The following is a 57,671-nucleotide window of genomic DNA, read 5'->3' on the forward strand; positions in this document are numbered from 1 at the left end:
ATCCCTTTAGGGATAATGGCAAGTAGTACGAATGCCTCTTTAAGAGGCTAGTGACGAGTCAAAAGCAGTGAGGCTTGAACAAAGTGAAAGCCAGCGTCTTTAGGCGCTGGCTGGTGATGTGGGCTTACAGCCCTTGTTCAAACCACCCGTTTGACGGGTGGTCATGATTACATTTTTTCTGGTGCTTTTACGCCGAGAAGACGTAGAGCTTCTTTGAGGACAAGTCCTGTCGCGTAGGCAAGAGCCAAACGGCTGTCACGCTCTGGGCTTTCATCCAAGATACGCGTGTGTGCGTAGTACTTGTTGAAGGCTTGAGCTAGGTTGATAGCATATTTAGCGATGAGAGATGGGTCAAATTTGTCACCGGCACGTTCTACAACGTTTGAGAAGTTTTGGATGTGCTTGATGATTTCCCAGCTTTCTGCGTCAGCTAGTTTGTAGTCATTTTCTGCGCTTGGTACAAAGTTGGCTTTGCGCAGGATAGACTGGATGCGGGCGTATGCGTATTGTACGTAAGGACCTGTTTCGCCCTCGAAGGAAACCATAGCTTCTAGGTCGAAGTCGTAGCCGTTGTCACGGTCGGTTTTGAGGTCGTAGAACTTAACAGCGCCTACACCAACTGCGTGTGCCACTTCTTCCTTGTTTTCAAGGTCAGGGTTTTTAGCTTCGATTTGAGTAAGGGCGCGTGAAATAGCTTCATCTAGAGTTGGCTCGAGTAGGATAATATTTCCTTTACGAGTAGAGAGTTTTTTCTTATCCTTGGTAACCAGACCGAAGGTGATGTGGGTCATATCGTCGCTCCAGTCGAAATCCATTTCTTTCAAGACAGCCTTGAGCTGTTTGAAGTGGTTGATTTGCTCCTGACCAACGACATAGATGCTTTTCACAAAGTCGTAAGTGCGTTTGCGGTACATAGCTGTTGCCATGTCACGTGTGATGTAAAGTGTTGCACCGTCTGTTTTCATGATGAGGGCTGGTGGAAGATTGTAGCTTTCAAGGTCAACGATTCTCGCACCTTTAGATTCTTGAAGAAGTCCTTTTTCTTCTAAGATTTGGATACCTTCGTCCATCTTATCGTTGTAGAAAGCTTCACCATTATAGCTGTCGAAGGTTACATCGAGTTTGTCGTAGATGCGGTTGAATTCAACCAAGCTTTCATCACGGAACCATTGCCATAGCTCGTGAGCTTCTGGATCGCCATCTTCCAATTTTTTGAACCATTGACGAGCTTCTTCGTCCAACTCAGGCTTTTCTTCCGCTTCAGCGTTGATACGCACATAGAGTTTGAGGAGTTCTGAAATTGGGTCTGCTTCGACCGCAGCCTTGTCCCCCCAAAGTTTGTAGGCAACAATCAACATACCGAACTGTTTACCCCAGTCACCCAAGTGGTTGATACGGATTGGGTTGTAGCCAAGCTTTTCGTGGATATTGGCAAGGGCATCGCCGATAACGGTTGAACGCAAATGTCCAACTGAGAATGGTTTAGCAATGTTTGGGCTAGACATGTCGATGGTTACATTGCGTCCTTGACCAATGTTGAGTTGACCGTATTGGTCTTTCTGCGTAATGACATCTGTCAAGACTTGGTGGGAAATAGCAGCCTTGTCCAAGAAGAAGTTGACGTAAGGACCAGTTGCAACAACGTTCTCAAAGCCAGTTGTATCGAGTTTTTCAACGATGTCCGCTGCGATAGCCTGTGGAGCCTTGCGTTCCACTTTAGCAAGTGAGAAGGCTGGGAAGGCAATATCGCCCATTTCTGATGATTTTGGTTTTTCTAGCAGATTGTAGATAGCTTCCACTTCCAAACTCGGAAGGATGGCAGCCAATCTTTCTGCAATCACTTGTTTTTGATTCATATAGGATTTCCTCCAAAGTTATTGATTCTATTTTAACACATTTCTAGGCTAATAGTGGGGAAAAGTGTTATAATATTTCTATAAATATACATTTTGAGGTAAAATGATGAATAAAGCAGGACGACATGATTTAATAAAGGCCATGATTCGTCAAGAAAAAATAGGGCGACAAACGGATATTCAGCAAGGTTTAGAGGCTCGAGGGGTAGTGGTAACCCAGACAACCTTGTCTCGTGATTTACGTGAGTTGGGAGTGATAAAAATTCATGAAAATGGGCGTTCATTTTATTCCTTAGCTATCGAAGAAGAGCGCGTGAATTTTATCCAATTATTGGCACAATATGCGTATAAAGTAGATCGGGCTAGTTTTATTCTGGTCCTTCATTCAGAACTGGGAGAAGCGGCCTTGATGGCCAATATCATTGATGCAGAAAAGCCAGAGACTATTTTGGGAACGCTGGCGGGAGCTAATACACTTTTAGTTATTTGTCGAGATGATGTAGCAGCTCAGCAAGTTGAAGCGGAGATTAACTACTATTTGAATTAGAACAGGGAGAGATGATGGCAACAGAAAAAATTTCTCCGGGAATGCAGCAGTATCTGGATATAAAAGCACAGTATCCAGATGCTTTTTTGCTTTTCCGTATGGGAGACTTTTATGAGTTATTTTATGAAGATGCGGTAGAAGCGGCACAGATTTTGGAACTGTCTCTGACCAGTCGTAATAAGAATGCGGAGAATCCGATTCCTATGGCGGGGGTACCGTATCACGCGGCACAACAGTATATCGACACACTTGTTGAATTGGGGCATAAGGTCGCTATTGCTGAGCAGATGGAAGATCCTAAGCAGGCAGTCGGCGTGGTCAAGCGGGAAGTAGTGCAGGTCATTACTCCTGGTACGGTAACAGACTCGTCCAAAATGGGAGCCGACAGTAACTATTTGGTTGCGATTGACCGTCAGGGAGTGCAGTTCGCACTTTCTTATATGGATGTGTCAACAGGTCAGTTTTTTGTGACTAGTCTAGACGATTTTACCAGTCTTTGCGGTGAAATCCGCAATTTACGGGCACGTGAATTGGTCATCGGCTATGCTCTGTCGGAGGAAGAGGAGCAGGTTTTCTCGAATCAGATGAACTTGTTGCTGTCTTTTGAGGATGAGGTGACGGAGGATGTTCAGCTGATTGACAACTCGCTGACAGACTTGGAAAAGGCTGCGGCGGGTAAACTCCTCAGCTATCTACACAGAACGCAGATGCGGGACTTGAGCCACTTGCAGAAGGTGGTCCATTATGAAATCAAGGACTATCTGCAAATGGACTATGCAACCAAGTCTAGCCTAGACCTGCTTGAAAACGGTCGGACAGGTAAGAAGCATGGTAGTTTGTACTGGTTGCTAGACGAAACCAAGACAGCCATGGGTATGCGACTATTACGGACATGGATTGATCGTCCCTTGATTGACCTTGAGCGGATTGAGAATCGTCAGGCTGTCGTTCAGGTTTTTCTGGATTACTTCTTTGAACGGAGTGACTTGGTCGAGGCTTTGAAGGGTGTCTATGACATCGAACGCTTGGCCAGTCGGGTGTCTTTTGGAAAAACCATGCCCAAGGACCTCTTGCAGCTCTCCCAGACTTTGGGAAATATCCCAGCAATTAAGAATATCTTGCAACAAATCAATGAGCCTGCTCTAGGCAATCTGGCAGCTGGATTGGACCCAATTCCAGAACTGCATGCTCTCATCAGCTCTGCTATTGACCCAGAAGCCCAAGGGACCATCACAGATGGAAATATCATCCGTACGGGCTTTGACGAAACGCTGGATCAGTACCGTCTGGTCATGCGTGAGGGAGCGGGTTGGATTGCGGAGATTGAGGCCAAGGAGCGTGAAGCGTCTGGTATCAACAATCTTAAGATTGATTACAATAAAAAAGACGGTTACTATTTCCATGTGACCAATTCTAATCTAGGCAATGTGCCTAGTCATTTCTTCCGTAAGGCGACCTTGAAAAACTCGGAGCGCTATGGAACGGAAGAGTTGGCTAAGATCGAAGGGCAGATGTTGGAGGCGCGTGATAAGTCGGCTAACCTAGAGTACGAGATTTTCATGCGGATTCGCCACGAGGTTGAGAAGTATATCGGTCGCTTGCAGAAGTTGGCTCGGACCATTGCAACCATCGATGTTTTGCAGGCCTTTGCAGTTGTGGCGGAGCAGCAACATTTGGTTTGTCCACGCTTTACAGATCAAAGAGAATTGACCATTGACCGTGGTCGTCATGCGGTGGTGGAGAAGGTCATGGGCAAGCAGACTTACATTCCCAACTCCATTCATTTGGATACGGATACGCATATGCAACTGATTACTGGTCCAAACATGAGTGGTAAGTCTACCTATATGCGGCAGTTGGCGGTTATCGTCATCATGGCGCAGATGGGTTCCTATGTGCCTGCGGATCAGGCTGCATTGCCGATTTTCGATGCTATTTTCACCCGAATTGGAGCGGCAGACGACTTGGTCAGCGGTCAATCAACCTTCATGGTCGAAATGATGGAGGCCAATAAGGCGGTCCGTCTGGCGACAGATCGTTCGCTCATCCTCTTTGACGAACTTGGACGTGGAACGGCCACCTATGACGGTATGGCTCTGGCCCAGTCTATCATCGAGTACATCCACGACAAGATTGGAGCCAAGACCCTCTTTGCCACCCACTACCATGAGTTGACAGACCTTAGTCAGACCTTGGAACACTTAGAGAATGTCCATGTATCGACCTTGGAGAAGGACGGACAAGTCACCTTCCTCCACAAGATTGCCCAAGGTCCAGCTGACAAGTCCTACGGGATTCATGTGGCTAAGATTGCGGGAATGCCAGAGGAGCTATTGGAGCGGGCGGATAGGATTTTGCAGACGCTTGAAAACCAAGCCCCTACTGCACCAGCTAACCCAGCTCCGTCAGTTGTGGAAGAACCGTCAGGTCAACTTGACCTCTTCGCAGACACGCCTTCTCACCCAGTCCTCGATGAACTGGAGAAACTAGACATCTACAATATGACCCCAATGGAAGTCATGATGAGGGTGGCAGAATTGAAGAAAAAATTATAAGACATTGAAAGTCAGGACAGCTGTTCTGGCTTTTTTGCCGTTTAGTCAGTTTAGGTGTTGTTCTCGGAACCATTATTTCTCTCATAACCTCTACTATTGTCGGTCAAGGAACTTATCTACCTCTTCTGGTTTATATTTGTCTTGGTCTATGCTTCTCTCTTTTTCCTAAACTATCGGAAAATGGAGCGGCAGATTAAGGACATCAACGGTCGTTTGTAGTATAATAGCACTATCATTTAATTGGAGTGTCTTATGAAAATTATTTTGACGATTGTCTATAGTTTGGGGGTAGTGTGGAATACTCTCTATATTGCCTATAATGTCGGTAAACTTCCTTTGTTAAATTTACTTTGGCCTGCTGTGATTTTAGTGGCCTGTGCTATTAACCTGTACTTTTTATGGACTAGAAAACAAGAGTCAGAATAGGCTCTTTTTTTGGTCCATAAATATTTTTTATGGCTGGCTATAAATAATTTAAAATATACAAAAAAGAGAGGGCATGATAAGATAGTGTCTATACATTACGAAAGGAGGGCAGGATGGGGAAACCGATTATTGGTATCACCAGTAATGAAAAGCCTGTCGCAGAGGGGATTCCGATTATGAATTTATCGGTGTCTCGTAACTTTGCAGATGGAATCAAGCGAGCGGGGGGCCTTCCTTTTTATATTCCCTTGTCTGGGGAAACGGATGTTGTTGACTATGTGTCGGCGATTGATAAGTTATTACTGACGGGTGGTCAACATGTATTACCTCAGTTTTACGGTCAAGAAAAACTCATCGAAAGCGATGACTATTTCAAGGAGCGTGACGAATTTGAACTGAAATTGGTCCACGAAGCCTTGAGACAGGAAAAACCGATTTTGGGGATTTGCAGGGGGATGCAGCTTTTCAATGTTGCACGTGGAGGAACTCTCAAACAAGCGGTAGAGGGGCATCGGTCCCTGCCTTTTGATCTGATTCACCAGGTGGAATGTAAAGAGGCAACGCCTCTGGCTAGTATTTTTGGTCAGAGAGTAGCTGTCAATTCGATTCACAGCCAGGCGATAGAGAATCTGGGTCAGGGGCTAGAAGCGATTGCGCATTCTGTGGATGATGGTATTATTGAGGCTGTCCGATCAATGGATGAGACACGTTTTCTGGGTGTCCAGTGGCATCCGGAACTTCTGATTGATCAAAGTGGCGGTAATCAGAAGTTATTTGATTATTTTGTGCAGACCTTGTAGGTCTGACTTGCTTATACAAAAGGAGAATTACTATGAAATTAAGAACTATTCTATCACTAGCTGGTATTACAGCTCTTGCGACAGTTGCTTTGGCAGCTTGCTCGTCTACCTCAAACTCATCAAACACTAGCTCTTCAGAAGCGGATAAAAAAGAAACCATCGTAATGGGAACTGTTGGGACTACCAAACCTTTTTCTTATCGAGATGAGAATGGAGAGTTGACAGGGTTTGATATTGAATTGGCTCGAGCTATCTTTGATGGTTCTGACCAGTATGAATTGACCTTTGAAACAACAGATGGTAGCGGTCAATTCCCTGGCTTGGATTCGGGACGCTTTGATTTGTTAGGGAATAATACTTCCTATACAAAAGAGCGTGGTGAAAAATACCTCTATTCTTATCCAACGGCCTCTACACCGTCTGTTTTAGCTGTGCCAAAAGATACGGATATTCAGTCTTATAATGATATTGGTGGTCATTCTACACAGGTAGTTACAGGAACAACAACAGCTGCTCAGCTAGAGGAATACAATACTCAGCATACGGATAAACCAGTCGACATCAACTATACTGGTGAAAATATCACACAGATTTTGACCAATATAAATGATGGCAAGTATGATTTTAAAATTTTTGATGCCCCTACGGTTAATGCTATTATTGCAGATCAAAATTTGACAAATCTTAAAACAATCGAGCTTGAAGCAGCAGAAAAACCGTTTATTTACTATGTATTTTCTTCGGACAATACGGCTCTACAAAGCTTTGTCAACGACCGTATCAAGGCTTTGAACGAAGATGGGACTATTGCAAAATTGACAGAGCAATTCTTCGGAAAAGACTATGCTCCAACGGCGGAGGAACTAGCTGTTCCTAATGAATAGGAGTCGATAGTATTGTGACAGGAGGGAGCAGTCCAGGTGGGCTGTTTCTTTTTCATTGTCTTTTTATAATCATTAAGATTACTTATCACAGCCATAAAATATATATAAGGTTGATGTGGGTGGTTACATGATAAAATAGAGTATACGGCAGAAAATCTGTCATTTTTAAATGTTTGGAGAAGAGTATGATTGGTGTATTAGGAATAACAGGACCGGCATGGTATCAAGGTTTTTTAGAGTGGTTACCGGATGGTAAGCTATTTAGTATTAGGGCTGTTTTTGATGCCCTACCATCCATTATTGAACGTTTACCGATTACGATTGGCTTGACGCTCGCTGGTGCTTTTTTTGGTTTGATATTGGGCTTGGTTTTTGCGATTGTAAAGATTAATCGTGTGCGATTCTTATATCCCGTTCAGGCAGTTTTTGTTAGTTTTTTGCGAGGCACTCCTATTTTGGTGCAGCTGATGTTGACCTACTATGGAATTCCATTGGTTCTCAGAGGGCTTAATCAGGAATATGGTCTTGATTGGAATATCAATGCTATTCCTGCAGCTGTCTTTGCGATTACAGCCTTTGCATTTAATGAGGCAGCCTATATGAGTGAGTCTATTCGTGCTGCGATTCAGGCTGTTGGTCCAGGGGAGATTGAGGCAGCTCGTTCCTTAGGTATGACTTCTGGCCAGGTTTATCGTCGGATCATCATTCCTAATGCGGCTGTGATTGCAACTCCGTCGTTGATTAACACCTTGATTGGTCTGACTAAAGGAACTTCCCTAGCCTTCAGTGCGGGCATCGTTGAGGTCTATGCACAGGCACAGATTCAAGGTGGGGCAGACTATCGCTACTTTGAGCGGTACATTTCTGTCTCTTTGGTCTACTGGGCGCTCTCTGTTCTGATTGAGTCTTTCGGCCGTTTCCTTGAAAATAAAATGGCTATTCAGGCCCCTGAATCAGTAGATATTTCTGGAGTTGGAGGTGATCGCTAATGATTAAAATTCGCAATTTAGTCAAGGAATTTTCAGGACAAAAAGTACTAGATGGAATAGATATGGACATTGAAAAAGGTCAGGTTATTGCCCTTGTTGGACCATCTGGAGCAGGAAAATCAACAATTTTGCGTAGTCTGAACTATCTGGAGCAGGCAGATGCGGGGAGTATCGAAATTGATGGTTTTATAGTTGATTTTACCAATATTTCAAAAGAGGAGATATTGACCTTACGCCGCAAACTGGCTATGGTCTTTCAGCAGTTTAATCTGTTTGAACGAAAGACAGCTCTTGATAACGTCAAGGAAGGGCTTAAAATTGTCAAGCGGATGGATGATGCCTCTGCAACTGCCCTTGCCAAAGAAGAATTGAGAAAGGTCGGTCTGTCAGAACGTGAGAACCATTATCCAAGACATCTGTCAGGTGGTCAAAAGCAACGTGTGGCTCTTGCACGCGCTCTTGCCATGCAACCAGACATTTTGCTACTAGATGAGCCGACCTCGGCGCTTGATCCAGAGTTGGTTGGAGAAGTAGAACGTTCCATTGCCGATGCGGCTAAGACAGGACAAACGATGATTTTAGTTAGTCATGACATGAATTTCATTTACCAAGTGGTGGATAAGGTATTATTTCTAGAAAACGGCCGTATCCTGGAGCAGGGGACACCTGAGGAGCTTTTCCATCATCCTAAAGAAAAACGAACTAGAGAATTTTTCGCCTCTTATTCAAATCCTCAATTTTAAAGAGGCATGTGGTGACCCGCCCTAGCCTATTTCAATACATAGAGCCAGCCCTGTTAGAGGGCTGTTTTTTAGGTTTTCTGATAGAGAAGTTAGACCTTTGCCCAATCTGTTTTCATATTTCAATCTAGTAATTCATCCTTGTCAAATGGTGAAATTGGGCACAGTTGTTTTTCAATTGATAGAATTTTTAAGACCTATATATAGTGCATGGATAGGTTGTTTAATATTTTTTTACACAAGATATTGATTTTTGTTTTGTGAAGTGCTACACTAATAGAAGTGAAGAATTTTGGAGGTTTGTCAGATGAATGTGCAAGAAAATGTCTTACCGAGTATAGAATTATTGGTTTTGAAACGTGATGGACGGACAGTATCCTTTGACCAGGATAAGATTTTTTCTGCTCTTCGGCGGGCAAACCAAGAATTAGAACATCCTGTTTCAGAGGCAGGTTTAAAAATTGTATTAGAAGCTGTTTTGGCTGAAATTGGTCGCCGATTTGAAAAAGATGTTCAAATTTACGAAATTCAAACGGTTGTTGAGCAAGAATTGTTAAAGGCTCATTTGTATGATTTGGCGGAGCTTTATATTCAATACCGAACACGCCGTGATTTTCGCCGTCATCAGGCTACCGATATTAATTTTGAAATTCATAAGCTGTTGAGCAAGGACCAGTCTGTGGTCAATGAAAATGCCAATAAGGACGCGGATGTGTTCAATACTCAACGGGACCTGACAGCAGGTATTGTCGGCAAGTCTATCGGTCTCAAATTATTGCCAGCTCATGTGGCCAATGCCCATCAAAAAGGCGATATTCATTACCATGATTTGGATTACAGCCCTTATACACCAATGACCAACTGTTGTTTGATTGATTTTAAAGGGATGTTGGCACAGGGCTTCAAGATAGGAAATGCGGATGTAGAAAGTCCGAAGTCTATCCAAACAGCTACGGCTCAGATTTCACAAATCATTGCTAATGTGGCCTCAAGTCAATATGGTGGTTGCTCAGCTGACCGTATCGATGAAGTTTTGGCGCCCTATGCGGAACTCAATTACCAAAAGCATTTGAAAGATGCCAAGGATTGGGTGTTAGCAGACAAGCAAGAAGAATATGCGCGTGCTAAAACGCAAAAAGACATCTATGACGCTATGCAGTCTTTGGAGTATGAAATCAATACCCTTTTTACTTCCAATGGACAAACACCCTTTACCTCACTCGGTTTTGGGTTAGGGACATCGTGGTTTGAGAGAGAAATTCAAAAAGCGATTTTGAACATTCGTATCAAGGGTCTAGGGCGAGAGGGTCGGACAGCTATCTTTCCTAAGTTGATTTTCACAGTTAAGCGTGGCTTGAACTTGGAGCCAGATTCTCCAAACTATGACATCAAGCAATTAGCGATTGAATGTGCTACCAAGCGTATGTATCCAGATATGCTTTCTTATGACAAGATTGTTGAGTTGACAGGTTCCTTCAAGGTGCCAATGGGCTGTCGTTCTTTCCTTCAAGGTTGGAAGGATGAAAATGGCCAAGATGTGACATCTGGTCGTATGAACCTCGGTGTCGTAACCGTCAATTTGCCACGGATTGCCATGGAGTCTGCTGGAGATAAGGATAAGTTCTGGGAAATCTTTGCAGAACGCATGGCCATTGCCAAGGATGCTCTGGTCTATCGTGTGGAACGAGTAAAGGAAGCAACCCCGGCCAATGCTCCAATTCTCTATCAATATGGGGCCTTCGGAAAACGCTTGGCTAAGACAGACGCTGTAGATGAAGTCTTTAAAAATCGTCGAGCAACCGTATCTTTGGGCTACATTGGTTTGTATGAAGTCGCAACAGTATTTTACGGTGGTCAATGGGAGACCAACCCAGAGGCAAAAGATTTCACGGTGGATATTATCAAGAAAATGAAAAACTTGGTTGAAGACTGGTCGGATGAATATGGTTATCATTTCTCAGTATATTCGACACCATCTGAAAGCCTGACAGACCGTTTCTGCCGTATGGATACAGAGAAATTTGGCATCGTAAAGGACATTACGGATAAAGAATATTACACTAACAGTTTCCATTATGATGTACGCAAAAATCCAACACCGTTTGAAAAATTGGACTTTGAGAAAATTTATCCTGCTGTAGGTGCTAGTGGTGGATTTATCCATTACTGTGAATACCCTGTGCTGCAACAAAATCCAAAGGCCTTGGAAGCAGTTTGGGACTATGCCTATGACCGTGTAGGTTACTTGGGGACCAATACTCCGATTGACCATTGTTACGCTTGCGATTTTGAGGGCGATTTTGAGCCTACGGAGCGTGGTTTCAAGTGTCCAAGTTGCGGAAATAGTGATCCTAAATTGGTAGATGTTGTTAAACGAACTTGTGGGTATCTAGGCAATCCACAGGCCCGTCCGATGGTAAAAGGCCGTCACAAGGAAATTTCGGCGCGTGTGAAACACATGAATGGGTCGAGCTTATAGCAGGAATATTCAAAAATTTTTCTCTTAGGTAGGTCGTTGTTAAATTTTTATTGAGTAAATTGATGATACTAATTATTTAGCTTTAGGAGGAAATATTGAAACATACAAAATTTAGGTATGGCTTAAGAAAGAGAAGGCATATAAAGAAATATGATGCATTAATGAATAAAACCGAAAGGTTTTATTATAAATATCGCTCCATAATAAAAACAATTGTTTGGCCGATATTGTTATCAGTTATCATTTTCTATACTTGTAAATCGGATGATAAAATTAGAAAAATTGTATACATTAACGAATTGTTGTTATACTTCGAAGGTCTTTTATTTTTCTTAATAGATATGTTAGATGAACTAAAGTGGGTATTGCTAACTTATTTTACCTTGTATATTTTTTCTAAGTTTTTGAGTACTAAAGGTGCGATGTTTCCTGTACTTGTACTAAGATTTGGTATATTTTGCTTTTGTGTGTTAATGTTTGTATTGGCTTTGCTTTCATATATAGCAACATTGAACGAAGTAACATTAACAATTGTTCCGATTTATTATTCTATTACCATAGTGGGATATAATTGGATGGAATATATATTCAAAGAATTATTGTTAGAGAAAAGGAGAAAAAACAATGGGAAAATACCAACTAGACGATAAGGGCAAGGCCTTGGTGGCACGCTATCATGAGAAGAATTCTAATGTGAAGCAGGATAAAAAAGCGCGTGTGCAGGAATTGCTCAAACAAGCAAAAAATAAGAAAAAATAGTATGGACTATACAGATATTAGTATTCTCCATACCAATGATATGCATTCCTACATGGAGAATTTTCCAAAGAAGGCACAACTGATTGCGGATATTCGGGATGGTAATGAGAAAAAGGGGATTCTGACCTACAGATAGGTCTCCACCCTCAGATGTGGGGCATAGTCCCAGACGGTGAGGGGGTTATGGTCAATGGCAGAGCAGTCGAGCCAGATAAGGTCTATCAGATTGTGACCAACTCTTTTGTTTGGAGCGGCAAGGACAATTATGATGATTTCCACAAGGAAGAAATTGTGCAGGACCTGGGACTGGATATTGACATTATCAGCGAATTTTTCAAGAGACAATATGGAGGTTAGAATGGAACTAAGAAGACCAACTGTGGCAGATAAGGAAACGATTTTGGATATGTTGGCAGAGTTTGAAGCGGCAGGTTCTGCTATGGATGGGGGCTTTATCTCCAAAGATGTGGACTTTGAAGACTGGATTTTGAGAAACCAAGATTATGAGGCAGGTCTCAATCTGCCAGACGGTTTTGTTCCTTCTATTCAATATGTGTCATTTGACCAAACAGGTCGATCTCTTGGTTTTCTCAGTCTACGCCTACGGCTCAACGATTTCCTGCTCAATAAAGGCGGTCATATTGGCTATTCCATTCGCCCGACCGAGCGAGGAAAGGGCCATGCCAAGGAACAACTTCGACTTGGTTTGCAGGAAGCCGCAACCAAAAATATTTCCAAGGTCCTTGTGACCTGCTCGGCAGACAATCAAGCCAGTCGCCGCACGATTGTGGCTTGTGGTGGCGTTTTGGAAGATGTTCGAGACGGGGTAGAAAGATACTGGATTGAGGATTAATGGGAGTGACAAACTACTGAATCAAAACAGGAAAGGAATTGAGATTGGTTCCGCACTAAGCTTGCTGGAATCAATCCGAGCTAAAGCATTGGAAGTACCATTTATGGATAAAAACAGTCTGTGTACTGGTAAAACGGAATTCATCCAAACGATCAGATTTCATTTGCTTATGCTCAGGTATTTGAAATGAATAATCCTAAACCACAAGAATGGAAGAGCGAGGAACTTAGCCAAGGGCGAATAATGGACTACAAAGCCTTTAACTTTGTGGATGGAGAAGGAGTCCGTTGCTCTCTATATGTTAGTGGCTGTCTGTTTCACTGCGAGGGCTGCTACAATGTTGCAACCTGGTCTTTTAAAGCAGGGATTCCCTATACCAAGGAGCTTGAAGACCGCATTTTAGCAGACTTGGGCCAGCCCTATGTGCAGGGCCTAACCCTCTTGGGTGGTGAGCCTTTTCTGAACACAGGCACGGTACTCCCACTCGTAAAGCGAATTCGGAAAGAACTGCCAGAAAAGGACATTTGGTCTTGGACAGGCTACACATGGGAAGAAATGATGTTAGAAACTCCGGATAAGTTAGAGTTGCTATCCTATTTAGATATTCTAGTTGACGGTCGCTATGACCGTACCAAGCGCAATCTTATGCTGCAATTTCGAGGCTCATCGAATCAACGCATCATCGATGTACAGAAATCATTGCAGGAAAAACGAGTTGTCCTGTGGGATAAGTTAAAAAAATAGCCCTTCACAATGTGAAAGGGTTCTTTTTGACCAACTTTTGACCAAATTCACTCAAAAAACGAGAAAAAGCCTTGATAAAACAAGACTTTCCTCATATCAACCAATCCTCCCTGTAGGGATCGAACCTACGACCCACGGATTAAGAGTCCGCTGCTCTGCCAGCTGAGCTAAGGAAGGTAAAAAATAAAAATGCTGTATTGGTACCGGTTATCCATGGATTGTATTGATCCCGCACGCTAAAAGCAGGTGGGTGACGCGTTTCTAACTTAGTTGCTTCTGGGTGTGCCAGCTTGCATACTGTCAGAGGATCTTTGTCTCCCTAGTAATACAAAAATAGTCGGTCAACACATAGGTATGAATTCGTATACCACAGCAGTTCTTATTTATGATTTAATAATACCACTTTTTTTTGAAAAATCAAGAGAAAAACAGCAAAAATGTAAGCGGTGTCAAAGGGTGTGTACCAAAAAACCAGTTCTATCAAGGATTTTGGCGTCTATTTTTTTTCAAATTTTTTATCTTTTCTTGGGTCATACCCAAGGCACGCTCGTATTTACCGGTGTCGTTGGCGGTAAAGTAGTCCGCATGAAGTAACTTATCGGGCAGGTATTGCTGGTCCACCCATTTTTCAGGATAGGCATGCGGATACTGGTAGCCAATAGCATTTCCCAGCTCCTTACTACCAGCATAATGGCCGTCCCGCAGGTGATTTGGAATAGGCAGATGACCGTTTTTCCGCAAATCAGCCAGAGCTGCATCCATAGCCAGATAGGCAGAATTGGACTTGGGAGAAAGGGCCAAATCAATGACCACATTGGCAATCAAAATCCGTGCCTCTGGAAAGCCGATTTTCTGGGCAGCTTCAAGGGCGGTCACCGTATGGATTTGTGCTTCTGGATTGGCCAAGCCGATGTCTTCGTAGGCAATGACCGTCAAGCGACGAGCCAGACTAGGCAGGTCTTCGGCCTCAATCAAACGAGCGGCGTAGTGGAGGCTGGCATTGACATCGCTACCCCGAATGGATTTTTGTAGGGCGGAGAGGATATCGTAGTGGGCATCGCCGTTCTTGTCCATACTGATGTAGGATTTTTGTAGGCTATTTTCCACGGCGTCCAGATCAATGTGGCGGCTACCGTCATCACTTTCCTTGGTCGAAAGTACAGCTAATTCTAGCGAATTGTAAGCAGCACGTAGGTCACCGTTGGTGGCGTTGGCTAGGAAATCCAGAGCCTCAGGCTCAATGGTAATGGGGAAGTCAAAACCACGTTCACTGTCTGTCAGAGCCAGTTCCAAGGCCTGTCGGATGTGGCTGGTTTGCAAAGGATGCAATTCAAAAATCTGCACCCGACTACGAATGGCGGGCAGAATTGAGAAGAAGGGATTTTCCGTCGTTGCCCCAATCATGATGATATTGCCATTTTCCAAAAGAGGAAGCAGGAAGTCTTGCTTGGTCTTGTTGAGACGGTGGATTTCATCGAGCATGAGGACCAGACCGCCAGAAAACTTGGCCTCTTCAGCGATTTCCTGCAGGCGTTTTTGGTTGTCCGTCGTGGCATTAAAGGTTCGAAAGGCGTACTTGGTCGTACCAGCAATGGCGGACGCAATCGAGGTTTTGCCAATCCCTGGCGGACCGTAGAGAATCATGGACGACAGCATATTGGCATCAATCATGCGACGGATAATCTTTCCAGGACCGACCAGGTGTTCCTGACCGATGACGTCATCAATGGATTTTGGCCGCATACGAAGGGCGAGATTGGCTGGCATAGGCTTCCTTTCGTTTCTTTTGTTAGCTGAATATGGTACACTTATTATAACATAAAATCGAAAGGGGTCTGATATGGCAAAACATGGCTTTTTAGATGTGCTGGAAGCGGCACTGGACAAACATTTTACTTACGATTACGAGCTTAACTGGGACAAGAAAAACCACGCAGTTGAGTTGGCTTTTATCTTGGAAGCACAGAACGCGGCTGGGGTTGAAACAGTGGACGACGAAGGCAATGCTTCTGCGGAGGATATTTTCCTAGAGGAGTATGTCCTTTTCTACAACCAGGACAAGTCCCGCTTTGATGCGGAAGACTACCTGGTCGCTCTGCCATTTGACGCCAAGAAGGGCTTTTCAGCAGAGTTTCTGACCTACTTCGCAGGTTTTCTCAAGGACACCGCCGACCAAGGTTTAGATGACCTCATGGACTTTTTGGCGGACCCAGAAGCCCAAGAGTTCGCGATTGCTTGGGACGGTGAGGCTTTTGAAAAAGGCAGAGCAGCCTTGGTGGAAGGGGAGTTCTACCCATATCCGAGGTATTGAGATGGTTCATGAAATGTTACTGGCTCCAAAACCGTTTGAAATGATGAAGTCTGGTCAGAAGACCATTGAGCTACGACTTTACGATGAGAAGCGCAAGCATATACAAATTGGAGATCGCATCCGTTTTTATTGTACAGAGAATCAGACGCAAACGATCGAGGTGCAAGTATTAGATCTTCACATATTTGATAATTTTGCTCAGTTATACAAAGAACTGGATTTATTATCTTGTGGGTATACGCAAAGCAGTATCAGAGAGGCGAAACCAGAAGATATGGAAGTTTACTATTCGCGAGAACAGTTAGAACAATATGGTGCAGTAGGTATAGAATTGAGGGTAATAGATTCTATTTGACATTCCGTTTCCTCTCTTGCTTGACTGCAGGCGAAACTTTTGCTATTATAAAAATAGAAAAGGCGTTGAGCTGGAACTCAACGCCCAGTAGGACCGCTAAACGGTGGTTCAGTTCGTTAGATTAAATAACCGTCAGAACTGTGTCAAAGTTTGCTGACGGTTATTTTTTATCTCGAATAGCTAAAATGATGACGATTATCAAGCTCAGCATTTCAACAAGTAGACTTGATAAATATAAATCCAGAGATCTCCGACGTGAGAGTTTTGAAACGATATTTTTCAAAACTCGAGCTAGTGCGTGCGTGCCCTAGACAAATCTTATAGGATTTGTCGTTGCCAGATGAGTAAGTTAACTTACCATCTGGCATGGGCTAGCCTTTCTAGCAGATTTGCTGTCCACTTCCATGGGCATCACCTCCGTTCAGAAACTTGGAACCACCGTCTCAAACTTTCCTACACATGTTTATTCGCAGTGCGATTAGAAAATTTTCGAAAAAGTATTATTAGGGCTCCATTGCGTAACATTAACTTGTAAAAAAGGCTAGAAATCGGTACAATAATACAGTGATTGACGCATAGAAAAGAAAAGGAACAAGAAACATGAACTCATGGCAAGAATTAACCATTCACGTGCATCGTGATGCAGAAGAAGCAGTTTCAAATCTGATGATTGAAACGGGCAGTCAGGGGGTGGCAATTAGCGACTCAGCTGACTATGTGGGGCAGGAGGACCGTTTCGGTGAACTCTATCCCGAGGTGGAGCAGTCAGACATGATTGCGATTACGGCCTACTATCCTGACACTTTGGATATTGAGAAAATCAAGGCAGATTTGGCCACTCGCTTGGCGGATTTGACAGGCTTTGGCTTGGAGACAGGTCAGATTAGCTTAGAAAGTCAGGAATTGGCAGAGGAAGACTGGGCGGACAATTGGAAGAAATACTATGAGCCAGCTCGTATTACCCACGATTTGACCATTGTACCGTCTTGGACGGACTATGAGGCGACTGCTGGTGAGAAGATTATCCGTCTGGATCCAGGCATGGCTTTCGGTACGGGCACCCACCCGACGACCAAGATGAGCCTCTATGCTCTTTCTCAGGTCCTGCGTGGTGGCGAAACGGTCATTGACGTCGGCACAGGCTCAGGTGTACTCTCTATTGCCAGCTCCCTCTTGGGTGCTAAGGAGATTTTTGCCTATGACTTGGATGAAGTGGCGGTGCGTGTGGCCCAGGAAAACATTGACCTCAATACCCACACCAGCAATATCCATGTCGCGGCAGGCGACCTGCTTCGTGGCGCTGACATTGAAGCAGAAGTCATCGTTGCCAACATCTTGGCGGATATTCTCATTCATCTGACCGAGGATGCCTACCGTCTGGTCAAGGACGAGGGTTACTTGATTATGAGCGGCATCATCGCGGACAAGTGGGACATGGTACGAGCATCTGCGGAGGCGGCTGGCTTCTTCCTTGAGACCCACATGATTCAGGGCGAGTGGAATTGCTGCGTCTTCAAGAAAACAGCTGACCGCTCAGGTGTGATTGGAGGCTAGGATGCAGCAGTATTTTGTCAATGGCAGAGCACCGCAGGGCATTTTTCAGATTAAGGATAAGGACACTGCCAAGCACATGTTTTCTGTCATGCGCTTGCAGGCAGATGACCAAATTGTCCTGGTCTTTGATGACGGCATCAAACGCTTGGCACGGGTAGTGGACAGCCAGAGCCAATCTGTTGAAATCATCGAAGAACTGGCAGACAATGTTGAATTGCCCGTTTCCGTGACCATCGCCATGGGCTTTCCCAAGGGAGATAAGCTCGAATTTGTCGCCCAAAAGGCAACGGAATTGGGCATGGCATCCCTCTGGGCCTTCCCAGCGGATTGGTCTGTGGTCAAATGGGACGGTAAAAAACTGGCAAAAAAAGCAGAAAAGTTAGAAAAAATCGCCCAAGGCGCAGCCGAACAAAGCAAACGCAATCGCATTCCAGCTGTTCGATTATTTGAGAAAAAATCAGATTTCCTAGCTCAGCTGACAGGATTTGACCAGATTATCTTAGCCTACGAAGAGGCCGCCAAAGAGGGCGAGCAAGCCAATCTAGTGAAAATCTTGTCTGGCTTAGAAGCTGGCCAATCAGTCCTTGTCATCGTCGGTCCAGAAGGTGGCGTGTCGCCTGAGGAAGTCGCTGCATTTGAAGGAGCAGGAGCGGTCAAGACAGGTCTTGGTCCACGTATCTTACGAGCGGAGACGGCTCCACTCTACGCCCTTTCTGCCATTAGCTACGCGACGGAATTGTTGAGGTAGTATATGTTTGCCTTAGGGACGATTATCAATACCATCGCCATTGCCCTAGCAGGTTTGCTAGGGTCTTGGTTTGGACATTTACTGAAAGAACGGCATCAGTCTGGGTTGACGATGGCGAGTGGTGTTGCTGTTCTTTTTCTGGGGATTTCTGGTAGTTTAGAGGGGTTACTGACAGTTATAGATGGTCAGATCACAAGTCAGAATAGTATGCTTCTGGTCATCAGTCTGGCTTTCGGTACTTTCTTAGGAGAAGTGCTTCATATCGAAGGTTGGTTTGAGCGCTTGGGGATCTGGCTCCGAGAAAAGTCAGGAAACGGTCAAGCTTCACAGTTTTTAGATGCTTTTCTAACAGCATCCCTTACTGTTTGTATCGGTGCCATGGCCATTATCGGCTCTATCCAAGACGGCTTAACGGGAGATTATACCCTCCTCGCCATTAAGAGTATTCTGGATTTTATCATCATCTTTATCATGACGGCCAGCTTGGGCAAGGGGGCAGGATTTTCGGCAGTACCGGTTTTGATTTTTCAAGGATTAGTCACTCTTTTGGCGCGCCTGATTGAGCCTCTAATGACGGATCAGGCCCTTGCCAATCTCTCCTTTATCGGCTCCGCCCTCATCTTCTGTGTCGGTGTCAATATCATTTGGGATAGGAAAATCCGAGTGGCCAATATGCTGCCAGCCATCGTGATTGCAGTTATTTGGTCATATTTTACATGATTTGGTTTACATTTACATACTTGATTAGTTGTTTTTTAAAGAACATGTTGATATACTATAAATTGTGATAAAGATGAATGATCTGTCGTTTTAAGGAAGAAGTTTGTCCCGAAAACACGTTAGCAAATAGTGAATGTATAGCTCCGAACGATTCGAACAAACAGGATCATGATGGATTCGTTCATAGCTCAATGGTCGTTGCAATTAGCGAAGATTGAGGAGATATGTGATGGAGATTGCCCATGAAAAGATTGAGTACCCCTATTTTTGCTGCTCTTGGATTTTTCTTGATAGTCTTTGTTGCTCTTAATCAATTCGGTAGAGTTCCAGGGACTAGCTATCAGATTATCTCGGAATTGGTTTTGTATAATCAAGCAACAGAGCAGACCTATGAGTTTGAAAATCATGAAGTGAGAAAGGCTTTTATTCGTCAATTATCGAGTACGTCTAGTCGAGGTTTTCAAGCGTCTGATAGTCGTACTTCTCTCGAAGCAACCTATCATGAAACCATTATGAGTGAAAATCTGATTTCTTCGATTTACGGTGGAGAAGAAGGCAGAATTATGGAGTTTAGTCGTCCTAGAAAAACGGCTTTGGGGAATCTCATTTTTGCTTCAGAAAGCGTTTCTTACCCTGTTTTTGCAAGGAAGTATGGAAACATTCGCTTGGAAACAACGATACTTTGTCAGGAGTTTAGAGTAGAACAGCGGTTAGCGAATCAATCAAACTGGGTAGATTTGGGAATCTATACAGTAAAAAGTCCCAAAGAAACCCGCTATGTACCGATTTATTGGGAGTAGCGATATAAATATAAAAACGGCTCGAGTACGTCTTCGAGCTATTTTTATATGCTTTGATTAATTCATCTAGAGAGTATATGAGGGTAAAAAAGAGCTTGAAAAAACAAGCTCTTGATTATTGCCCTGTTTTTTTTACTGTCTTCGTTCAAACCTTAAAAGGTTAACTTGTCCCAATCCCTTCCAGTCTTCCTCAACTCGCCCGATTTGTTGGAAGCTATTCTTTATCAGTACCTTTTGTGAGGCTTGGTTTTCGGGTAGGACGAGGGCGACGATTTCTTTTATTTGGCATTCTTCTGTCAAGTAATGGCAGAGCAGGCTAACTGCTTGGCTAGCTAGACCTTGATTCCAGAAGGCATGGTGAATCCGATAACCAATGGTCACCGACGCAGACCGTTTCTTGTGGTTAAAAACTTCCAAAATGCCAATCAATTTCCTCCCGCATTCTACTCCTAGAAACAGACGTTTTTTCTTGTCAAAATCTCTTTGGAAATGACCGATGCGCTTGCGGAGAGTTTCTTTATTTTGTGTGGAGGTGTTGGGTGTCATCTGAAAGTGAATGGGGTTGGAATAGATTTCCCAGAGGTCTTCCAAATCGTTTTCTCGGATGAGGCGTAGGCATAAGGTTGCGCTAGTAAGGCGTGGAATGTTTTGGAACATAATTTCTCCTTTATAAAACAGAAGAGTTTGGGCTCCCAAACTCTTGCTGATTATTTTAATGTTCTTTTTTCTTAGTCCATGCGCCGACAAAACCAATCAAAGTGAGACCAAGCAGACTAAGCATAGAGGTAGCTTCTCCTGTTGCAGGGAGTGTCTTGGTGCTCGCTTGTGAATGTGGACTAGCCAATTTATGTTGTGGAGCAGGAGCTGGTGGATTTACCGCTGGAAGAGTAATTCGTTGACCAGATTCGAGTACAATATCTTGACCTGTGTTACCTTGATCTGACTGCTGTTCATCTGGAGTCACTACTTTAGGTTCAGTATAGACGAATTTGAACTCACCGAACCCTTCGCTGGCAGTTGAAGCCTGTAGGTAGACAATACCTTCTTGGTCAGCAACTAGAGCTTTCGCACGATCTGCTGTCAAGAAGCGGAGGTCGAGTCCCTTGATGCTATCTGTAAAGGTCCAGTTATTGTCTGCTGTAGGGTTGATAACTTTCTCAGCGATAATATAATTGATGATGGCTTGGCGGTTTTCCAGGTTGAGCAAGTAGTTGACAGAAGCTTCGCGGACCCCAGGGAAAGTACCGTTTGCACGGTAGTTGTTGGTCACGACGATGAATTCTTGATCAGCCGTCACATCTTGCCCATTGTATTGCAGATTCCGAACTCTGCTGGCAGTTTCGTTGACTACCTTACCATTACGATCGTATTTATTTGGTTGCGTAATATCGTACTGATAAGTTACTCCGTCAATAACGTCAAAATTGTAAGTGCGGAAATCTGTGTTGACTAGGTTTTGTGGTTCTGTTGAGCTTGGGTCAACCTGGTTGAATTGCCCTGCGGACATTTCCAACCATTCTTTGAGTTGGGCACCGTTGACTTTCAAGATGGCTACAACGTTGTCGTAGAGGTAAAGGTCTGCTACGTTCTTGATGGCGATTGGGCCGGCAGGAATATCTGTATAGGCTGAAGCATCGCCTCGAGTACCAGCCTTAAATGGTGCAGCCGCAGATAGGATTGGTAGATTAGCTTCTGAAGTACCCGCCAACTGTTGTTTTGCATACCAAATTTGTGCATTGTTAACAATCTGTACAGAAGGATCATCTTGAACAAGGGCAAAGAAGCTGTTGATTGGAGCAGTTGTTTCACCGACTTGTTGGCGCACATAGTTGATGGTTTCGTTATGGGCTTCTTTAGCAAGGTCGATGATGCGACCATCTGCTACAGATGATTTTGTATCAATTTTACGAATAGCTGCTTTGCTAGAAGTAGTTGTCCATTTGCCATCTTTAAAGACCAGATTGAGGTCGATGACGCCGAGGTGATCACCGTATTTACCCGCCATGGTGACAGGAGTACCGTTGATTTTACCATTTGTATCATCCACGCCAGAATATTTAGCGTAGAAGCTTGGTTTTTCGGCAGTTCCTGGGAATTCTGCGTGGGAGTGACCTGTGATGACCGCATCAACTCCTGACAGGCTGGCGATTTGGTAACCGACATTTTCCTCGCCGACTTCATATTGGTCATCGCCGATACCTGAGTGGGAAAGGACCAGAACGATGTCTGCGCCATTTTCTCGCATGGTTGGGATAATATCGCGAACGGCTTCAACTGCATCACGGACAATCACTTTTCCTTCTAGATAAGCTTTGTCCCAGTTGAGAATTTGAGGGGGAACAATTCCTGTAACACCGACATTTAGTGTAACATTTTTACCCTCGGTGTCTGTGAATGTCTTTTTCACAATGGTATAAGGGGTATAGAGAAAGTCTTTCGTAGTCGGATCGAGGACATTGGCATTGACTAGAGGCATGTTGGCTGTACGAATTACTTTTTCGAGGTAGGCAAGGCCGTAGTTAAATTCGTGGTTGCCAAGTGTACCGACATCAAATCCCAGAGTCTCTAAGGCGGCGTACATAGGATGTTGTTCGCCTTCTTCAATAGGATCAACGATAGACTTGTAATTTCCAAGAGGAGTACCTTGAATGGTGTCTCCATTATCTACCAATACAACATTTGGATTTTCTTTTTTTGCCTCTTCGATAAGAACAGCTGTTTTTGCCAGACCCAGCGTTTCCACTGGTTTATCTTGGTAATAGTCATAGTTGACCAAGTTCGTATGGAGGTCAGTTGTTGCGAGAATGCGAACATCAACAGTTTGTCCTTCAACAGGCTGGCTAGTTTCAGTTGCAGCAGGAGTGACCGTGCGTGCTTCTGAAGCAGTTGTGTCAGTTGTCTCGCTCGTAGGATCACTAGTTTCAGCTGTCTCGGAAGAGCTTGGATTTTCAGCTTCGGTAGTGGCAGGAGCAGGAGATTCTGTACTATCAGCTTTCTCTGTGGTGTCAGTTTCAACTGGTACAGCCTGACTTGCTTCTGTTGAAGAAGCTGGAGTTGTGTTGAGAATCTCTTCGGCTTGAGCTAATTTTGGATTGCTTGCAGCTAAGAGAGCTAGTGTGAGTGCTACGGCACACTTACTGAAACGAAAATTCATAAGAATCCTCCATTTTCTTTTTGTAATAATCTTCTACAATCATTATACAGCTAAGAAATGCAAAATTCAAGACTAATTCTGAACGTTCGTTTGAAAAATGAGTGAAAACAACGAGAAAACAAAAGAAAACAAGAACGTTCGTTGAATCTGAACTTGGTTTAGATTGTTTGTAATTAGTAGTCTTATGTTAGATTCCTTTTTCTTTTTTCGTGAAAATGGTAGAATAGTAGGAAATATAAGAGGAAGAGTAGAGATATGAAAGAAATTAACTACACTGGGGAGGAAGTGGTTGCCTTGACAGCCACCTATTTACCGGAAGAAGATGTTATATTTGTCAAGAAAGCTTTGGATTTTGCGACAGAGGCACACAAGTCCCAATTTCGTAAATCGGGCGAGCCCTATATTGTACACCCGATCCAGGTAGCAGGTATTTTAGCAGGACTCAAGCTGGATGCTGTGACGGTTGCCTGTGGTTTCTTACATGATGTGGTTGAGGATACGGATGTAACCTTGGATGATATGGAGGCTGAATTTGGTCCAGAGGTTCGCCATATTGTCGGTGGTGTGACCAAGCTGGGTAAGGTTGAGTATAAGTCACATGAGGAGCAGCTGGCTGAAAACCACCGAAATATGCTGATTGCTATGTCTCAAGATATGCGGGTAATTCTGGTCAAATTAGCCGACCGTTTACATAACATGCGGACTCTTAAGCACTTGCGCAAGGACAAGCAGGAACGTATTTCACGTGAAACAATGGAAATCTATGCACCGCTTGCCCACCGTCTAGGTATTTCTTCTATCAAGTGGGAATTGGAAGATATGTCTTTCCGCTATCTCAATGAGATTGAATTCTACAAGATTACTCGAATGATGAGCGAGAAGCGTCGTGAACGGGAAGAGTTGGTCAATGAAGTTGTTGATAAGCTAAGAGACTATACAGAAGAGCGTCATCTACATGGTCAGATTTACGGTAGACCCAAGCATATTTACTCTATCTATCGCAAAATGCACGATAAGAAAAAGCGGTTTGATCAACTCTATGACTTGATTGCCATTCGTTGTATCATGGATACTCCGAGCGATGTCTATGCTATGTTAGGGTATATTCATGAATTGTGGAAACCTATGCCAGGTCGCTTCAAGGACTACATTGCCAACCAAAAAGCTAACGGCTACCAGTCTATTCATACCACGGTTTACGGACCGAGAGGTCCAATCGAGTTCCAAATTCGGACCATGGAAATGCATCAGGTGGCGGAATACGGGGTGGCAGCTCACTGGGCTTACAAGCGTGGTGGCAAGGCAACTGCCAGTGAAAAAGAGTTGCGCTGGATTAACAACCTGATTGAACTCCAAGAAGGAGCTGGGGATGCGCAAACCTTTGTAAATTCTGTCAAGGACGATATTTTTACAGAGCGTATTTACGTTTTCACGCCAGATGGTGCGGTGCGTGAATTGCCTAAGGACTCCGTACCGATTGACTTCGCCTATGAAATTCATACCAAGGTCGGCGAGCGGGCGACAGGTGCCAAGGTCAACGGCCGTATGGTGCCTCTGACAACCAAGCTTAAGACAGGCGATCAGGTGGAAATCATTACCTCAGCCAACTCTTTCGGTCCAAGTCGTGACTGGGTCAACCTGGTTAAAACTCACAAGGCTCGCAATAAAATCAAGCAGTTCTTCAAGAATCAGGACAAGGAATTGTCTGTTTCAAAAGGGCGTGAGATGCTTCAGAACCTACTCCAAGAAAATGGCTACGTTCCCAACCAATACCTGGACCGTCGTCACATGGATGAGGTCCTGCAAAAGACCAGCTATAAGACCGACGAATCCCTTTTTGCGGCAGTTGGTTTTGGAGAAGTTTCTGCCATATCAATCTTTAACCGTCTGACAGAAAAAGAGCGTCGCGAAGCTGAGCGGGCTAAGGCCAAAGCTGTCGCGGATGAATTGGTCAACGGTGGCGAAGTCAAACACGACAACAAAGATAGTTTGAAAATCCGTCACGAAGGTGGCGTGGTTATTGAAGGTGCGTCAGGCTTGCTGATACGGATTGCCAAATGTTGTAATCCAGTACCTGGCGATGAAATTGTCGGCTATATCACCAAGGGGCGTGGGGTAGCTGTTCACCGTGTAGACTGTATGAACCTCAAGAGTCAGGAAAACTATGATGTCCGCCTGATTGATGTGGACTGGGAGGATGAGAATTCGACCAAGGAATACATGGCAAACATTGACATCTACGGTCTCAACCGCTCAGGTCTTCTCAACGATGTTCTCAAGGTTTTGACCAATGCCAGCAAGAACATTTCTTCGGTCAATGCCCAGCCAACAAAGGATATGAAGTTTGCGACCATCCACGTTTCCTTTGGTATTTCCAACCTGGCAACCTTGACCAGTCTGGTGGACAAGATCAAGTCGGTGCCAGAAGTTTACTCAGTGAAAAGGACCAACGGATAAGATGAAAATTGTATTACAACGTGTATCGCAGGCCAGTGTGACCATCGAAGGAAGTATCCATGGGCAAATTGAACAAGGGCTTTTGCTCCTAGTCGGTGTGGGGCCAGATGACAGCCAGGAAGACCTGGACTATGCTGTTCGAAAAATTGTTAATATGCGGATTTTTTCAGATGAGGCAGGTAAGATGAACAAGTCCGTTCAAGATATAGGGGGCAAGATTTTATCCATTTCCCAGTTTACCCTTTTTGCGGACACCAAAAAGGGCAATCGCCCTGCTTTTACAGGAGCGGCAGCTCCTGCCCTAGCCAGCCAACTCTATGATGCTTTTAACAAAGCCCTGTCAGCCTTTGTGCCTGTTGAAGTAGGCGTTTTTGGGGCGGATATGGCGGTCAGTCTGGTCAATGATGGGCCGGTGACCATTGTTTTGGATACGAAAAATAAGTAAAACTTTTGGCAATGGTATGTACTCTAGTTGTGTATTTTGATATACTAATATTGAAAAAATAGGTATGGAGGCTGCTATGAAAAAATTGCTCACAAATCATTTCTTTTATTTGACGACTGCATTTCTTTTGATTTTAGTGATTTACTTTAGTGGAATAGATAAACGTTGGATTATTTTGGCAAGTTTTCTTTATTTCATTCCATCGCAGATTTTATACCGTCGTCGCCTAAAAGAGCGACTCCAAGAAAACCAGCCCAAGTAGGCTGGTTTTTTGATGTATAAATTGGACTACAATTCTTTATTAAATATGCTATAATAGTTTTTGCAGAAAAGTAAAGACGGTGGCTCTGATTTCTGAAAGGTAGGTGGGAGCGGTACAGAACTCAACTAGTAGAAAATGAGTTCGTCTTACCGCCCCCGCACAGTTGATTAGGTCAGATTTGGAGTGCGAAGCACGAACAAATCTGCCAATCAACCACTGCGCTGAGATGTTGACGAGAATTAAGAGAAGTGGAATGGAACTTTTTGTTCTACTCTGCAAATCATCAAAATCTAACAGAAAGGCTAGCCCAAGCCAGCTGGTAAGTGAACTTACTCATCTGGCAACGACAAATCCTATAAGATTTGTCTAGGGCTCGCACTAGCTCGAGTTTTGAAAAATATCGTTTCAAAACTCTCACGTCGGAGGTTATTGCTTGTCAACCTTTGAGGTGCTGACACTCATGTTTGTAGCTGGTAACTTTGTTATCGCTCTCGTGATGTTAGTTCTTGAATTGGTAAAAACAACAAAAAAATAACCGTCTATAACTTTGGCAGGTTAACGGCTATTTTTTAATAATTTATAACAAGCCACCGTCTTAAACGGTTCTGCAAGGGGTAGTTGTTTCCAGCAACTACCTTTTTCTATGTTTATTATACATCGGTAGGTCTATCAAGTCAAGTTGGACATTTATCTTTTACCTGAATATGCTATAATAATGATTATAACTTACAAAAAGTTTAGGAGATAGCGATGCTTAATATTTTTGTATTAGAAGATGATTTTTTTCAGCAGAGTAGGTTAGAAAATGCTATTAGGCGGTGTGTTGAAGAAACGTCTGTAAGATATAAATTCCTAGAAGTTTTTGGTAAACCAAATCAGTTATTGGAATCAATTGAGGAAGCAGGCAATCACCAATTTTTCTTTTTAGATATTGAAATAAAAGGCGAAGAAAAGAAAGGAATGGAAATCGCTAAAGAAATTCGTGCTCGCGATCCCTACGCTGTTATTGTCTTTGTAACAACTCACTCAGAATTTATGCCGGTAACGTATCGTTATCGGGTTTCTGCTTTAGATTTTATAGATAAAGGCCTGGGGGATAGTGACTTTCAAAAGGCAGTATCAGATGTATTAGTGCATGCTTTTGAAAATATTGATCATACTGTAGCTGAAAATTCTTTTGTATACAAAACTGAAACTGCTCATATTCAAGTTCCTTTTAGTGACATCCTTTATTTTGAAACATCATCAACAATACATAAAGTCATTTTAAAAACGAAAACAGGTCAGACTGAGTTTTACGGGAAGGTATCCGATATAGCGAAAGCTGACGAACGACTTTACCAGGCACACCGTTCTTGTGTAGTGAATCCTTTAAATATAACGAAGTTGGACAGAGCAAACCACATTGCCTATTTTGAGAATGGAGATTCTTGTTTTGTTTCTCGTTTGAAGCAGAAGAAACTTGCAGATTTGCTGGAGATTAAATGATGAATATTTTTATATCTCCTTTTTATGATACGGTCTTCTTTATTGACATGCTGATTCGTTTGATGATTCTTCAACAAATCAGTGGTTTATTTTTGAGCAATTGGAAAAAATGTTGGATTGCTTTTCTTTTAACTGGTTGTCAAATAATTTTTTATGATGTTTCTTTATTATTTGAGCCGTTCTCTTTTTTGGTTGTTCTCCCTTTTTTAAAAACAAATTGGAATAATACTCAAAAAATATTTTATGGCTTATTACCATTTGTAATCGGGGATATGTTTCAACGTATTATCGGTTTATACTTAAGATTTGTATTTCAATTGAACTATTCTAGTTTAGGGTTACTATTTGATATAGTTTTAACCTTACTTCTTATACCTTTTTATCGGTTATTTTTTAAAGGATTAAGAATTGAGGCAAAAGATTTAAAAGTAGATACATTAGACAGAGAACTGAGAAAGATATTTTGGTGGTTCAATGTTTCATTCATTACTTATTTTTTACTTGTGAGAACAACGGCTCAATTTGAGTTTTTAAGTATAAATAATAAAATTACTATAAATTGGGATCCTTATTATGTTCGAACAAATATTTTGTTGGTATATTTTATAATATTTGTTGTTAGTCTATTGTATTTAAACTATAAAAAGAAAGAAAAAAGTGATAGAGAATTCCAAGAATTGAAGGATAAACAAATTATTGATTTGGGACGCTATAGTCGTCATGTTGAGTCACTTTATAAAGAAATTCGAAGTTTCCGACATGACTACACTAATATTCTTGTTAGTCTGAATGAAGCAATTAAGGAAGAGGATATTGTTGCGATTCGTTCAATTTATCAGGAAGTGATAGCAGATTCTGATAGAAAATTCTATGATGGAAAGTACGATATAGCTAGATTATCCAATATACAAAATCCTGCTGTGAAGAGTTTGCTGTCATCTAAGATGTTGGAGGCACAAAAAAAAGGTATTGCAATTTCTGTGGAAGTAGATGCTGAAATTGAACCACCTGCTTTAGAGTTGATAGAATTCATAACGATTCTGTCTATTTTATTAGATAATGCTATCGATGCTGCAGAGCAGTGTACAAATGGAAATATTGTATTTGCCTACTTCCAGGAATATGACCGAAAAATTGTGGTTGTAGAAAATACTACTGTCGAAGATAAGGTAGTAACAAGTCATATCTTTAAGTATGGTCACTCTACAAAAGGAGATAATCGAGGAATTGGCTTGGCTAATGTAAAAGCTATTTTAGATAACTATCCTAAATTTTCTATATCGACGAACAGTAGCAATCATCGATTTGTTCAGGAGTTGGTGTTTATAGATTAAGATTTATAGATGCAAGTCCAGTCGAAAGGCTGGATTTTTTTGCATTTTCTCGAAAAAATGGTCATTCATTACAAAATATCGACCGTTCATGACATGGCTGAAAAAATCAGGGTGAGTTAGATTATACTAAAATAGGAAAAACAATTGTGTAGCAGTAATATACACTGGAGGTACTATATATGAAGGAAAATAATTCAAGGAAAAAACAATTGATATTCTTTCGATTTTGGGCTGGTCAACTTCCTCTAATTGTTTTATTTGTTCTCTATATGATGAGAGAGGTCATATCTCTTCAAATCTTATGGTGTGTGACAATTGGAATGTGTATGTCTACTTCTTTCGTCGTCAATTATTATTTTATGAAAGAAGTAAGAAAGCAGGGAGAACATACAGTGAGGGAGCTTACTTTGTACTTGCAACAGTTAGGTTTCATAGTCTTATTTTCAATCATAGGACTAGTAAGTTTGTATAGAGGTTTGACTGCAGAATATTTCTACCAGAAAATAATCAGTTTTATCGGATTCATCATAGCAATTACTTTTTTAATCTTGCTCTGTTGGGGAATTCGTGCTATGAAAGATTGGAAAAAGAATAAGTAGTATTTGAAATAACATCTAGTAAAAACAGTTTAATAACATTGACAGGAGGAATGAATGGTTGATTTTTTCAGCTTCCATTTTGCAGTGGATTTATGAATAGAAAGCTATTATTTTTTATTTTATTTTTTATGAATGTTTCCCTAGTTGTCTATTATTACCTCGAAAGTAAGGTGCTTTCTGTAAAAGACTGGATTATTATTGGCACTTGGTTGATTATTTTGAGTCAAATCAATAAAAATGCTAAATAAATGGAGTGTCGTTCGACAATACATTAGAAACAAGAAAAATTAGGATTGAAATATCTGAAGAAAGTGTGGGTGAGAATATGAAAACAATAAAATCCATCGGTTTAGCAGTGGGTACCTTGCTTCTCACTTTGCTCATTCAATTTCCGGCTTATGTGGGGATAACAGCCTTTCAAGAGAGTGTGCTACTAAAACTTACAGTCATGACAGGGCTTGGTCTTGCAATATTGGCACTACTTTCTGTCATCAGACGAGGAATGGTGAAGAATCAAGTCTTTTCAAGAGAGAAGCTGAATATTTTTAAAATAGTCGGTATGACAGCGTTGGTATTTACTGGACAAACTTGCCTGAACCTCCTTTGGTAGTATTTGGGTCTTAGCTAGTGATTCTATAGTCATTTAGTTTATCTTTGATTACTTCGTTAACTCGCTTTGCCGTACTCCAGTACAGCCTGCTGCTCGTTGCCTTGTACTAAAAGCAAACTAAACGACTATAACGCCTTGGATACAGTCAATCAGTTAAATTCGGAAAATTTTAGGGTGATGGCTCTCTCAGTTGTCTTGTTTGCTCCAGTTTTAGAAGAGTTTCTATACAGAGGAATTTTGTTAGAAAAGACAGCCCAGTATTTTCCTAAGTATCCTCAAATGGTCATCGTATTTTCTGCCCTTCTATTTGCCTATTGTCATACTTTTGGGGGGTTCAGTAGCATTTTTAGGGCACTTTATAACAGGGGCTTATCTGGTCTATCTGTATATGTGCAATAGACGAATGACGGATACTATCCTTGCACATAGCTTCTATAATGCCTCCATTTTACTCCTCCAAATTTTATTTGGTTTGGTGCGGATTGGTGGATAAAAATTGACAGTAGACATTTTTGGGAAATGCCTGTATACTAAGATGAAGTTGGTAACTTTATAATTGCTAACTATCAAGTGCAGGGGTGATTAGGAATATGAGAAAATTTTTTCAAGACCTTAATCAAGAGTATCTGGAAACCAGAAGTTCAGTTGGAGAAGATTGGCTGGAGTGGGTTATCCAGAGAAAGATGACCTGGGGCATGCGGTGGGGGTTGGTAGGGATTCTCATGTTTGTCTTGCAGCCTTTAACCTATAACCCTCACTTTCTATTGGGCTGTTTTTATATAGGTTTCCTACTTTGGTTAGTGTATGTATGTGGGCAACTATTTTTTGCAGCCAGATCTATTTTCCGTAATTTGAAAAAGAGGTAACTATTTATTTTAGAAGAAAAAATCGCTCAGCTTGTTTAGGCTGGGCGATTGCTTTTTTCGATGAATAATTGTTGAGCGATGGCTGTTGGGACGGCGAGCTCTTTGTCCTTGTACTGGATGGTGATGGTTTGGGCAAAGTGGTCGAAGTCTGTGACAGTTAGTAAATCGCCGACAGCTAATTCATGTTGTTCCAAGTACTGAAGGAGTTGATAGAAGTCATGGATACGGACAAGCTGGTAGTTCCCTGTCTCAGTTAGCTGTGACAGCCGTGTCTGGTAGCGTTCGATGAGCGGTTGTCCTGCTTGAGGAATGCTTCCCCCGTGAGGACAAGTTTGAGGCTGTTCCAGTAGCAGGTCTAGGCGATTGATAAAGTGATCTGAAACGGTGTGTTCTAAAATTTCAGCCTCTTCATGTACTTCTTCTGGGGAGTAGCCAAGTTGCTCAACTAAGAATACTTCAATCAAGCGGTGTTTGCGATAGAGGCTGGCTACCATTTCGAGGGCGGTTTGGCTGAGGAGATAACCTGCCTTGGCATCCTTAGAAATGAGTTCTTCGGCTACCATTTTTTTGAGCATTTCAGAAACGGCTGGTGCGGAGAAGGCCATCTTCTCTGCGATGAGTTTATTGGTAATTTTTTGGTCTAATTGACCCAGTTCATAAATACATTTTAGGTAATCTTCTTTGTTTGGTGTCATGAGAACTCGCTTTCTACTGAGACTATTATATCAAAAAATTTAAAAATCAGTTGACAAAATGATTTTTTTAGATTAATCTAATTATAAAGTTAGGTATGCTTAATAAAAATAAAAGGAGAACCTATATGAAGAAAATATTGTTCAGTTTTGCTCTGCTATTGTCCCTAATAGGACTAGGAGCTTGTCGTCCATCGCAAACCACAGAAGGCTCTAGTAAGCCAAGAGTGGCTGTGACTACTTCCTTCCTCAATGACATGGTCTATCAGTTGGCAGGCGATGAGGTGGAACGTGATTTGCTGATTCCAGCAGGAGAAGACCCTCATTTGTACGTAGCCAAATCTAGTGATTTATCAAAATTACAAAAGGCTGACCTTGTTCTCTACCACGGTTTGCACTTTGAAGGTAAAATGGTTGAAGCTTTGGAGAAGACCGGAGTAGCTGTTTCTAAAAACTTTAATGCAAAAGACTTGAATACGATGGATGAGGATGGGGAAGAAATTGTCGATCCGCACTTTTGGTTTTCAATTCCCTTGTACAAGTCAGCTGTAGCTGTAGCTTCAGAGGAACTACAAAAACTCTTGCCTGCTAAAGCTGAGATGATTCAGAAAAATACAGAAAAATACCAAGCGCAGCTAGATGATTTGCATGCCTGGGTAGAAAAAGAATTAAGTGTGATTCCAAAAGAAAGTCGCTATTTGGTAACGCCACATGATGCCTTTAATTACTTTGCTGCTAGTTATGACTTCACTCTCTATGCTCCTCAAGGAGTGAGCACCGACTCAGAAGTGGCTAATAGTGACATGATTGAGACAGTTAACCTAATCATTGACCATAATATCAAGGCTATCTTTACAGAGTCTACAACTAATCCAGAACGCATGGAGAAATTGCAAGAGGCAGTAAAAGCCAAAGGCGGTCAGGTTGAAGTTGTTACAGGCGAAGGTAAGGAGTTGTTCTCAGATTCCTTGGCACCAGAAGGCGAGGAAGGGGATACCTTTATCGACATGTACAAACATAATGTTAAACTGATGGTTAAATATCTGAAATAGTACAGATCCAACGGACTTGCTATTCAATGAAGACTAGAGAAATTGCCGAAGGTAGAGTTGATAGGTACCAATATGAGGGACAATCAATTGTTTTGAGCACAAGCAGTATAGGACTCTTTTCATAGGAGGTGGCAACGCTTGGGGGAGGATAGGCGTTAGTAGCAAATCTGAGGTCCTTGACTAGAAATACTGTTTGTAGACCTCGGTGCTGTTGGTTCACAGCGGGACTTTATATATCAGTAGTCTGTGCGTGAATAGGGATTTCAAATGAGTAGTAAAAAGGACTCGGTCTAGGTCGAGTTCTTTCCGTTTTTGGACCATTTTTAACAGAATTATAAACATACAATTGAAAGAAGCATTGGTGCTCTGCGAAAATCAAATTCATATACTGATGTGTTGAAATGAGTGAGGTATAGGGTTTGCCAGCAATTTGTTGGTACGTATCTTAATCTTATCGACTTTCTCAGCTTGGTAGGTTGGTCTGATTTTGATTTTCATTGAGTATGAATGAGGTATATCATTTTTTAAAATAGGAGGAAATATGTCAGCAATCATTGAATTAAAAGATGTTAATTTAGCATATACAGCCAGCCAGACCTTGGCTTTAGAAGATGTTAATTTGGTGATTCCCAGAGGGAGTCGGACGGCTATTGTTGGACCAAATGGTGCTGGGAAGTCCAGTCTATTCAAGGTCATTTTGGGGTTGGAAAAACCTGACACAGGACAGGTTCGTTTGCTTGGTCAGGAGGCAGGTCTAGAGAGGGTGATTGCTCAAAAAGTAGCCTATATTCCCCAATCCAGTCAAGTAAACTGGCAATTTCCTGCAACAGTTTTTGAAATTGTTCTGATGGGACGCTTCGCTCATAGTAAGGGAATGTTTAGAAGACCGACTAAGGCTGATAGACAGATTGTTGAGCTGGCTCTAGAGCGGTTAAAAATTGCGGATTTACGCCATCGTCAGATTGATCAGCTTTCAGGTGGGCAGCGTCAGCGGGTATTTTTAGCGAGAGCCCTGGCACAGGAAGCAGAATTGTACCTTATGGATGAACCTCTGGCAGGGATTGATCAGGCAACAGAAATCATGATCATGGATATGCTCAAGGAGTTCCAATGTGAAGGGAAAACTTCCATTGTCATTCATCATGACTTAACGACGCTGGATGCCTACTTTGATCACCTTGTCTGGCTTCATAAGCATGTGATTGATTCTGGTCCGATGGATGAGACTTTGACAAGTGAGAATTATCAGGCAACCTACGGTATAGGAAATGGGCTGTTTCTAGGAAATGCCAAAGGAGGCAGTCATGTTTGAGGTTTTCAAAGAATATTCTTTCTGGACAGTTGCTTTAGGGACCGTTAGCCTAGCTGTGGCAGCCAGTACTATCGGAAGTATATCTGTTCTTACTAAACAGAGTTTGCTTGGGGATGCTCTTGGGCATGCTTCTTATCCTGGAGTGATTGTCTCTTTCATGATTTTTCAGTCGCGACATCCTCTCTACTTGCTGTTAGGAGCAGTGTTGTCAGGCTACCTTTCTTATGCACTTGTCCATTGGCTGCGTCGAAAAGGTGGTCACAGTCTAGTCAATGCCCTTTCATTGGTGTCTGCTTCTTTCTTTGGTTTGGGAATGGTCTTGAAAAATGCTATTCAGGGAAATGAAGTCTTTGCAGGTGCTTCCCAAGCTGGATTGCAAACCTATCTATTTGGACAGGCAGCCTTTATTCAGCTGGATGATGTGATACTCATCGGACTCATTTCCCTATTGGCTTTGGTATTGTTTGCTTTCTTTTATCAAGACTATAAGCTGTATCTGTTTGATCAAACTTTTGCAAGGGTCATTGGTGTTCGTGTAAAGTACTTACAGCAGTTGACGATGTTTTTGATGATTTGTCTAATTGCAGTAGGATTAAAGTTAGTCGGGGCTATTTTGATGAGTAGTTTTTTGATTGCACCAGCTGTCTTTGGCTTGATGCTGGGAAAATCGTATCACAAGAGTCTGTTACTGGCAGGAATCGTTGCAATTGGGTCGGCTTTTGTAGGGACTTGGATTAGTTCTAGTGTATCGGGTTTGTCGACCGGACCGACTATTATCGTCTGTCTGACAGGTCTGACCCTGTCTGCATTTGTGTATGTTACCTATGTCAGAAAGGAGAATGGTCGTGTTTGAAGTATTACTCATTTTGATGGTTATTGCTAGTTCTTGTGGCTTGCTCGGCTCGATACTGGTTGTAAAAAATCAATCGATGCTGGCAGATGCGCTATCGCATTCTGTCTTGCTTGGGATTGTTCTGGGATTTTTTATTAGTCACAGTTTGGATTCGCCGTTGCTAATAGTTGGTGCCAGTCTGTTTGGGTTATTATCGGTTCTTGCCATTGACCGTCTGCATAGTCGAAAGATAGCGCATGATGCCGCAACAGGTCTGGTTTTTTCTTTCTTTTTTGCGGTGGCGGTTTTGCTTATCTCTCTTTTTGCTCGCAATGTTCACTTGGATGTGGATCTGGTTTTGCAGGGGGAAGTACTTTTTGCTCCGCTCCATCGTATGGATGTTCTAGCCTGGTCATTCCCTGTTAGTCTGGTCAAGTCGAGTTTGGCTTGGTTGGTTATCGTTCTATTTTTTGCTTGGGCTTACCATCGTTTACAAGTGTACCTATTTGACAGCAACCATGCTCGTTTGTCTGGCTTACGAACAAGGATTTTAGAAATGGTTATTTTGATTCTAGTTTCCTTAACTACTGTTCTGGCCTTTGAAGCGATTGGCTCGATGACTGTTATTGTTTTCTTGGTGGCACCAAGTATGGCTGCCCTACGTTGGGTCAAATCCTTCTGGCAATTGCTTCTTTTAGGGCAAGGTATCGCTATTCTAACGGTTGTGCTTGGTTTTTTAGTAGCCAATCAATTGGATTTAACCCTGTCAGGGACCTGTGCCGTTGTCAGCCTTCTTGTGGTTTGCTCGAGTATTATTCTAAAAAATACTTGGTCACGGTCATCTGATAAGTGAAATTGTCAGAATTTTTTGTTATTATAGTCATTAAGAAAGACAAAGGAGAAAATCAATGACACGTTTACAAGATGATTTTTACGAATACGTCAATGGTGAATGGGCAAAAACAGCCGTGATTCCAGATGATAAGCCAAGAACAGGTGGTTTCTCAGACCTGGCGGACGAGATTGAAAAGCTCATGATTGACACGACCAATGCTTGGTTAGCGGGAGAAAACGTCCCAGAAGATAGCGTTTTGCAAAACTTCGTGGCCTTCCACAAACAAGTAGCCGACTATGAAACCCGTGACCGTTTGGGAGCAGAACCGGCACAAGCCTTGATTGCAGAGTACAAGGCTCTCAACTCTTTCGAAGAATTTGCCAGCAAGCTGGCAGAATATGAGTTGGCCGGTAAGCCAAACCTCATGCCTTTTGGTGTGGCACCTGACTTTATGGATGCGACAACCAATGTTCTGTGGGCAGATTCTCTAGGCATTATCTTGCCAGATACGACCTACTATGAAGAAGGCCATGAAAAAGGAGTGGAATTGCTTAAAATGTGGAGAGAGAGTCAAGAAGCTCTCTTGCCTAAGTTCGGTTTCAGCGATGAGGAAATCAAGGACCTCCTAGATAAACGTTTGGAATTGGATGCCAAGGTTGCTAAGTATGTTCTTTCAAATGAAGAGGGGTCTGAGTATGCCAAACTCTATCATCCGTATGAGTGGGCAGATTTTACTACCTTGGCACCAGAGTTGCCATTGGATGCTTTCTTTACAGCTATTTTAGGGCAAACGCCAGACAAGATTATCGTGCCTGAGGAACGCTTCTGGCAGGCTGCCAAGGACATTTACAGTGCGGATAACTGGGAACTTTTGAAAGCGACCTTGATTTTGAAAGCGGCAGGAGCTTATACAGCCTTCCTGTCGGATGAAATCCGTATTTTAGCAGGAGCCTACAGCCGTGCCCTTTCTGGTACACCGCAGGCTCAAAATCAAGAAAAAGCAGCCTACAATCTGGCACAAGGTTACTTTAACCAAGCCCTCGGTCTTTGGTATGCTGGCGAAAAATTCTCACCAGAAGCCAAGGCCGATGTGGAAGCAAAAGTTGCTAAGGTGATTGAGGTCTACAAGTCTCGTCTGGAAACGGCAGACTGGTTGGCTCAGGAAACGCGTGACAAGGCTATTGTCAAACTCAATGTTATCAAGCCTTACATCGGCTACCCAGAAGCCTTGCCAGAGCGTTACTATAAGAAAATTGTTGACCCAAGCAAGTCCTTGGTGGAAAATGCCATCGAACTAAACAAGATTGACATTGCTCATGGTTGGAGCAAGTGGAACAAGCCTGTGGACATTAAGGAATGGAGCATGCCAGCTCACATGGTCAACGCCTACTACAATCCACAGAAGAACTTGATTGTCTTTCCAGCAGCCATTTTGCAGGCGCCATTCTACTCGCTGGAGCAATCTTCATCAGCTAACTACGGCGGTATCGGTGCGGTTATTGCTCACGAGATTTCCCATGCCTTTGACTCCAACGGTGCTTCCTTTGATGAGCATGGTAGCCTTAATAACTGGTGGACAGAGGAAGACTATGCAGCCTTTGAAGCTCGTACTCAGCAGGTCATCGACCAGTTTGAGGGTCAGGATTCTTACGGTGCAAAAATCAATGGTAAGTTGACCGTGTCAGAAAACATTGCCGACCTTGGTGGGATTGCTGCAGCCTTAGAAGCAGCCAAGTCAGAGGAAGACTTCTCCGCAGAGGAATTCTTCACTAACTTTGCTCGCATCTGGCGAATGAAGGCTCGTCCTGAGTACATGCAGATGTTGGCGAGTGTCGATGTCCATGCACCAGGTCACCTACGCACCAACATCCAGTTGCCAAACTTCGATGAGTTCCATGAAACATTTGGCGTTCAAGAAGGCGACGGCATGTGGCGTGCAAAAGAAGACCGTGTGATTATTTGGTAGAAATGGGAAAACAGCTAGTGAAAACTGGCTGTTTTTGTCTTTCCCAATTCCCCCAAAACGTGATATAATAGTAAAGATAATTTATTGACATGGAGAAATGACATGAGCTTCTACAATCACAAGGAAATCGAGCCCAAATGGCAGGAATTTTGGGCAAAAAATCATACCTTTAAGACGGGAACAGATGCAGAAAAGCCAAACTTTTATGCCCTAGACATGTTCCCTTATCCGTCTGGTGCGGGCCTGCACGTTGGTCACCCTGAAGGTTATACGGCGACGGACATTCTCAGCCGTTACAAGCGTGCCCAAGGCTACAACGTTCTTCACCCAATGGGTTGGGATGCCTTCGGTCTGCCTGCGGAGCAATACGCTATGGATACGGGAAATGACCCAGCTGACTTTACAGCAGAAAACATTGCCAACTTCAAGCGTCAGATTAACGCCCTTGGCTTTTCTTACGACTGGGACCGTGAGGTTAATACGACTGACCCTAACTACTACAAGTGGACCCAGTGGATTTTTACCAAGTTGTATGAAAAAGGCCTAGCCTACGAGGCAGAAGTGCCTGTAAACTGGGTGGAGGAATTGGGAACAGCTATCGCCAACGAAGAGGTCCTTCCTGACGGAACCTCTGAACGTGGTGGCTACCCAGTTGTCCGCAAGCCAATGCGTCAATGGATGCTGAAAATCACTGCATACGCAGAGCGTTTGCTCAATGACCTGGAAGACGTTGATTGGCCAGAGTCAATCAAGGATATGCAACGCAACTGGATTGGTAAGTCAACTGGTGCCAATGTGACCTTCAAAATCAAGGACACAGACAAGGACTTCACTGTTTTCACAACTCGTCCAGATACCCTTTTTGGTGCGACCTATGCTGTCCTTGCCCCTGAGCATGACTTGGTCGATAGCATTACATCGCCTGAGCAGGCAGAAGCTGTGGCAGAGTACAAACGCCAAGCTTCTCTTAAATCAGACCTTGCTCGTACAGACCTTGCCAAAGACAAGACAGGTGTTTGGACAGGTGCCTACGCGATTAACCCAGTCAATGGTCGTGAAATTCCAATCTGGATTGCTGATTATGTCCTTGCAAGCTACGGAACAGGTGCTATTATGGCAGTTCCTGCCCACGATGAGCGTGACTGGGAATTTGCCAAACAGTTTGGTTTGGACATCATTCCAGTTTTGGAAGGTGGCAATGTAGAAGAAGCACCTTACACAGAAGACGGTGCCCACATCAACTCAGATTTCCTAGACGGTCTGAATAAGGAAGAAGCTATTGCCAAAATGGTGGCTTGGTTGGAAGAAAATGGTCTCGGTCAGGAGAAAATTTCTTACCGCCTCCGTGACTGGCTCTTCAGCCGTCAGCGTTATTGGGGTGAGCCGATTCCAATCATCCACTGGGAAGACGGTACTTCCACAGCAGTCCCAGAAAATGAGTTACCTCTGGTATTGCCAAAAACCTCAGACATCAAGCCTTCAGGTACAGGTGAATCACCACTTGCTAACTTGACAGACTGGTTGGAAGTGGTGCGTGAAGATGGTGTCAAAGGTCGCCGTGAGACCAACACCATGCCACAATGGGCGGGTTCGAGCTGGTACTACCTCCGCTATATCGACCCACACAACGATGAGAAATTGGCAGACGAGGAGCTTCTCAAGGCTTGGTTGCCAGTGGACATCTACATCGGTGGTGCTGAGCACGCGGTCCTTCACCTGCTTTATGCTCGCTTCTGGCACAAGTTCCTCTATGACATCGGCGTTGTGCCGACCAAAGAGCCTTTCCAAAAACTCTTTAACCAAGGTATGATTTTGGGAACTAGCTACCGCGACAGCCGTGGTGCTCTTGTAGCGACCGACAAGGTGGAAAAACGCGATGGTTCTTTCTTCAACATCGAAACTGGTGAAGAGTTGGAGCAGGCACCTGCTAAGATGTCTAAGTCTCTTAAAAACGTGGTCAACCCAGACGATGTGGTTGAGCAGTTCGGTGCGGACACCCTCCGTGTCTACGAGATGTTCATGGGTCCACTTGATGCGTCAATCGCTTGGTCAGAAGAAGGCCTCGAGGGCAGCCGTAAGTTCCTTGACCGTGTTTACCGCCTCTTGACTACTAAAGATATTGTGGCGGAAAATAGCGGAGCGCTTGATAAAGTTTACAATGAAACTGTGAAGACGGTGACAGAACATATTGAAGACCTGAAATTCAACACGGCTATCGCCCAGCTCATGATTTTTGTCAACGCAGCCAACAAGGAAGGCAAGCTCTACGTCGAATACGCCAAAGGCTTTGTCCAATTGATCGCCCCATTTGCACCACACTTGGCAGAAGAACTCTGGCAGGGTCTGACAAATACTGGTCAGTCAATCAGCTATGTCGCATGGCCAACTTATGACGAAAGCAAGCTGGTAGAAAGCGAAGTGGAAATCGTTGTCCAAATCAAAGGCAAAGTAAAAGCTCGCTTGACCGTAGCCAAAGACTTAGCACCAGCTGAACTTGAAAAAGTTGCCCTTGCAGACGAAAAAGTCCAAGCTGAAATCGCTGGGCAAACAGTGGTGAAGGTGATTAGTGTACCGAACAAACTAGTCAATATTGTTGTGAAGTAACCAAATTAGTGAATATCCTAGCGAAATAAATGTAAATAATAAGAAAACGACTTCCGTATTGGAGGTCGTTTTTTTGACAAAAAGTTCGAACACTGTGATTGTTAAGAGATTGCAAGTTATCTGTAATATTTGTTACATTTCTTTAAGCTCTCTGCAAGGATTATCCCTTAGGATAGATAGGGCAGAAAAAACACGAAGGAATCAAATATTATGAGTTATCAAATGATAAAAAAACAATTCAAATTGGGACTGTTTACAGCCCTCATAGGAAATCTTTTATGGTTGGGGATGGTGAATGTCAGTGCAGATGATACAGTTATAAGCGATAGTCCGACAGTATCAGCGTTAACAAAAAAGGTTGAAGCTGCAAAAATAGCAGCCAAAGCTGCTGCAGAAAAAATTGTGGCTGAGAAAGCTGCTGCCGCTGCAAAGGCTGCTTTGGCTACCAATATGGTGTCAGAGGTTGCTGTGGAATATACGGCTAATACCTATCCAGCTGGTCAGTGTACTTGGGGTGCCAAAGAAATGGCTCCTTGGGTTGGGAACTATTGGGGTAATGGTGGAGATTGGGCAGCTAGTGCGGCAGCGCTTGGATATGAAGTAGGAACTACTCCAAAAGTTGGCGCTATTGCTGTATGGACAGATGGAGGCTACGGTCATGTTGCCTATGTAACAGATGTGGCAGCTAACGGGCACATTCAAGTTAAGGAATCAAACTATGGTGGAGTATACTACCCAAGTAATGTCCGAGGTTTCTTTGATCCGACAACGACTAGCGAAGGGACAGTCAGCTATATTTACCCACCAGCTGGAGTATAATTAATATGAGATATAAAGACCGAGTAGGTCTCAGATTGAAGAAAAAGTCCATTTTGGGCAATTTTCTTCAATCTTTTTTCTTTATGTTGAAAATAAAATAACTCTCAGAAACGCCGAAATATCAATGTTTCTAAGAGTTTAATGACTTGCTATCTTTCGCAAACCTCTTCAATTTTTAATATTTTTAGGAGTTTATCTACGTTCTGAGACCGAGTAGGTCTTTTTTTATGCTCCGATACTTGATTAAAATTTTTAATGTCCCCGATAGAAAAAATATATTGGCTGGAAATAGTTATTCATGATACTATTGTAAAATCTGAAAAAGAAAGTGTGTTTTAATTATGAAGAAAATAGCTATGTTTACAAGTTTATTGTTTGCGGGTATCGTGTTAGCAGCATGCAATTCATCTGCAGGTACATCGAATAGTACAGACCAAACCCTCTTGGCACAAATTAAGGAAGAAGGCGTTATTCAAATCGGTACTGAAGGTGCCTATGCTCCTTATTCTTACCACGACGAGAGTGGAAAGTTGGTCGGTTATGATGTAGAAGTAGCTGAAGCCGTTGCTGAGAAATTGGGTGTTAAGGTGGAATTTGTTGAAACAGAATGGGATTCCATGATTGCAGGTTTGGATGCAGGCCGTTTTGATACTATCGCTAACCAAGTCGGTATTACAGATGAGCGTAAGGCAAAATACGATTTTTCAACACCATATACATACATCTATGGAGCTTTGGTAACACAGAAGGATAATACTGACATTACAAGCTTTGCAGATTTATCTGGTAAAAAATCAGCCAACAGCTTGACAAGCAACTGGGCAGATTTGGCGCGTGAAAATGGTGCAGAAGTTGTCGGCGTGGATGGATTCTCTCAGGCAGTTGAATTGTTAAATACAGGTCGTGTGGATGCTACCATCAATGACAACTTGGTGTACTTGGATTATGTGAAACAGCATGCTGATGCACCGATTAAGGTTGTGACCTTGACGGATGACGTATCGACAACAGCCTTCCCAGTTGCAAAAGGAAATGAAGATCTTGTGAAAGAGATTGATGCAGCCTTGGCAGAATTGGCTAGTGAAGGAAAATTAGCTGAAATTTCAAACAAATACTTTGGTGAAGACGTATCAAAAGCTAAGTAATCAGGAGAAACAATGACAGAGAGAGTATGGCAACTATTGCTTGATTCATTTTCACAAATACTTGTTCCAGGATTGTTGGTGACTATCCCACTGACAATCCTGTCTTTTACCTTTGGCTTGTTAATTGCTATTGGGACTGCCTTGGTGCAAATTGCTCAGATTCCCATTCTCAAACAAGTGGCTCGTTTCTATATTTGGGTTGTTCGAGGGACACCACTCTTGGTTCAACTCTATGTGATATTCTTTGGGCTACCAAGTCTAGGAATTGTCTTGGATGCCTTTCCGTCGGCGGTTTTGGTTTTTTCTGTCAATACAGGTGCCTACGCTGCGGAAACCATACGGGCTTCTATCGAGTCCGTGCCTAAGGGGCAGTTGGAGGCTGGCTATTCTGTCGGGATGAGTTTTGCCCAGACCATGCGTCGGATTATTCTCCCACAGGCCTTTCGAGTGGCCTTTCCCCCCTTATCGAATACCTTGATTGGATTGGTCAAGGATACATCGCTGGCTGCCAATATCACGGTCTTGGAGATGTTTATGGCGACTCAGCAGATTGCGGCAAGGACCTATGAACCGTTTGCCCTCTATTGTGAGGTGGCCCTTGTTTATCTACTCTTTTCAACTATTTTGACCAAGCTTCAAGCCTATGGCGAGAAGAAGTTGGCAGTCTATTAGGAGGTTCAGATGATTCAAGCAAATGGAGTAAGGCTGGTCTTCGGTGGTCAGCAGGTGTTAAAAGGCATTGATGTAGAGGTCAATCCAGGTGAGGTGGTCGTCATTTTAGGTCCATCTGGATCAGGAAAAACGACTCTTCTTCGTTCTTTAAACTTTTTGGAAAAAGCTGACGCGGGTCACCTAGTCTTCGGTGAGGACAGCTATGACTTGGCTCAGATGACCAAGAAGGACATTGCAGGTATTCGCAAGCGCACAGCCTTCGTTTTTCAAAACTACAATCTCTTTGCCAATAAGACTGCCTTACAAAACGTGACAGAAGGTTTGATTGTGGCTCGGAAAGTACCCAAACAAGAGGCTGAAAGAATCGGTAAGGCAGCCTTGGACAAGGTGGGACTATCTGATAAATATGGTTTCTATCCAAGCCAGCTGTCCGGTGGTCAGCAGCAACGGGTCGGCATTGCCAGAGCCATTGCGACCAATCCAGAGGTCATCTATTTTGATGAACCAACCTCGGCCTTGGATCCTGAGTTAATTGGTGAAGTCCTGGCTGTCATGATGCAGTTGGCAAAAGAAGGTATGACCATGGTGGTTGTGACGCACGAGATGGGCTTTGCGCGTGCGGTAGCTGATCGAGTCATATTTATGGATGGTGGTCGGATTATCGAAGAAGGTCGACCAGAAGACATTTTTGACCAGCCAAAAGAAGAACGTACTAAGCAATTCTTAGCTCGCATTCAAAAGGTAGATGTTGAGTAAGCTAAGCAAATTAATTTATCTTATTCATTTCCATAATCGTACAGAAAATGGACAGAATTTAACAAAGATACTTCAATTGTTAGACATTGATTGGTCTAGCGGTTGGAGTATTTTTTGTTTAGAGGGAATGGATATTTTTATATAGTACTTTTAGCACGAGGCGATGAGCCGCAGGCATAGATGAAGTTAGGCAAGGTGGGCTAAGGAAGTAGTAGGAGGAAAACTAAATGACGATAAATGTATTCGAAAGGTCTTTACTTTTTAGTAATAAATAGTATATAATAACCTAAAGAAAACGTTTGCACAATTTTGACTGTTTGCTTGCTAAAAGATAAGCAACAGAAATAGAATTAGGGAGGAGTTCTATGACGACATTAGCCGATGTGGCTAGGTTAGCCAATGTATCAAAGATGACTGTTTCGCGTGTCATCAACCATCCAGAACAAGTTACACAAGAGCTGCGGACACTCGTAACAGCTGCGATGGAAGAATTAAACTATAAGCCAAATGTGGCGGCCAAGGCCTTGGCTCAGCAACGGACATTGATTGTTCAGGCTGTCATTCTCGAAAAGATGGATGTGGTAGAGCCGTACTATATCGACCTTCTTGCAGGAATCGCTGATGAGCTCAATCATCGAAATTATACTTTGCAGTTGGTGACCAATCCAAGTCAGATTACTGATCAATGTGATGGTTACATTGTGACTGGTGCTCGAAAGGATGACTATCCCTGGCTGAAAGGTCTGCGGAAGCCATTGATTTTATTCGGGGAGAATCAAGAAGGCCTTCCTTTTGTAGATTCAGACAATCGTTTGGCGACTAGGTCCGCAACCCAGTTTGCTTTATCAAAAGGTTATGAGAGGATTGTTTTTGTAGGGATTGACTTGCCCGAAGCCTTTGAAAAAGGGAGAGAAGAAGGTTACAAAGATGCGATGCAGGGCCGAGAAACTCATCTCTATCGATTGGAAAATCGTTCTCGTGTTGCGGAAGAATTTGTGAAAAATCTTGATTATTTACCAGAAAACACCTGCTTTATCTGCGCATCGGATCGTCTCGCTCTTGGGGTTACAAGAGGATTACAGGCTCTAGGAAAGTCTATTCCGAATGACGTTGGGGTAATTGGTTTTGACGGCTTCTTTTTAGATCGGATGTCCAGACCAGCCTTGACGACGATGAAGCAGCCGATTCGACAAATGGGGGCTCTTAGTGTCAAACATTTAATGACGATATTGGATGGCAAGCCTCTGGCTAGACAGGGGCATTACTGCCAGGCAACCTTAATTGAAAGGGAGACTACACCTCAGTAGTCTCTTTTTTTGGTCAGTAGGCCGTCTAGGAGCAAAAGAGGAGGGAGCTATTTATTCTATTTTAGTTAGATAGTAGTTCAAAACTTGTTACCGCTAACATTTAAGAAAACGTTTGCAAAGACTCCTTGGAATTGTATATACTGGTAGTGTACAATTCAAACTTATTTATATGGAGGAGTCTATGAAAAAGAAATCCGTTCAGAATATGAAACGAACAGGGATGCTAGAGAAGAAACAGATTTTTGGCATTCGTAAACTAAATGTAGGTGTAGCCTCTGTTGGGATTGCGGCTGCTCTGTTTTTAAGTGGAGCAGGTCAACTAGTGCAGGCAGAGGAAGTCGTCCTCCCTGCGTCAACTAGTTCAACGACTCTTTCGGAACAGGATGGCGGCGCGGTAGAAGCGACCACAACTGAGATAGAAGCTACAGATTCTATGGTAGCTGAAGCGACAGCGGTAAGAGAAACAGCCGATGCAACTGCTTCAGAGGAAGCTCCTATCGAAGAAGGAAGCATTCGTCTGCACTTTGAAAATGTGGACGAAACAGCACCGGAAAGTCAAGGACTGTGGACTTGGGGAGGAGTGGCAGAGCCGTCCGATGGTAATCAATGGCCAACGGATACAGCGAATTTTTCAAGCAGTCAGGTAGATGACTACGGTCATTACGTTGATATTAAAAAATCTGAGACACCGGGAACGATTGGCTATCTGGTCCTCAAGAATGGGGAAAAAATAACAGAATCGGACCAAAAAGTGGAGCTTCTGGTCCCTGAGCAGAATGAAGCCTGGATCGCTAGTGACTACAGCGTGTCTAGCTATGAGCCGCTCAAAGATGAAAATGTCCTCCGCATCAACTACACCCGTGAAGACAACAATTATGAAGGTTGGGGCGTTTGGACTTGGGGCGATACGACTGAAGCGAGTGATGGCTGGCCAACAGGTGCCGTGGACTTTAAACTTGGTAAATACGGTGCTTATGTTGACATTCCTCTATCGAACGGTTTAGATTCTAAGCTTGGGTTTCTACTAATCAATCAGAATAATCCAGATCTTGCTGGCAATAAAACCATCGATTTAGCCTTTGCAGATCGTAAACGGCATAGCCAAATTTTCCTTCGAAATGATGACGATAAAGTTTATACCAATCCATATTTTATCGAAGAGAAAGTAGAATTAGATACAAGTAAAGCTACTCCGGGTACAAAAAATGTGACTGTTGAGGCAAGTGTGAAAGCACCATTCAACTACAATGAAAGTGGCTTGGTATCTGTAACTGTCACCAACCCTGAAAATGCTGAGATTGTCAAAATGGAAGTCGATACAAGTGCCATCGGCGGAGGTCTTGTGCCAATCTCTACTGAGCTCAATCGTGTGACCATTAAAGCGACGTCTAGCACAGCGCCAGGTACCTATAGTCTTCCTGTAAAGGTCTATGACAAGGACAACGGTTACTACGAAACAAAATTGGATGTGACCATTACGGAGCGTATCAAGGCAGATGGTGAAAAAGACTGGGACGAGCAAGTCATCTACTTCATGATGACAGACCGTTTCTACAATGGAGACACCAGCAATGATCAGGTGGTTGACGGAGACGTGACCAATCCTCGCGGTCTTTACCAAGGCGGTGACTTCAAAGGAGTGACAGCCAAGCTGGATTACTTGAAAGAATTGGGTGTAGATTCTATCTGGTTGACACCAATTGTTGAAAATATTCCACAGAATGTTGGCAGCGTAAAAGATGGAGAGTACTATGCTTACCATGGTTATTGGGCATCCAATTTTGAGAAACTAAATCCGCATTTGGGAAGTTTAGCTGATTTCCATGAATTGATTGATGCCGCAGCCGAAAAAGGCATCAATATTATTGTTGACGTGGTACTTAACCATGCTGGCTATGGTACAGAAGAAACCTTTGCAGGTATGGTACGGACTAAGGAAGAAGATAAGCAGGGAGATGACCAACTAGGTTCGTTATCTGGATTACCAGATTTCAAGACAGAAGAAGCAGCTGTTCGCAATCAGTTGGTTGCTTGGCAGGCATCTTGGTTGGAACGCTCAACAACTGCCAAGGGCAACTCTATCTATGCTTTCCGTGTCGATACAGTCAAACACGTTGATGATACCACATGGCAACATTTCAAAAATGAATTGGTGGATAGAGACCCTGACTTCCACTTGATTGGAGAAACATGGGGAGCTAACTATAAAGATACCAAGGGTGACTTGGGAATCGGTACGATGGACAGCTTGTTGGACTTTGGCTTCAAGGATATCGCCAAGTATTTAGTCAATGGTCAACTGAAAGCAGCTGGAAAAGAGCTAGAAGAACGTAGCAAGGTTCTGACTAGCGCAGCTTCTCTGGGTCAATTCTTGGGCAGTCATGACGAAGATGGTTTCCTTTACAGTCTCGGTGGCGCAGAAAAAGAAGGAAATCTGGATAAACTGAAATTGGCTGCTAGTCTCTTGATTACTGCTAAAGGTCAGCCAGTCATCTACTACGGTGAAGAATTAGGTCAATCTGGACAAAACAACTGGCCAGTTTATGACAACCGGTACGATTTCGATTGGAGTAAGGTAGAGACAAGTGACATAGAGGACCATTACCAAAAATTGTTGGCTTTCCGTAATGCCAATTCAACATTGCTCTCACGTGGTGATACAACAACACTTGCTGGAAATGATAGCCAAGGTTGGCTTATCAGCAAACGCAGTTACCAAGATCAAGCTGCCTATCTTGTCTTCTCAACCAATACCGAGAACAAGGAAATGGCGATTGAAGTATCTGGTAAAGATGTGGTTGTTACAGATGCCTACACAGGAAAATCTTATCAAGCTATCGAGAAAGACGGTAAATGGGTTGTTCAGGTCGAACTTCCAACTATCGGTCAAGGTGGCACCATGCTCCTTCAGACAGAAGCAGGTGACATCGTCAATGCAAGTGTGCAAGGAGCAACTGAAGAACCGATTGAAGCAGGCTACTTCCGTGTTCACTTTAAAACTCTACCATCTGATAATTTATCTAGCCTAGGTTTATGGACATGGGATGATGTCGAAAAACAATCGTCAGATGTTGGTGCTTGGCCAACGGGTGCAACCAATTTCAGTACCGCTAAACAGGATGACTATGGCTATTATCTGGACATCAAGATGAAAGATGAAACAGCTAGCAAGATTAGTCTTTTGATTAATAACACTTCTGGTGAGAACATCACAGGTGATAAGACCATTGAACGGATTAGCACCAAGATGAATGAAGCTTGGTTTGATGAAAACTATCAACTCAGCCTCTATCAACCACTCAAAGAAGGCTATATCCGTATCAATTACTTCCGTACAGATGGCGATTATGACCAAAAAGGTCTCTGGATCTGGGGAGATGTGACAGATGTTGCCTTGGGTGACTGGCCAAATGGTATTGATTTTGAAAACCAAGGCAAGTACGGTGCCTATATTGATGTTAAATTGACAGATTTACCAAGTTCCATTGGCTTCCTGCTATTGGATGAAAGCAAGTCAGGAGATGATGTGAAGATTCAGCAGAAAGATTATAGCTTTAAAGATTTGAAAAATCAGACACAAATCTTCCTCAAGGATGATGATGCGACTATTTACACCAACCCTTATTTTGTCAATAATGTCCGTGTAACAGGTGTTTCTCATGTTAGCCTAACAGCTCTAGAAGCAGCCTTTACAACGCTTGAAGGTGCGGATAAGGATAGCATCTTGGAGAAATTGTCTGTAACAGATAAAAATGGCCAGACAGTTGCTGTGACGGACCTTGTCTTGGATCTTACTAGCAACAAGGTGCGAGTCCTCGGGGATTTCAACCAAGAAAATGCGGGCTATACCCTCAAATATGGCAATGATAGCTTCACAACGACTATGAGCTGGCAATTGAAGGATGAGCTCTATGCTTATGATGGGGAGCTTGGTGCGCGTGTGCGTCAGGCTGGTAGTGTCGTTGATATGACTCTCTGGTCTCCAAGTGCAGACAGTGTAGCAGTTGTTCTTTATGATAAGGATGACCAGTCTAAGGTGGTCGGTAAATTGGCCATGACCAAGGGCGATAAGGGACAATGGGACCTCGAATTAAACAGTCAATCAGGTCTTGGTATCGCGGACTATCGTGGTTACTACTACCATTATGAAATCACTCGTGGGGATCAAGCTGTTCTTGTTTTAGATCCATATGCTAAGTCTTTAGCTGAGTGGAATAGTGATTTGGCAGATACAGATCCATCTTATCGGATTGCAAAAGCTGCGATTGTGGATCCATCAGAAGTTGGTCCAAGTGGTTTGGACTATGCCACAATTCCTAACTTCAATCAGCGTGAAGATGCCATTATCTATGAAGCACATGTCCGTGACTTCACATCAGATCCTGCTATTTCCGATGAATTGACAGCTCAGTTCGGTACCTTTGCGGCCTTTGCAGAACGTCTCAGCTACCTAAAAGAACTGGGTGTGACCCATATTCAACTGCTCCCAGTTATGAGCTACTATTTTGTCAATGAATTGAAAAATGCAGAGCGGATGAGCGAGTACGCATCAAGCAACAGTAACTATAACTGGGGTTATGATCCACAGAGCTACTTTGCCTTTACAGGTATGTATTCTACAGATCCGACAGATTCAATGAAACGCATCGAGGAATTCAAAAACCTAGTCAATGAAATCCACAAACAAGGCATGGGTGTGATTTTGGATGTGGTCTATAACCACACTTCTAAGACCTTCTTGTTTGAAGATTTGGAGCCAAACTATTATCACTTCATGGAGGCAGATGGTACGGCTAAATCAAGCTTTGGTGGTGGTCGTCTGGGAACCACTCACTACATGAGCCGTCGTGTCTTAGTTGATTCCATCAAGTATATTGTGGATGAGTTTAAGGTAGATGGTTTCCGCTTCGATATGATGGGTGACCATGATGCCGAAGCAATTGAGCTGGCCTTTACTGAAGCTCAAAAACTCAATCCAAACATTATTATGCTTGGTGAAGGATGGCGAACCTTTACAGGCGATGCCAATCAGCCTGTTCAGCCAGCGGACCAAGACTGGATGAGCTCAACAGATACGGTTGCGGTATTCTCAGATGAGATTCGTAACACACTCAAATCTGGTTATCCAAACGAAGGTCAGCCAGCCTTTATCACAGGCGGTGCTAAGAGTGTTGAGTCTGTCTTCAATAACATCAAGGCACAACCAGGCAACTTCTTGGCAGACGATCCAGGTGATGTGATCCAGTATATTGCTGCGCATGATAACTTGACCCTCTTTGATATTATCGCTCAGTCCATCAAGAAGGATCCGTCAGTTGCTGAAAACTATACTGAAATTCACCAACGTCAACGATTGGGTAATTTGCTAGTCTTGACTGCTCAAGGGACACCGTTTATCCATTCTGGTCAGGAGTATGGACGGACCAAACAGTTCCGCCATCCTGATTACAAGAACCCTGTTACAGAGGACAAGGTACCAAACAAGGCGCATTTGTTGACCAATGCAGATGGAACGCCATTTGACTATCCATACTACATTCATGACTCTTACGATTCATCGGATGCGGTCAACAAGTTTGACTGGACCAAAGCGACAGATGAGGCGCTCTATCCAGAGAATACCCGTACTCAGGCCTTTACAAAAGGATTGATTGCCTTGCGTAAATCAACAGATGCCTTCCGTTTGGGAACAAAAGAAGAAGTTGAACAGAAGGTTAGCTTGATTTCAATTCCAGGTCAAAATGGCATTGCCAAAAATGATGTGGTCATTGCCTATCAAACCATTGCAAGCAATGGGGACCGCTATGCTGTCTTTGTTAACGCAGACAGCAAGGAGCGCAGTTTTGTTCTTTCTGATATTTACAAAGAATTGCTGAAGGGTCAAGTGTTGGTCGATGGTAAGCGGGCTGGAATAGCAGCGTTGACTGATTTGGTAGGTGTGACATTGACAGATGATGCAGTTGTACTTGCGCCATTGACTGCAACGGTGATTCGTTTGCCTTACATCACTACGGCAGTTCCAGATACAGCGCCTACTGCTGAAGAAAAACCAAGTCTAGACTTTACTACCAAGGAACGTACAGAAGAAAAAATTCTTCCTATCGTAGAGGAAATTCGCTATGATGCAAGTCTCTCTACCGATCAATCTCATGTCCTTCAAGAAGGCAAAACTGGTAAGAAAGTTCTGGTTTATCAGGAAGTCTTGATTGATGGTAAGGTAGTTGCTACTAATTTGTTATCAGAAACAGTTGTTGATAGCGAAACACGTATTGTTGTGAAAGGCAGTATGGAGGCTAAGAAAGAGGCTGAAAAACCGAGTCTTTCTACTACTGCTCAAGCATCTGGACAAGCGACAAGTGCTGCAAGCAAGGTGAGTCTGCCGATTACGGGTGACCGACAAAGCGATTTGGCGCTTCTAGGTCTCGGACTTGCTGGACTTGGATTGACAGTTGCTGCGCAAGGAAGAAATAAAAAATCGGAAGAGTAATAATATTTGGCTCTCCAGTGGAGCACTACTCAAAACCTTGTGAATCTTTTATAAATACAAGGATTGAGAGTATCACTTCCCTCTAGAAGAGGTTGGTTTTAAACCAACCTCTTCTTTTGTGTTTTTTGAGGTTCTTCTAATTTTTTAGGTAAAATAACGTCTATTTATTGATTATTAGAATAAATGGGCTGGTGAACGATAGGGAGGAATTCTGATTAAATCAGCCATTAAAGTTCGGAAATAGTCCAATAGTGAACACAAGCCTGTGCTTTATTTGGTCTTTTTGTTTCCGCTTACATAACTTATAATAAAACCATAAAAATCATTTCAAAAAAGGAGAATGAAAAATGGATTTCCTTCAAACCCCATTAAACTGGTTCTCACAGAATATCCTGCAGAATCCAGCCTTCTTCGTAGGTCTTTTAGTATTGGTGGGCTATGCCCTTCTAAAGAAAAAGCCTCATGATGTTTTTGCAGGGTTTATCAAAGCGACAGTCGGCTATATGATTTTGAACGTAGCAGCCGGTGGTTTGGTAACAACCTTCCGTCCGATTTTGGCGGCTTTGAACTATAAGTTCCAAATTGATGCAGCAGTTATTGACCCTTACTTCGGTCTTGCGGCAGCAAATGGGAAAATTGCTGAGGAGTTCCCTGATTTCGTATCAGCAGCCACTACAGCACTCTTGATTGGTTTCGGTGTCAACATCCTCTTGGTGGCACTACGTAAGGTTACCAAAGTACGTACTCTGTTCATCACTGGACACATCATGGTACAACAAGCGGCAACTATCTCTTTGATGGTACTCTTCCTCATCCCAGCTCTTCGTAACCAATTCGGTACAGCAGCGATCGGTATCATCTGTGGTATTTACTGGGCAGTCAGCTCAAATATGACAGTTGAAGCAACGCAACGATTAACAGGCGGCGGTGGATTTGCCATCGGTCACCAACAACAATTCGCTATCTGGTTTGTCGATAAGATCGCACCAAAACTTGGTAAAAAAGAAGAAAACTTGGACAACTTGAAGCTACCTAGCTTCCTCAACATCTTCCACGATACAGTTGTTGCTTCAGCGACATTGATGCTTGTGTTCTTCGGTGTGATTTTGTTCATCTTGGGTCCAGAAATCATGGCAAATCCAGAAGTTATCACTTCAGGTGCTCCATACAACCCAGCTAAACAAGATTTCTTCATGTATGTTTTACAAACAGCCTTCACCTTCTCAGTATATCTTTTCATTTTGATGCAAGGTGTCCGCATGTTCGTAGCAGAATTGACAAATGCCTTCCAAGGTATCTCAAGCAAATTGCTTCCAGGTTCATTCCCAGCGGTGGACGTTGCAGCTTCTTACGGCTTCGGTTCCTCTAACGCAGTTCTTTCAGGTTTTGCTTTCGGTTTAATCGGTCAGTTGATTACAATCGTTCTCTTGATTGTCTTCAAGAGTCCAATCCTCATCATCACTGGTTTCGTACCTGTATTCTTTGATAACGCAGCAATCGCAGTGTACGCTGACAAACGTGGTGGTTGGAAAGCCGCAGCTATCCTTTCCTTCATCTCAGGTGTCCTTCAAGTTGCTCTTGGTGCAGTCTGCGTTGGCTTGCTTGAATTGAGCGGTGGTTACCACGGAAACATTGACTTCGAAGTGCCATGGTTACCATTTGGATTTGCATTTAAGTACCTCGGTATTGCTGGTTATGTTCTTGTCTGCCTCTTCTTATTGGCTATTCCGCAACTTCAATTTGCGAAAGCAAAAGATAAGGAAGCATACTATCGTGGCGAGGCACAAGCAGAATAGTATCCTTGGTCTGTAAAATCAGAACATAATGTATTAAAAATAAAATAGGAGTGAAATTATGGTTAAAGTTTTAACAGCCTGCGGAAATGGCATGGGCTCATCTATGGTCATCAAGATGAAGGTAGAAAACGCCCTTCGTCAACTCGGCGTAACAGATTTTCAATCAGCTTCCTGCTCAGTTGGTGAAGCAAAAGGTTTGGCGGCAGGATATGATATTGTCGTAGCCTCTAACCACTTGATTTCTGAGTTGGAAGGTCGCACGAAAGGTCACTTGGTTGGTCTTGACAACCTCATGGACGACAATGAAATCAAAACAAAATTACAAGCAGTGCTATAAATAGCCGTTAGGGAGTGGGAAAGAACTCGACCAGTCTAAAAAGAGTTCGTCTTCCCACCCCCGCACAGTTGATTAGGTCAGATTTGGAGTGTGAAACACGAACAAATCTGCCAATCAACCACTGCGCTGAGATGTTGACACGAACTCTGAGAAGCGAGGTTGGACTTTCTGCCCAGCCTCTTTCATATAGCGTGTAGAAGGGAAAAACTATGAATTTACAAAAATCATTTACAGAAAATAATTCCATTCGCTTGGGATTGACAGCGGAAACCTGGCAGGAGGCTGTTCACAAGGCTGTTGAACCGCTGATTGAAAGTGGTGCTGCGACAGAAGAATACTATGATGCCATCATTGCCTCGACAGAAGAATATGGTCCCTACTATGTGCTCATGCCTGGTATGGCTATGCCTCACGCCCAAGCAGGTGTTGGCGTCTTGAAGGATTCCTTTGCTTTGATTACCTTGACAAAACCAGTCGTTTTCTCAGATGGGAAAGAAGTGTCTGTTCTGCTCACTCTTGCAGCTACCGATCCAAAGATTCATACATCCGTAGCGATTCCACAAATTATTGCTCTCTTTGAATTGGAAAATTCGATTGAGCGTTTGATTGCTTGTCAAACTCCTGAGGAAGTCTTGGCAATGGTAGAAGAGTCCCAAAACAGTCCTTACCTAGAAGGTTTAGATTTAGAAAGTTAGGAGAAAAAACATGAAACATATTCCAAATTTACAAGTTGCCCTTGACCATTCAGACTTGCAGGGAGCGATTAAGGCTGCAGTGTCTGTTGGTCATGAAGTGGATGTTATCGAGGCAGGTACCGTTTGCTTGCTTCAAGTTGGTAGCGAATTGGTAGAAGTGCTTCGTAGCCTCTTCCCAGACAAAATTATCGTTGCAGATACCAAGTGTGCGGATGCGGGTGGTACGGTTGCCAAAAACAATGCCGTTCGTGGTGCGGACTGGATGACTTGTATCTGTTCTGCAACTATTCCAACTATGGAAGCTGCTTTGAAGGCCATCAAGGAAGTGCGTGGTGACAAGGGTGAAATCCAAATCGAACTCTATGGTGACTGGACTTATGAACAGGCTCAACTCTGGTTGGACGCAGGCATTTCCCAAGCGATTTACCACCAATCTCGTGATGCCCTCCTTGCTGGCGAAACTTGGGGCGAAAAAGACCTCAATAAAGTGAAAAAATTGGTTGATATGGGCTTCCGTGTTTCTGTAACAGGTGGTTTGGATGTTGATACCCTAAAACTCTTTGAGGGTGTAGATGTCTTCACCTTTATCGCAGGTCGCGGTATCACAGAAGCGGCAGATCCAGCAGCTGCAGCACGTGAATTCAAAGACGAAATCCGTCGTATCTGGGGGTAAGGCCCATGGCACGACCAATCGGAATATATGAAAAGGCAACGCCCAAGCATTTCACATGGAAAGAACGTTTGGAGTTTGCCAAAGAATTAGGTTTTGATTTTGTGGAAATGTCGGTGGATGAGAGTGATGCACGTTTAGCACGTTTGGAGTGGACTAAGGAAGAACGCTTGGAGCTGGTCAAGGCTATCTATGAAACAGGTGTCCGCATTCCGACTATTTGTTTCTCTGGTCACCGTCGCTACCCGCTAGGCTCCAATGATCCTGCTCTTGAAGCCAAGTCCTTGGAAACCATGAAACAGTGTATCGAACTGGCTCAGGACCTTGGTGTCCGTGTCATCCAGTTGGCTGGCTACGATGTTTACTACGAGGAAAAATCGCCTGAAACCAGAGAGCGTTTCATCAAGAATCTTCGTAAGGCTTGCGACTGGGCAGAACAGGCTCAGGTCATGTTGGCTATTGAGATTATGGATGATCCATTTATCAACTCCATTGAAAAATACCTAGCTGTTGAGAAAGAAATCGATTCGCCATATCTCTTTGTTTATCCAGATACTGGGAACGTGTCTGCTTGGCACAATGACATTTACAGCGAATTTTACTTGGGTCACCGTTCCATTGCAGCCCTTCACTTGAAAGATACCTATGCGGTAACGGAAACTTCTAAAGGTCAATTCCGTGATGTCCCATTCGGTCAGGGATGTGTGGATTGGGAGCATATGTTTGCAGTATTGAAAAAGACCAATTACCAAGGTCCATTCTTGATTGAGATGTGGTCTGAAAACTGCGAAACGGTTGAGGAAACACGAGCTGCTATCAAGGAGGCACAAGATTTCCTCTATCCATTGATTGAGAAAGCGGGGTTGAACTAATGCCAAAAGATTTACAGGAAATGCGCCAACGGGTCTATGAAGCCAACGTCGCCCTACCTGCTCATGGACTCGTCAAATTTACCTGGGGCAACGTATCAGAAGTCTGCCGTGAACTTGGTCGCATCGTCATCAAGCCTTCTGGTGTGGACTATGAAAAATTGTCCCCAGAAAATATGGTGGTGACCGACTTGGACGGAAATGTAGTGGAAGGAGATCTGAATCCTTCGTCTGATTTGGCGACCCACGTTGCCCTCTACAAGGCTTGGCCCAATGTCCATGCTGTCGTGCATACGCATTCGACAGAGGCAGTGGGTTGGGCTCAGGCTGGTCGTGACATTCCATTTTATGGGACAACTCATGCGGATTATTTCTACGGTCCGGTACCGTGTGCCCGTTCCTTGACGGCTGAAGAGGTGAATGCTGCCTATGAAAAAGAAACAGGTGCAGTTATCATCGAGGAATTCGAGCGTCGAGGTATCGACCCAGTTGCTGTACCAGGTATTGTTGTCCGTAACCATGGACCATTTACCTGGGGCAAGGATCCTGCTCAGGCAGTTTACCATAGCGTTGTCCTTGAGGAAGTGGCTCGGATGAACCGCTACACCGAACAAATAAATCCACGGGTGGAGCCAGCGCCAAGCTATATCATGGACAAGCATTACCTCCGTAAACATGGTCCTAATGCCTACTATGGACAAAAGGGTGACGAACATTAAGTTCTTGTGTGAAAAAAAAACAGTAGGGAAAAGTAGCAGACTCCCCAAAAGGGAGAACTGCTTTTTCCCTTTTGATGAGGAGAAAGATGAGGAAATTTTTACAGGATAGTCTGACAGAGACAGCCTACTATTTAGAATTGATTTTATCTGCCATACTTGGCTTAGCCCTTTTAGCCTTGTCAGCGCTTCTTTTTGCAGACCTGCTCAGCTCATTAGCTAGTGATATCCAAGCGGATACGTTTATTCAAAATTTTCTGAGTCGTGCAATGACCTTGGCGGTCGGAGTCGAATTTATTAAAATGCTTTGCAAACAGTCACCTAGCACCGTGATTGAGGTACTCCTGGTTGCCATTGCTCGCCAACTGATTGTAGAGCATGGTTCTAGTAGTGATTACTTGATTGGAATTATTTCGGTCGCCATCCTATTTGCAGTGCGAAAATACCTCTTTACTCAGTTTGATGATTCCAATAATATTATCATGCGTGCCAGCCAGAAAGTAAAAGTGGCTAATATCATCGCACGAGTAAAAATTCCAAGTGAAGGTAGCGAGACTTTGAGAGATTTTGTGACACGAAAACTCAATGAAGAGGAGAAAACCATTGCTATTGGTGCTTGTGTATATTTGAAAAATGTTGCCCTTCGGATAGATAACATGCACGGAGAATTGATTACCCGAGTAGAAATTATTAAAAGCATCTATTAATTCTAACTAAAGATATTTATGCAATATAAAACAAGTAATAATCAGATGAATTTTAATAATTATTAGA

The 57,671-nt window shown here is 43.2% G+C and carries 53 protein-coding genes, 1 tRNA gene and 1 other RNA gene; 48 read left to right on the plus strand and 7 right to left on the minus strand.

Annotation, left to right across the window (positions count from 1 at the left end; all coding sequences use genetic code 11):
- Positions 1 to 167: 167 nt before the first annotated feature.
- Complete coding sequence (gene argS / locus ODU46_RS05555) at positions 168 to 1,856, minus strand: arginine--tRNA ligase (protein WP_205014034.1); 1,689 nt, start codon at positions 1,854 to 1,856, stop codon at positions 168 to 170.
- A gap of 106 nt (positions 1,857 to 1,962) precedes the next feature.
- Between argS and argR the strand changes: the two genes are divergently transcribed.
- The 14 genes from argR to nrdG all read left to right on the plus strand — a co-directional run bounded on the left by argR (position 1,963) and on the right by nrdG (position 13,632).
- Positions 1,963 to 2,403, plus strand: coding sequence for an arginine repressor (gene argR / locus ODU46_RS05560; protein WP_002937036.1), 441 nt, complete (start codon positions 1,963 to 1,965; stop codon positions 2,401 to 2,403).
- Between the two features lie 14 nt (positions 2,404 to 2,417).
- Entirely contained in the window at positions 2,418 to 4,958 is a 2,541-nt protein-coding gene (gene mutS / locus ODU46_RS05565) for a DNA mismatch repair protein MutS (protein WP_398579363.1), read from the plus strand.
- Positions 4,959 to 5,054: 96 nt separating this feature from the next.
- Positions 5,055 to 5,177, plus strand: a complete 123-nt coding sequence (locus ODU46_RS05570) for a DUF3021 family protein (RefSeq protein ID WP_238596606.1) — start codon at positions 5,055 to 5,057, stop codon at positions 5,175 to 5,177.
- Between the two features lie 33 nt (positions 5,178 to 5,210).
- Entirely contained in the window at positions 5,211 to 5,384 is a 174-nt protein-coding gene (locus ODU46_RS05575; RefSeq protein ID WP_002941962.1) for a hypothetical protein, read from the plus strand.
- 113 nt (positions 5,385 to 5,497) lie between these two features.
- Complete coding sequence (locus ODU46_RS05580; RefSeq protein ID WP_014638811.1) at positions 5,498 to 6,184, plus strand: gamma-glutamyl-gamma-aminobutyrate hydrolase family protein; 687 nt, start codon at positions 5,498 to 5,500, stop codon at positions 6,182 to 6,184.
- A gap of 32 nt (positions 6,185 to 6,216) precedes the next feature.
- A complete protein-coding gene (locus ODU46_RS05585; protein WP_024384261.1) occupies positions 6,217 to 7,068 on the plus strand; it encodes an amino acid ABC transporter substrate-binding protein in 852 nt (283 codons plus the stop codon).
- Positions 7,069 to 7,253: 185 nt separating this feature from the next.
- Positions 7,254 to 8,057 (plus strand): amino acid ABC transporter permease, encoded by an 804-nt coding sequence (locus ODU46_RS05590; protein WP_398579364.1) that lies wholly within the window; start codon positions 7,254 to 7,256, stop codon positions 8,055 to 8,057.
- The gene (locus ODU46_RS05595; RefSeq protein ID WP_398579365.1) at positions 8,057 to 8,800 is read left to right on the plus strand and encodes an amino acid ABC transporter ATP-binding protein; all 744 of its coding nucleotides are present in this window, start codon (positions 8,057 to 8,059) and stop codon (positions 8,798 to 8,800) included. The genes ODU46_RS05590 and ODU46_RS05595 overlap by 1 nt, the downstream gene beginning before the upstream one ends.
- A 304-nt stretch (positions 8,801 to 9,104) precedes the next feature.
- Positions 9,105 to 11,276: an anaerobic ribonucleoside-triphosphate reductase gene (nrdD, locus tag ODU46_RS05600; RefSeq protein WP_044758467.1), complete on the plus strand. Its 2,172-nt coding sequence runs from the start codon at positions 9,105 to 9,107 to the stop codon at positions 11,274 to 11,276.
- A gap of 624 nt (positions 11,277 to 11,900) precedes the next feature.
- Positions 11,901 to 12,035, plus strand: a complete 135-nt coding sequence (locus ODU46_RS05605; protein WP_014638808.1) for a hypothetical protein — start codon at positions 11,901 to 11,903, stop codon at positions 12,033 to 12,035.
- Position 12,036: 1 nt separating this feature from the next.
- A complete protein-coding gene (locus ODU46_RS05610; protein ID WP_260619451.1) occupies positions 12,037 to 12,171 on the plus strand; it encodes a hypothetical protein in 135 nt (44 codons plus the stop codon).
- A 14-nt stretch (positions 12,172 to 12,185) separates the two neighbouring features.
- Positions 12,186 to 12,392 (plus strand): 5'-nucleotidase C-terminal domain-containing protein, encoded by a 207-nt coding sequence (locus ODU46_RS05615; protein WP_105150776.1) that lies wholly within the window; start codon positions 12,186 to 12,188, stop codon positions 12,390 to 12,392.
- A 1-nt stretch (position 12,393) separates the two neighbouring features.
- Positions 12,394 to 12,888 (plus strand): GNAT family N-acetyltransferase, encoded by a 495-nt coding sequence (locus ODU46_RS05620; RefSeq protein WP_105150777.1) that lies wholly within the window; start codon positions 12,394 to 12,396, stop codon positions 12,886 to 12,888.
- A gap of 186 nt (positions 12,889 to 13,074) precedes the next feature.
- On the plus strand, positions 13,075 to 13,632 hold the full coding sequence (nrdG, locus tag ODU46_RS05625) for an anaerobic ribonucleoside-triphosphate reductase activating protein (protein WP_002939123.1): 558 nt from the start codon (positions 13,075 to 13,077) through the stop codon (positions 13,630 to 13,632).
- A 104-nt stretch (positions 13,633 to 13,736) separates the two neighbouring features.
- On the opposite strand, the gene ODU46_RS05630 is transcribed toward nrdG, so the two are convergent.
- From ODU46_RS05630 to ODU46_RS05640, 3 genes are all read right to left on the minus strand, one after another.
- A tRNA-Lys gene (locus tag ODU46_RS05630) sits at positions 13,737 to 13,809 on the minus strand.
- Positions 13,810 to 13,817: 8 nt separating this feature from the next.
- Positions 13,818 to 14,011: non-coding RNA, 6S RNA (ssrS, locus tag ODU46_RS05635), on the minus strand.
- A gap of 101 nt (positions 14,012 to 14,112) precedes the next feature.
- Positions 14,113 to 15,399, minus strand: a complete 1,287-nt coding sequence (locus ODU46_RS05640) for a replication-associated recombination protein A (RefSeq protein WP_398579366.1) — start codon at positions 15,397 to 15,399, stop codon at positions 14,113 to 14,115.
- 73 nt (positions 15,400 to 15,472) lie between these two features.
- On the opposite strand from ODU46_RS05640, the gene ODU46_RS05645 reads away from it, so the two are divergent.
- The 6 genes from ODU46_RS05645 to ODU46_RS05670 all read left to right on the plus strand — a co-directional run bounded on the left by ODU46_RS05645 (position 15,473) and on the right by ODU46_RS05670 (position 20,120).
- Positions 15,473 to 15,943 (plus strand): DUF3013 family protein, encoded by a 471-nt coding sequence (locus ODU46_RS05645; protein WP_398579367.1) that lies wholly within the window; start codon positions 15,473 to 15,475, stop codon positions 15,941 to 15,943.
- 1 nt (position 15,944) lies between these two features.
- Complete coding sequence (locus ODU46_RS05650; protein ID WP_014636733.1) at positions 15,945 to 16,298, plus strand: ASCH domain-containing protein; 354 nt, start codon at positions 15,945 to 15,947, stop codon at positions 16,296 to 16,298.
- A gap of 600 nt (positions 16,299 to 16,898) precedes the next feature.
- Positions 16,899 to 17,852 carry a 50S ribosomal protein L11 methyltransferase gene (gene prmA, locus ODU46_RS05655; protein WP_398579368.1) on the plus strand — a complete coding sequence of 318 codons (954 nt, stop codon included), beginning with the start codon at positions 16,899 to 16,901 and terminating at the stop codon, positions 17,850 to 17,852.
- Between the two features lies 1 nt (position 17,853).
- Positions 17,854 to 18,600 carry a 16S rRNA (uracil(1498)-N(3))-methyltransferase gene (locus tag ODU46_RS05660; RefSeq protein WP_398579369.1) on the plus strand — a complete coding sequence of 249 codons (747 nt, stop codon included), beginning with the start codon at positions 17,854 to 17,856 and terminating at the stop codon, positions 18,598 to 18,600.
- Positions 18,601 to 18,603: 3 nt separating this feature from the next.
- Complete coding sequence (locus ODU46_RS05665) at positions 18,604 to 19,320, plus strand: DUF554 domain-containing protein (protein WP_398579370.1); 717 nt, start codon at positions 18,604 to 18,606, stop codon at positions 19,318 to 19,320.
- Between the two features lie 242 nt (positions 19,321 to 19,562).
- Positions 19,563 to 20,120, plus strand: a complete 558-nt coding sequence (locus ODU46_RS05670; RefSeq protein WP_172114888.1) for a hypothetical protein — start codon at positions 19,563 to 19,565, stop codon at positions 20,118 to 20,120.
- A 132-nt stretch (positions 20,121 to 20,252) separates the two neighbouring features.
- On the opposite strand, the gene ODU46_RS05675 is transcribed toward ODU46_RS05670, so the two are convergent.
- Together ODU46_RS05675 and sntA are read right to left on the minus strand one after the other, a co-directional pair.
- Positions 20,253 to 20,777, minus strand: a complete 525-nt coding sequence (locus ODU46_RS05675; protein ID WP_105211639.1) for a GNAT family N-acetyltransferase — start codon at positions 20,775 to 20,777, stop codon at positions 20,253 to 20,255.
- A 55-nt stretch (positions 20,778 to 20,832) separates the two neighbouring features.
- Complete coding sequence (gene sntA, locus ODU46_RS05680; RefSeq protein ID WP_205040702.1) at positions 20,833 to 23,274, minus strand: bifunctional 2',3'-cyclic-nucleotide 2'-phosphodiesterase/3'-nucleotidase; 2,442 nt, start codon at positions 23,272 to 23,274, stop codon at positions 20,833 to 20,835.
- A 255-nt stretch (positions 23,275 to 23,529) separates the two neighbouring features.
- Here sntA and ODU46_RS05685 point away from each other — a divergent pair, with 255 nt between their 5' ends.
- The 9 genes from ODU46_RS05685 to ODU46_RS05725 all read left to right on the plus strand — a co-directional run bounded on the left by ODU46_RS05685 (position 23,530) and on the right by ODU46_RS05725 (position 30,868).
- The gene (locus ODU46_RS05685; RefSeq protein WP_014636726.1) at positions 23,530 to 25,731 is read left to right on the plus strand and encodes a bifunctional (p)ppGpp synthetase/guanosine-3',5'-bis(diphosphate) 3'-pyrophosphohydrolase; all 2,202 of its coding nucleotides are present in this window, start codon (positions 23,530 to 23,532) and stop codon (positions 25,729 to 25,731) included.
- 1 nt (position 25,732) lies between these two features.
- Positions 25,733 to 26,176 (plus strand): D-aminoacyl-tRNA deacylase, encoded by a 444-nt coding sequence (gene dtd / locus ODU46_RS05690; RefSeq protein ID WP_172078010.1) that lies wholly within the window; start codon positions 25,733 to 25,735, stop codon positions 26,174 to 26,176.
- A 76-nt stretch (positions 26,177 to 26,252) separates the two neighbouring features.
- Positions 26,253 to 26,438 (plus strand): hypothetical protein, encoded by a 186-nt coding sequence (locus tag ODU46_RS05695; protein WP_024403053.1) that lies wholly within the window; start codon positions 26,253 to 26,255, stop codon positions 26,436 to 26,438.
- Positions 26,439 to 26,871: 433 nt separating this feature from the next.
- Positions 26,872 to 26,973, plus strand: a complete 102-nt coding sequence (locus tag ODU46_RS05700; RefSeq protein WP_153052760.1) for a putative holin-like toxin — start codon at positions 26,872 to 26,874, stop codon at positions 26,971 to 26,973.
- A 215-nt stretch (positions 26,974 to 27,188) separates the two neighbouring features.
- Complete coding sequence (locus tag ODU46_RS05705; protein WP_205014118.1) at positions 27,189 to 27,926, plus strand: response regulator transcription factor; 738 nt, start codon at positions 27,189 to 27,191, stop codon at positions 27,924 to 27,926.
- Complete coding sequence (locus tag ODU46_RS05710) at positions 27,923 to 29,260, plus strand: sensor histidine kinase (protein ID WP_398579371.1); 1,338 nt, start codon at positions 27,923 to 27,925, stop codon at positions 29,258 to 29,260. Before ODU46_RS05705 ends, ODU46_RS05710 begins: the two co-directional genes overlap by 4 nt.
- Before the next feature lie 179 nt (positions 29,261 to 29,439).
- The gene (locus ODU46_RS05715) at positions 29,440 to 29,859 is read left to right on the plus strand and encodes a hypothetical protein (protein ID WP_398579372.1); all 420 of its coding nucleotides are present in this window, start codon (positions 29,440 to 29,442) and stop codon (positions 29,857 to 29,859) included.
- Between the two features lie 253 nt (positions 29,860 to 30,112).
- Positions 30,113 to 30,469, plus strand: coding sequence for a hypothetical protein (locus ODU46_RS05720; protein ID WP_398579373.1), 357 nt, complete (start codon positions 30,113 to 30,115; stop codon positions 30,467 to 30,469).
- Between the two features lie 177 nt (positions 30,470 to 30,646).
- Entirely contained in the window at positions 30,647 to 30,868 is a 222-nt protein-coding gene (locus ODU46_RS05725; protein WP_398579384.1) for a CPBP family intramembrane glutamic endopeptidase, read from the plus strand.
- 502 nt (positions 30,869 to 31,370) lie between these two features.
- Here the strand turns inward: ODU46_RS05725 and ODU46_RS05730 are convergent.
- Positions 31,371 to 32,030 (minus strand): metal-dependent transcriptional regulator, encoded by a 660-nt coding sequence (locus ODU46_RS05730; protein WP_002942034.1) that lies wholly within the window; start codon positions 32,028 to 32,030, stop codon positions 31,371 to 31,373.
- Positions 32,031 to 32,155: 125 nt separating this feature from the next.
- On the opposite strand from ODU46_RS05730, the gene ODU46_RS05735 reads away from it, so the two are divergent.
- From ODU46_RS05735 to ODU46_RS05825, 19 genes are all read left to right on the plus strand, one after another.
- Positions 32,156 to 33,079: a metal ABC transporter solute-binding protein, Zn/Mn family gene (locus ODU46_RS05735; RefSeq protein ID WP_024408065.1), complete on the plus strand. Its 924-nt coding sequence runs from the start codon at positions 32,156 to 32,158 to the stop codon at positions 33,077 to 33,079.
- Between the two features lie 541 nt (positions 33,080 to 33,620).
- Positions 33,621 to 34,391 (plus strand): metal ABC transporter ATP-binding protein, encoded by a 771-nt coding sequence (locus ODU46_RS05740; protein ID WP_398579374.1) that lies wholly within the window; start codon positions 33,621 to 33,623, stop codon positions 34,389 to 34,391.
- On the plus strand, positions 34,384 to 35,244 hold the full coding sequence (locus tag ODU46_RS05745) for a metal ABC transporter permease (RefSeq protein WP_105159681.1): 861 nt from the start codon (positions 34,384 to 34,386) through the stop codon (positions 35,242 to 35,244). The genes ODU46_RS05740 and ODU46_RS05745 overlap by 8 nt, the downstream gene beginning before the upstream one ends.
- Entirely contained in the window at positions 35,237 to 36,076 is an 840-nt protein-coding gene (locus ODU46_RS05750; RefSeq protein ID WP_398579375.1) for a metal ABC transporter permease, read from the plus strand. The genes ODU46_RS05745 and ODU46_RS05750 overlap by 8 nt, the downstream gene beginning before the upstream one ends.
- Positions 36,077 to 36,131: 55 nt before the next feature.
- Positions 36,132 to 38,024 carry a M13 family metallopeptidase gene (locus tag ODU46_RS05755; RefSeq protein WP_398579376.1) on the plus strand — a complete coding sequence of 631 codons (1,893 nt, stop codon included), beginning with the start codon at positions 36,132 to 36,134 and terminating at the stop codon, positions 38,022 to 38,024.
- 102 nt (positions 38,025 to 38,126) lie between these two features.
- Positions 38,127 to 40,628, plus strand: a complete 2,502-nt coding sequence (gene leuS, locus ODU46_RS05760; protein ID WP_398579377.1) for a leucine--tRNA ligase — start codon at positions 38,127 to 38,129, stop codon at positions 40,626 to 40,628.
- Positions 40,629 to 40,838: 210 nt separating this feature from the next.
- A complete protein-coding gene (locus ODU46_RS05765; RefSeq protein ID WP_002938557.1) occupies positions 40,839 to 41,447 on the plus strand; it encodes a CHAP domain-containing protein in 609 nt (202 codons plus the stop codon).
- Between the two features lie 356 nt (positions 41,448 to 41,803).
- Positions 41,804 to 42,592: an amino acid ABC transporter substrate-binding protein gene (locus ODU46_RS05770; RefSeq protein WP_228381332.1), complete on the plus strand. Its 789-nt coding sequence runs from the start codon at positions 41,804 to 41,806 to the stop codon at positions 42,590 to 42,592.
- A gap of 12 nt (positions 42,593 to 42,604) precedes the next feature.
- A complete protein-coding gene (locus ODU46_RS05775) occupies positions 42,605 to 43,264 on the plus strand; it encodes an amino acid ABC transporter permease (protein WP_002938543.1) in 660 nt (219 codons plus the stop codon).
- A 9-nt stretch (positions 43,265 to 43,273) separates the two neighbouring features.
- Positions 43,274 to 44,020, plus strand: coding sequence for an amino acid ABC transporter ATP-binding protein (locus ODU46_RS05780; protein WP_172114910.1), 747 nt, complete (start codon positions 43,274 to 43,276; stop codon positions 44,018 to 44,020).
- A gap of 365 nt (positions 44,021 to 44,385) precedes the next feature.
- The gene (locus ODU46_RS05785) at positions 44,386 to 45,327 is read left to right on the plus strand and encodes a LacI family DNA-binding transcriptional regulator (protein ID WP_002939863.1); all 942 of its coding nucleotides are present in this window, start codon (positions 44,386 to 44,388) and stop codon (positions 45,325 to 45,327) included.
- Between the two features lie 181 nt (positions 45,328 to 45,508).
- Positions 45,509 to 51,814 (plus strand): pullulanase, encoded by a 6,306-nt coding sequence (locus tag ODU46_RS05790; protein WP_398579378.1) that lies wholly within the window; start codon positions 45,509 to 45,511, stop codon positions 51,812 to 51,814.
- A 347-nt stretch (positions 51,815 to 52,161) separates the two neighbouring features.
- Positions 52,162 to 53,610 carry a PTS sugar transporter subunit IIC gene (locus ODU46_RS05795; RefSeq protein ID WP_074391239.1) on the plus strand — a complete coding sequence of 483 codons (1,449 nt, stop codon included), beginning with the start codon at positions 52,162 to 52,164 and terminating at the stop codon, positions 53,608 to 53,610.
- Between the two features lie 58 nt (positions 53,611 to 53,668).
- Positions 53,669 to 53,947: a PTS sugar transporter subunit IIB gene (locus ODU46_RS05800; RefSeq protein ID WP_009910950.1), complete on the plus strand. Its 279-nt coding sequence runs from the start codon at positions 53,669 to 53,671 to the stop codon at positions 53,945 to 53,947.
- 209 nt (positions 53,948 to 54,156) lie between these two features.
- Positions 54,157 to 54,642 carry a PTS sugar transporter subunit IIA gene (locus ODU46_RS05805; protein WP_398579379.1) on the plus strand — a complete coding sequence of 162 codons (486 nt, stop codon included), beginning with the start codon at positions 54,157 to 54,159 and terminating at the stop codon, positions 54,640 to 54,642.
- Between the two features lie 10 nt (positions 54,643 to 54,652).
- Positions 54,653 to 55,315: a 3-keto-L-gulonate-6-phosphate decarboxylase UlaD gene (locus ODU46_RS05810; protein WP_002939878.1), complete on the plus strand. Its 663-nt coding sequence runs from the start codon at positions 54,653 to 54,655 to the stop codon at positions 55,313 to 55,315.
- A 5-nt stretch (positions 55,316 to 55,320) separates the two neighbouring features.
- Positions 55,321 to 56,184, plus strand: coding sequence for an L-ribulose-5-phosphate 3-epimerase (locus tag ODU46_RS05815; RefSeq protein ID WP_336371604.1), 864 nt, complete (start codon positions 55,321 to 55,323; stop codon positions 56,182 to 56,184).
- Entirely contained in the window at positions 56,184 to 56,900 is a 717-nt protein-coding gene (locus ODU46_RS05820; RefSeq protein WP_024407670.1) for an L-ribulose-5-phosphate 4-epimerase, read from the plus strand. The genes ODU46_RS05815 and ODU46_RS05820 overlap by 1 nt, the downstream gene beginning before the upstream one ends.
- An 86-nt stretch (positions 56,901 to 56,986) precedes the next feature.
- Positions 56,987 to 57,604 carry a hypothetical protein gene (locus ODU46_RS05825; protein WP_208498300.1) on the plus strand — a complete coding sequence of 206 codons (618 nt, stop codon included), beginning with the start codon at positions 56,987 to 56,989 and terminating at the stop codon, positions 57,602 to 57,604.
- Positions 57,605 to 57,671: the final 67 nt, after the last annotated feature.

The sequence above is a fragment of the Streptococcus sp. 2020WUSS089 genome, assembly GCF_044427405.1.
GTDB classification, from domain to species: Bacteria; Bacillota; Bacilli; order Lactobacillales; family Streptococcaceae; genus Streptococcus; species Streptococcus hashimotonensis.

Excerpts from the sequence above, each read along its gene's own strand:
- ODU46_RS05785 (WP_002939863.1), top strand. The coding sequence starts at position 44,386 with ATGACGACATTAGCCGATGTGGCTAGGTTAGCCAATGTATCAAAGATG.
- ODU46_RS05725 (WP_398579384.1), top strand. The coding sequence starts at position 30,647 with ATGGCTCTCTCAGTTGTCTTGTTTGCTCCAGTTTTAGAAGAGTTTCTA.
- ODU46_RS05825 (WP_208498300.1), top strand. The coding sequence starts at position 56,987 with ATGAGGAAATTTTTACAGGATAGTCTGACAGAGACAGCCTACTATTTA.
- ODU46_RS05620 (WP_105150777.1), top strand. The coding sequence starts at position 12,394 with ATGGAACTAAGAAGACCAACTGTGGCAGATAAGGAAACGATTTTGGAT.
- ODU46_RS05615 (WP_105150776.1), top strand. The coding sequence starts at position 12,186 with ATGTGGGGCATAGTCCCAGACGGTGAGGGGGTTATGGTCAATGGCAGA.
- ODU46_RS05585 (WP_024384261.1), top strand. The coding sequence starts at position 6,217 with ATGAAATTAAGAACTATTCTATCACTAGCTGGTATTACAGCTCTTGCG.
- ODU46_RS05610 (WP_260619451.1), top strand. The coding sequence starts at position 12,037 with ATGGACTATACAGATATTAGTATTCTCCATACCAATGATATGCATTCC.
- ODU46_RS05735 (WP_024408065.1), top strand. The coding sequence starts at position 32,156 with ATGAAGAAAATATTGTTCAGTTTTGCTCTGCTATTGTCCCTAATAGGA.
- ODU46_RS05730 (WP_002942034.1), bottom strand. The coding sequence starts at position 32,030 with ATGACACCAAACAAAGAAGATTACCTAAAATGTATTTATGAACTGGGT.
- ODU46_RS05780 (WP_172114910.1), top strand. The coding sequence starts at position 43,274 with ATGATTCAAGCAAATGGAGTAAGGCTGGTCTTCGGTGGTCAGCAGGTG.
- ODU46_RS05790 (WP_398579378.1), top strand. The coding sequence starts at position 45,509 with ATGAAAAAGAAATCCGTTCAGAATATGAAACGAACAGGGATGCTAGAG.
- ODU46_RS05745 (WP_105159681.1), top strand. The coding sequence starts at position 34,384 with ATGTTTGAGGTTTTCAAAGAATATTCTTTCTGGACAGTTGCTTTAGGG.
- ODU46_RS05740 (WP_398579374.1), top strand. The coding sequence starts at position 33,621 with ATGTCAGCAATCATTGAATTAAAAGATGTTAATTTAGCATATACAGCC.
- dtd (WP_172078010.1), top strand. The coding sequence starts at position 25,733 with ATGAAAATTGTATTACAACGTGTATCGCAGGCCAGTGTGACCATCGAA.
- argR (WP_002937036.1), top strand. The coding sequence starts at position 1,963 with ATGAATAAAGCAGGACGACATGATTTAATAAAGGCCATGATTCGTCAA.
- ODU46_RS05665 (WP_398579370.1), top strand. The coding sequence starts at position 18,604 with ATGTTTGCCTTAGGGACGATTATCAATACCATCGCCATTGCCCTAGCA.
- ODU46_RS05580 (WP_014638811.1), top strand. The coding sequence starts at position 5,498 with ATGGGGAAACCGATTATTGGTATCACCAGTAATGAAAAGCCTGTCGCA.
- ODU46_RS05675 (WP_105211639.1), bottom strand. The coding sequence starts at position 20,777 with ATGTTCCAAAACATTCCACGCCTTACTAGCGCAACCTTATGCCTACGC.
- ODU46_RS05650 (WP_014636733.1), top strand. The coding sequence starts at position 15,945 with ATGGTTCATGAAATGTTACTGGCTCCAAAACCGTTTGAAATGATGAAG.
- ODU46_RS05670 (WP_172114888.1), top strand. The coding sequence starts at position 19,563 with ATGAAAAGATTGAGTACCCCTATTTTTGCTGCTCTTGGATTTTTCTTG.
- nrdD (WP_044758467.1), top strand. The coding sequence starts at position 9,105 with ATGAATGTGCAAGAAAATGTCTTACCGAGTATAGAATTATTGGTTTTG.
- ODU46_RS05805 (WP_398579379.1), top strand. The coding sequence starts at position 54,157 with ATGAATTTACAAAAATCATTTACAGAAAATAATTCCATTCGCTTGGGA.
- ODU46_RS05705 (WP_205014118.1), top strand. The coding sequence starts at position 27,189 with ATGCTTAATATTTTTGTATTAGAAGATGATTTTTTTCAGCAGAGTAGG.
- ODU46_RS05595 (WP_398579365.1), top strand. The coding sequence starts at position 8,057 with ATGATTAAAATTCGCAATTTAGTCAAGGAATTTTCAGGACAAAAAGTA.
- ODU46_RS05590 (WP_398579364.1), top strand. The coding sequence starts at position 7,254 with ATGATTGGTGTATTAGGAATAACAGGACCGGCATGGTATCAAGGTTTT.
- ODU46_RS05695 (WP_024403053.1), top strand. The coding sequence starts at position 26,253 with ATGAAAAAATTGCTCACAAATCATTTCTTTTATTTGACGACTGCATTT.
- prmA (WP_398579368.1), top strand. The coding sequence starts at position 16,899 with ATGAACTCATGGCAAGAATTAACCATTCACGTGCATCGTGATGCAGAA.
- ODU46_RS05795 (WP_074391239.1), top strand. The coding sequence starts at position 52,162 with ATGGATTTCCTTCAAACCCCATTAAACTGGTTCTCACAGAATATCCTG.
- ODU46_RS05715 (WP_398579372.1), top strand. The coding sequence starts at position 29,440 with ATGAAGGAAAATAATTCAAGGAAAAAACAATTGATATTCTTTCGATTT.
- ODU46_RS05770 (WP_228381332.1), top strand. The coding sequence starts at position 41,804 with ATGTTTACAAGTTTATTGTTTGCGGGTATCGTGTTAGCAGCATGCAAT.
- nrdG (WP_002939123.1), top strand. The coding sequence starts at position 13,075 with ATGAATAATCCTAAACCACAAGAATGGAAGAGCGAGGAACTTAGCCAA.
- argS (WP_205014034.1), bottom strand. The coding sequence starts at position 1,856 with ATGAATCAAAAACAAGTGATTGCAGAAAGATTGGCTGCCATCCTTCCG.
- ODU46_RS05710 (WP_398579371.1), top strand. The coding sequence starts at position 27,923 with ATGATGAATATTTTTATATCTCCTTTTTATGATACGGTCTTCTTTATT.
- ODU46_RS05575 (WP_002941962.1), top strand. The coding sequence starts at position 5,211 with ATGAAAATTATTTTGACGATTGTCTATAGTTTGGGGGTAGTGTGGAAT.
- ODU46_RS05820 (WP_024407670.1), top strand. The coding sequence starts at position 56,184 with ATGCCAAAAGATTTACAGGAAATGCGCCAACGGGTCTATGAAGCCAAC.
- ODU46_RS05775 (WP_002938543.1), top strand. The coding sequence starts at position 42,605 with ATGACAGAGAGAGTATGGCAACTATTGCTTGATTCATTTTCACAAATA.
- ODU46_RS05685 (WP_014636726.1), top strand. The coding sequence starts at position 23,530 with ATGAAAGAAATTAACTACACTGGGGAGGAAGTGGTTGCCTTGACAGCC.
- ODU46_RS05815 (WP_336371604.1), top strand. The coding sequence starts at position 55,321 with ATGGCACGACCAATCGGAATATATGAAAAGGCAACGCCCAAGCATTTC.
- ODU46_RS05755 (WP_398579376.1), top strand. The coding sequence starts at position 36,132 with ATGACACGTTTACAAGATGATTTTTACGAATACGTCAATGGTGAATGG.
- mutS (WP_398579363.1), top strand. The coding sequence starts at position 2,418 with ATGGCAACAGAAAAAATTTCTCCGGGAATGCAGCAGTATCTGGATATA.
- ODU46_RS05645 (WP_398579367.1), top strand. The coding sequence starts at position 15,473 with ATGGCAAAACATGGCTTTTTAGATGTGCTGGAAGCGGCACTGGACAAA.
- ODU46_RS05810 (WP_002939878.1), top strand. The coding sequence starts at position 54,653 with ATGAAACATATTCCAAATTTACAAGTTGCCCTTGACCATTCAGACTTG.
- leuS (WP_398579377.1), top strand. The coding sequence starts at position 38,127 with ATGAGCTTCTACAATCACAAGGAAATCGAGCCCAAATGGCAGGAATTT.
- sntA (WP_205040702.1), bottom strand. The coding sequence starts at position 23,274 with ATGAATTTTCGTTTCAGTAAGTGTGCCGTAGCACTCACACTAGCTCTC.
- ODU46_RS05765 (WP_002938557.1), top strand. The coding sequence starts at position 40,839 with ATGAGTTATCAAATGATAAAAAAACAATTCAAATTGGGACTGTTTACA.
- ODU46_RS05640 (WP_398579366.1), bottom strand. The coding sequence starts at position 15,399 with ATGCCAGCCAATCTCGCCCTTCGTATGCGGCCAAAATCCATTGATGAC.
- ODU46_RS05660 (WP_398579369.1), top strand. The coding sequence starts at position 17,854 with ATGCAGCAGTATTTTGTCAATGGCAGAGCACCGCAGGGCATTTTTCAG.
- ODU46_RS05800 (WP_009910950.1), top strand. The coding sequence starts at position 53,669 with ATGGTTAAAGTTTTAACAGCCTGCGGAAATGGCATGGGCTCATCTATG.
- ODU46_RS05605 (WP_014638808.1), top strand. The coding sequence starts at position 11,901 with ATGGGAAAATACCAACTAGACGATAAGGGCAAGGCCTTGGTGGCACGC.